This window comes from Pseudonocardia sp. Ae505_Ps2, from assembly GCF_001932425.1.
GTDB lineage: Bacteria > Actinomycetota > Actinomycetes > Mycobacteriales > Pseudonocardiaceae > Pseudonocardia.
The window spans coordinates 3,480,761-3,536,036 of record NZ_MCIP01000001.1; the positions used below are offsets into that span (position 1 = coordinate 3,480,761).

Annotated in this window: 56 protein-coding genes and 1 pseudogene (1 of these 57 only partly in view); 29 read left to right on the plus strand and 28 right to left on the minus strand. The window is 72.5% G+C overall.

Annotated elements, in window-relative coordinates:
- From Ae505Ps2_RS33495 to Ae505Ps2_RS16715, 3 genes and pseudogenes are all read right to left on the minus strand, one after another.
- Positions 1-364: pseudogene (locus Ae505Ps2_RS33495) on the minus strand (IS5/IS1182 family transposase); the annotation flags it as partial.
- Positions 365-1,003: 639 nt separating this feature from the next.
- Positions 1,004-2,467, minus strand: a complete 1,464-nt coding sequence (locus Ae505Ps2_RS16710) for an FAD-dependent monooxygenase (protein WP_075329776.1) — start codon at positions 2,465-2,467, stop codon at positions 1,004-1,006.
- Positions 2,452-2,919: a MarR family transcriptional regulator gene (locus Ae505Ps2_RS16715; protein WP_075306993.1), complete on the minus strand. Its 468-nt coding sequence runs from the start codon at positions 2,917-2,919 to the stop codon at positions 2,452-2,454. Before Ae505Ps2_RS16715 ends, Ae505Ps2_RS16710 begins: the two co-directional genes overlap by 16 nt.
- A 288-nt stretch (positions 2,920-3,207) precedes the next feature.
- Between Ae505Ps2_RS16715 and Ae505Ps2_RS16720 the strand changes: the two genes are divergently transcribed.
- The gene (locus Ae505Ps2_RS16720; RefSeq protein ID WP_349289828.1) at positions 3,208-4,932 is read left to right on the plus strand and encodes an excinuclease ABC subunit UvrA; all 1,725 of its coding nucleotides are present in this window, start codon (positions 3,208-3,210) and stop codon (positions 4,930-4,932) included.
- Complete coding sequence (locus Ae505Ps2_RS34270; protein WP_337819513.1) at positions 4,920-5,468, plus strand: hypothetical protein; 549 nt, start codon at positions 4,920-4,922, stop codon at positions 5,466-5,468. The genes Ae505Ps2_RS16720 and Ae505Ps2_RS34270 overlap by 13 nt, the downstream gene beginning before the upstream one ends.
- Before the next feature lie 230 nt (positions 5,469-5,698).
- On the opposite strand, the gene Ae505Ps2_RS16725 is transcribed toward Ae505Ps2_RS34270, so the two are convergent.
- The 3 genes from Ae505Ps2_RS16725 to Ae505Ps2_RS16740 form a co-directional block, all read right to left on the minus strand.
- Positions 5,699-6,415, minus strand: a complete 717-nt coding sequence (locus Ae505Ps2_RS16725) for a maleylpyruvate isomerase family mycothiol-dependent enzyme (RefSeq protein ID WP_075554253.1) — start codon at positions 6,413-6,415, stop codon at positions 5,699-5,701.
- A gap of 168 nt (positions 6,416-6,583) precedes the next feature.
- Complete coding sequence (locus Ae505Ps2_RS16730) at positions 6,584-7,123, minus strand: pyridoxamine 5'-phosphate oxidase family protein (RefSeq protein ID WP_075306991.1); 540 nt, start codon at positions 7,121-7,123, stop codon at positions 6,584-6,586.
- Between the two features lie 553 nt (positions 7,124-7,676).
- Positions 7,677-8,648, minus strand: a complete 972-nt coding sequence (locus Ae505Ps2_RS16740) for an NADP-dependent oxidoreductase (RefSeq protein ID WP_249265285.1) — start codon at positions 8,646-8,648, stop codon at positions 7,677-7,679.
- A gap of 99 nt (positions 8,649-8,747) precedes the next feature.
- Here Ae505Ps2_RS16740 and Ae505Ps2_RS16745 point away from each other — a divergent pair, with 99 nt between their 5' ends.
- Positions 8,748-9,341 (plus strand): TetR/AcrR family transcriptional regulator, encoded by a 594-nt coding sequence (locus tag Ae505Ps2_RS16745; RefSeq protein WP_075306986.1) that lies wholly within the window; start codon positions 8,748-8,750, stop codon positions 9,339-9,341.
- A gap of 522 nt (positions 9,342-9,863) precedes the next feature.
- Here the strand turns inward: Ae505Ps2_RS16745 and Ae505Ps2_RS16750 are convergent.
- The 3 genes from Ae505Ps2_RS16750 to Ae505Ps2_RS16760 all read right to left on the minus strand — a co-directional run bounded on the left by Ae505Ps2_RS16750 (position 9,864) and on the right by Ae505Ps2_RS16760 (position 12,884).
- Positions 9,864-11,258 (minus strand): FAD-dependent oxidoreductase, encoded by a 1,395-nt coding sequence (locus Ae505Ps2_RS16750; protein ID WP_139318753.1) that lies wholly within the window; start codon positions 11,256-11,258, stop codon positions 9,864-9,866.
- 246 nt (positions 11,259-11,504) lie between these two features.
- Complete coding sequence (locus Ae505Ps2_RS16755; RefSeq protein WP_083695812.1) at positions 11,505-12,197, minus strand: Ltp family lipoprotein; 693 nt, start codon at positions 12,195-12,197, stop codon at positions 11,505-11,507.
- Between the two features lie 105 nt (positions 12,198-12,302).
- A complete protein-coding gene (locus Ae505Ps2_RS16760) occupies positions 12,303-12,884 on the minus strand; it encodes an AAA family ATPase (protein ID WP_233147581.1) in 582 nt (193 codons plus the stop codon).
- A 187-nt stretch (positions 12,885-13,071) separates the two neighbouring features.
- On the opposite strand from Ae505Ps2_RS16760, the gene Ae505Ps2_RS16765 reads away from it, so the two are divergent.
- Positions 13,072-13,821: an alpha/beta hydrolase gene (locus Ae505Ps2_RS16765; protein WP_075553759.1), complete on the plus strand. Its 750-nt coding sequence runs from the start codon at positions 13,072-13,074 to the stop codon at positions 13,819-13,821.
- 39 nt (positions 13,822-13,860) lie between these two features.
- Here the strand turns inward: Ae505Ps2_RS16765 and Ae505Ps2_RS16770 are convergent, their stop codons facing one another.
- On the minus strand, positions 13,861-14,832 hold the full coding sequence (locus Ae505Ps2_RS16770; protein ID WP_075306980.1) for a LysR family transcriptional regulator: 972 nt from the start codon (positions 14,830-14,832) through the stop codon (positions 13,861-13,863).
- 87 nt (positions 14,833-14,919) lie between these two features.
- Between Ae505Ps2_RS16770 and Ae505Ps2_RS16775 the strand changes: the two genes are divergently transcribed.
- From Ae505Ps2_RS16775 to Ae505Ps2_RS16785, 3 genes are read left to right on the plus strand one after another with little or no spacing between them, the layout of a single operon-like run.
- Entirely contained in the window at positions 14,920-15,798 is an 879-nt protein-coding gene (locus Ae505Ps2_RS16775; RefSeq protein ID WP_249265286.1) for an alpha/beta fold hydrolase, read from the plus strand.
- Complete coding sequence (locus Ae505Ps2_RS16780; protein ID WP_075306978.1) at positions 15,795-17,165, plus strand: MFS transporter; 1,371 nt, start codon at positions 15,795-15,797, stop codon at positions 17,163-17,165. The genes Ae505Ps2_RS16775 and Ae505Ps2_RS16780 overlap by 4 nt, the downstream gene beginning before the upstream one ends.
- Positions 17,158-17,841 carry a nitroreductase family protein gene (locus tag Ae505Ps2_RS16785; RefSeq protein ID WP_075306976.1) on the plus strand — a complete coding sequence of 228 codons (684 nt, stop codon included), beginning with the start codon at positions 17,158-17,160 and terminating at the stop codon, positions 17,839-17,841. The genes Ae505Ps2_RS16780 and Ae505Ps2_RS16785 overlap by 8 nt, the downstream gene beginning before the upstream one ends.
- Before the next feature lie 20 nt (positions 17,842-17,861).
- Here Ae505Ps2_RS16785 and Ae505Ps2_RS16790 read toward each other — a convergent pair whose 3' ends face one another.
- Positions 17,862-18,569 carry an AraC family transcriptional regulator gene (locus Ae505Ps2_RS16790; RefSeq protein WP_170917050.1) on the minus strand — a complete coding sequence of 236 codons (708 nt, stop codon included), beginning with the start codon at positions 18,567-18,569 and terminating at the stop codon, positions 17,862-17,864.
- 74 nt (positions 18,570-18,643) lie between these two features.
- Between Ae505Ps2_RS16790 and Ae505Ps2_RS16795 the strand changes: the two genes are divergently transcribed.
- Positions 18,644-19,657, plus strand: coding sequence for a pyridoxamine 5'-phosphate oxidase family protein (locus Ae505Ps2_RS16795; protein WP_075306974.1), 1,014 nt, complete (start codon positions 18,644-18,646; stop codon positions 19,655-19,657).
- A 12-nt stretch (positions 19,658-19,669) separates the two neighbouring features.
- On the opposite strand, the gene Ae505Ps2_RS16800 is transcribed toward Ae505Ps2_RS16795, so the two are convergent.
- From Ae505Ps2_RS16800 to Ae505Ps2_RS33500, 3 genes are read right to left on the minus strand one after another with little or no spacing between them, the layout of a single operon-like run.
- Positions 19,670-20,893, minus strand: coding sequence for an alpha/beta hydrolase (locus Ae505Ps2_RS16800; RefSeq protein ID WP_075333553.1), 1,224 nt, complete (start codon positions 20,891-20,893; stop codon positions 19,670-19,672).
- Positions 20,890-21,690, minus strand: a complete 801-nt coding sequence (locus tag Ae505Ps2_RS16805) for an MBL fold metallo-hydrolase (protein WP_249265288.1) — start codon at positions 21,688-21,690, stop codon at positions 20,890-20,892. Before Ae505Ps2_RS16805 ends, Ae505Ps2_RS16800 begins: the two co-directional genes overlap by 4 nt.
- Positions 21,687-22,082, minus strand: coding sequence for a hypothetical protein (locus Ae505Ps2_RS33500; protein WP_075306970.1), 396 nt, complete (start codon positions 22,080-22,082; stop codon positions 21,687-21,689). Before Ae505Ps2_RS33500 ends, Ae505Ps2_RS16805 begins: the two co-directional genes overlap by 4 nt.
- A gap of 64 nt (positions 22,083-22,146) precedes the next feature.
- Between Ae505Ps2_RS33500 and Ae505Ps2_RS16815 the strand changes: the two genes are divergently transcribed.
- Entirely contained in the window at positions 22,147-22,761 is a 615-nt protein-coding gene (locus tag Ae505Ps2_RS16815) for a TetR/AcrR family transcriptional regulator (RefSeq protein WP_075306968.1), read from the plus strand.
- A gap of 7 nt (positions 22,762-22,768) precedes the next feature.
- Here Ae505Ps2_RS16815 and Ae505Ps2_RS16820 read toward each other — a convergent pair whose 3' ends face one another.
- Complete coding sequence (locus Ae505Ps2_RS16820; RefSeq protein WP_075553760.1) at positions 22,769-23,692, minus strand: alpha/beta fold hydrolase; 924 nt, start codon at positions 23,690-23,692, stop codon at positions 22,769-22,771.
- Between the two features lie 98 nt (positions 23,693-23,790).
- The gene (locus Ae505Ps2_RS16825) at positions 23,791-24,741 is read right to left on the minus strand and encodes an SDR family oxidoreductase (RefSeq protein ID WP_075333552.1); all 951 of its coding nucleotides are present in this window, start codon (positions 24,739-24,741) and stop codon (positions 23,791-23,793) included.
- A 108-nt stretch (positions 24,742-24,849) separates the two neighbouring features.
- Here Ae505Ps2_RS16825 and Ae505Ps2_RS16830 point away from each other — a divergent pair, with 108 nt between their 5' ends.
- The 8 genes from Ae505Ps2_RS16830 (at position 24,850) to Ae505Ps2_RS16860 (ending at position 33,514) form a co-directional block, all read left to right on the plus strand.
- Positions 24,850-25,701, plus strand: a complete 852-nt coding sequence (locus tag Ae505Ps2_RS16830) for a helix-turn-helix transcriptional regulator (RefSeq protein ID WP_075306962.1) — start codon at positions 24,850-24,852, stop codon at positions 25,699-25,701.
- Positions 25,702-25,890: 189 nt separating this feature from the next.
- Entirely contained in the window at positions 25,891-27,201 is a 1,311-nt protein-coding gene (locus tag Ae505Ps2_RS16835; RefSeq protein WP_233147578.1) for an acetylxylan esterase, read from the plus strand.
- A 797-nt stretch (positions 27,202-27,998) separates the two neighbouring features.
- Positions 27,999-29,102 carry an ABC transporter substrate-binding protein gene (locus Ae505Ps2_RS30450; RefSeq protein ID WP_084786308.1) on the plus strand — a complete coding sequence of 368 codons (1,104 nt, stop codon included), beginning with the start codon at positions 27,999-28,001 and terminating at the stop codon, positions 29,100-29,102.
- Positions 29,103-29,147: 45 nt separating this feature from the next.
- Positions 29,148-29,609 (plus strand): hypothetical protein, encoded by a 462-nt coding sequence (locus tag Ae505Ps2_RS30455; RefSeq protein WP_084786310.1) that lies wholly within the window; start codon positions 29,148-29,150, stop codon positions 29,607-29,609.
- A gap of 75 nt (positions 29,610-29,684) precedes the next feature.
- Entirely contained in the window at positions 29,685-30,611 is a 927-nt protein-coding gene (locus tag Ae505Ps2_RS16845) for an ABC transporter permease (RefSeq protein ID WP_075329777.1), read from the plus strand.
- The gene (locus Ae505Ps2_RS16850; RefSeq protein ID WP_084786312.1) at positions 30,604-31,542 is read left to right on the plus strand and encodes an ABC transporter permease; all 939 of its coding nucleotides are present in this window, start codon (positions 30,604-30,606) and stop codon (positions 31,540-31,542) included. The genes Ae505Ps2_RS16845 and Ae505Ps2_RS16850 overlap by 8 nt, the downstream gene beginning before the upstream one ends.
- Positions 31,539-32,513 carry an ABC transporter ATP-binding protein gene (locus Ae505Ps2_RS16855; protein ID WP_075553761.1) on the plus strand — a complete coding sequence of 325 codons (975 nt, stop codon included), beginning with the start codon at positions 31,539-31,541 and terminating at the stop codon, positions 32,511-32,513. The genes Ae505Ps2_RS16850 and Ae505Ps2_RS16855 overlap by 4 nt, the downstream gene beginning before the upstream one ends.
- The gene (locus Ae505Ps2_RS16860; protein ID WP_020626320.1) at positions 32,510-33,514 is read left to right on the plus strand and encodes a dipeptide ABC transporter ATP-binding protein; all 1,005 of its coding nucleotides are present in this window, start codon (positions 32,510-32,512) and stop codon (positions 33,512-33,514) included. Before Ae505Ps2_RS16855 ends, Ae505Ps2_RS16860 begins: the two co-directional genes overlap by 4 nt.
- Before the next feature lie 27 nt (positions 33,515-33,541).
- On the opposite strand, the gene Ae505Ps2_RS16865 is transcribed toward Ae505Ps2_RS16860, so the two are convergent.
- From Ae505Ps2_RS16865 to Ae505Ps2_RS16875, 3 genes are all read right to left on the minus strand, one after another.
- On the minus strand, positions 33,542-34,807 hold the full coding sequence (locus Ae505Ps2_RS16865) for a DUF222 domain-containing protein (protein ID WP_075306958.1): 1,266 nt from the start codon (positions 34,805-34,807) through the stop codon (positions 33,542-33,544).
- A gap of 167 nt (positions 34,808-34,974) precedes the next feature.
- A complete protein-coding gene (locus Ae505Ps2_RS16870; RefSeq protein WP_020626322.1) occupies positions 34,975-35,211 on the minus strand; it encodes a hypothetical protein in 237 nt (78 codons plus the stop codon).
- Positions 35,212-35,220: 9 nt separating this feature from the next.
- The gene (locus Ae505Ps2_RS16875; RefSeq protein ID WP_075553762.1) at positions 35,221-36,165 is read right to left on the minus strand and encodes an NAD(P)/FAD-dependent oxidoreductase; all 945 of its coding nucleotides are present in this window, start codon (positions 36,163-36,165) and stop codon (positions 35,221-35,223) included.
- Between the two features lie 73 nt (positions 36,166-36,238).
- On the opposite strand from Ae505Ps2_RS16875, the gene Ae505Ps2_RS16880 reads away from it, so the two are divergent.
- From Ae505Ps2_RS16880 to Ae505Ps2_RS16895, 4 genes are read left to right on the plus strand one after another with little or no spacing between them, the layout of a single operon-like run.
- Entirely contained in the window at positions 36,239-37,000 is a 762-nt protein-coding gene (locus Ae505Ps2_RS16880; RefSeq protein ID WP_075553763.1) for an alpha/beta fold hydrolase, read from the plus strand.
- A gap of 38 nt (positions 37,001-37,038) precedes the next feature.
- On the plus strand, positions 37,039-37,440 hold the full coding sequence (locus tag Ae505Ps2_RS16885) for a helix-turn-helix transcriptional regulator (RefSeq protein ID WP_139319021.1): 402 nt from the start codon (positions 37,039-37,041) through the stop codon (positions 37,438-37,440).
- Positions 37,441-37,445: 5 nt separating this feature from the next.
- On the plus strand, positions 37,446-37,865 hold the full coding sequence (locus Ae505Ps2_RS16890; RefSeq protein ID WP_043280718.1) for a VOC family protein: 420 nt from the start codon (positions 37,446-37,448) through the stop codon (positions 37,863-37,865).
- Between the two features lie 23 nt (positions 37,866-37,888).
- Entirely contained in the window at positions 37,889-40,240 is a 2,352-nt protein-coding gene (locus Ae505Ps2_RS16895; RefSeq protein WP_075553764.1) for an excinuclease ABC subunit UvrA, read from the plus strand.
- 70 nt (positions 40,241-40,310) lie between these two features.
- On the opposite strand, the gene Ae505Ps2_RS16900 is transcribed toward Ae505Ps2_RS16895, so the two are convergent.
- Positions 40,311-40,580, minus strand: a complete 270-nt coding sequence (locus Ae505Ps2_RS16900; protein WP_075306949.1) for a hypothetical protein — start codon at positions 40,578-40,580, stop codon at positions 40,311-40,313.
- Between the two features lie 232 nt (positions 40,581-40,812).
- Here Ae505Ps2_RS16900 and Ae505Ps2_RS16905 point away from each other — a divergent pair, with 232 nt between their 5' ends.
- From Ae505Ps2_RS16905 to Ae505Ps2_RS16925, 5 genes are all read left to right on the plus strand, one after another.
- Complete coding sequence (locus tag Ae505Ps2_RS16905) at positions 40,813-41,940, plus strand: histidine kinase (protein ID WP_075306947.1); 1,128 nt, start codon at positions 40,813-40,815, stop codon at positions 41,938-41,940.
- Positions 41,937-42,632, plus strand: coding sequence for a response regulator transcription factor (locus tag Ae505Ps2_RS16910; RefSeq protein WP_075333548.1), 696 nt, complete (start codon positions 41,937-41,939; stop codon positions 42,630-42,632). The genes Ae505Ps2_RS16905 and Ae505Ps2_RS16910 overlap by 4 nt, the downstream gene beginning before the upstream one ends.
- A gap of 28 nt (positions 42,633-42,660) precedes the next feature.
- Positions 42,661-43,749 (plus strand): DUF3500 domain-containing protein, encoded by a 1,089-nt coding sequence (locus Ae505Ps2_RS16915; RefSeq protein WP_233147577.1) that lies wholly within the window; start codon positions 42,661-42,663, stop codon positions 43,747-43,749.
- Between the two features lie 52 nt (positions 43,750-43,801).
- Entirely contained in the window at positions 43,802-45,700 is a 1,899-nt protein-coding gene (gene acs / locus Ae505Ps2_RS16920) for an acetate--CoA ligase (protein ID WP_075553765.1), read from the plus strand.
- Between the two features lie 68 nt (positions 45,701-45,768).
- Positions 45,769-46,941 carry a DUF3500 domain-containing protein gene (locus tag Ae505Ps2_RS16925; RefSeq protein ID WP_075306941.1) on the plus strand — a complete coding sequence of 391 codons (1,173 nt, stop codon included), beginning with the start codon at positions 45,769-45,771 and terminating at the stop codon, positions 46,939-46,941.
- On the opposite strand, the gene Ae505Ps2_RS16930 is transcribed toward Ae505Ps2_RS16925, so the two are convergent.
- The 6 genes from Ae505Ps2_RS16930 to Ae505Ps2_RS16950 form a co-directional block, all read right to left on the minus strand.
- Complete coding sequence (locus Ae505Ps2_RS16930) at positions 46,929-47,429, minus strand: Lrp/AsnC family transcriptional regulator (protein WP_020626333.1); 501 nt, start codon at positions 47,427-47,429, stop codon at positions 46,929-46,931. The two genes, Ae505Ps2_RS16925 and Ae505Ps2_RS16930, sit on opposite strands and share 13 nt — an antisense overlap.
- Before the next feature lie 20 nt (positions 47,430-47,449).
- Positions 47,450-48,712, minus strand: a complete 1,263-nt coding sequence (locus Ae505Ps2_RS16935) for an FAD-dependent oxidoreductase (protein ID WP_075306939.1) — start codon at positions 48,710-48,712, stop codon at positions 47,450-47,452.
- Between the two features lie 86 nt (positions 48,713-48,798).
- The gene (locus tag Ae505Ps2_RS16940; RefSeq protein ID WP_337819511.1) at positions 48,799-49,113 is read right to left on the minus strand and encodes a VOC family protein; all 315 of its coding nucleotides are present in this window, start codon (positions 49,111-49,113) and stop codon (positions 48,799-48,801) included.
- Positions 49,095-49,226 carry a hypothetical protein gene (locus tag Ae505Ps2_RS34275; RefSeq protein ID WP_337819510.1) on the minus strand — a complete coding sequence of 44 codons (132 nt, stop codon included), beginning with the start codon at positions 49,224-49,226 and terminating at the stop codon, positions 49,095-49,097. The genes Ae505Ps2_RS16940 and Ae505Ps2_RS34275 overlap by 19 nt, the downstream gene beginning before the upstream one ends.
- 11 nt (positions 49,227-49,237) lie before the next feature.
- The gene (locus tag Ae505Ps2_RS16945) at positions 49,238-50,365 is read right to left on the minus strand and encodes a serine hydrolase domain-containing protein (RefSeq protein WP_212567642.1); all 1,128 of its coding nucleotides are present in this window, start codon (positions 50,363-50,365) and stop codon (positions 49,238-49,240) included.
- A gap of 56 nt (positions 50,366-50,421) precedes the next feature.
- Positions 50,422-51,246 carry an SAM-dependent methyltransferase gene (locus Ae505Ps2_RS16950; protein WP_075306937.1) on the minus strand — a complete coding sequence of 275 codons (825 nt, stop codon included), beginning with the start codon at positions 51,244-51,246 and terminating at the stop codon, positions 50,422-50,424.
- A 237-nt stretch (positions 51,247-51,483) separates the two neighbouring features.
- On the opposite strand from Ae505Ps2_RS16950, the gene Ae505Ps2_RS16955 reads away from it, so the two are divergent.
- The 3 genes from Ae505Ps2_RS16955 (at position 51,484) to Ae505Ps2_RS16965 (ending at position 53,959) form a co-directional block, all read left to right on the plus strand.
- Positions 51,484-52,377: a helix-turn-helix transcriptional regulator gene (locus Ae505Ps2_RS16955; RefSeq protein WP_075306935.1), complete on the plus strand. Its 894-nt coding sequence runs from the start codon at positions 51,484-51,486 to the stop codon at positions 52,375-52,377.
- A 217-nt stretch (positions 52,378-52,594) separates the two neighbouring features.
- The gene (locus Ae505Ps2_RS16960) at positions 52,595-52,825 is read left to right on the plus strand and encodes a DUF397 domain-containing protein (protein WP_075306933.1); all 231 of its coding nucleotides are present in this window, start codon (positions 52,595-52,597) and stop codon (positions 52,823-52,825) included.
- Between the two features lie 87 nt (positions 52,826-52,912).
- Positions 52,913-53,959, plus strand: a complete 1,047-nt coding sequence (locus tag Ae505Ps2_RS16965) for a class I SAM-dependent methyltransferase (protein WP_075306931.1) — start codon at positions 52,913-52,915, stop codon at positions 53,957-53,959.
- A gap of 15 nt (positions 53,960-53,974) precedes the next feature.
- Here the strand turns inward: Ae505Ps2_RS16965 and ppk2 are convergent, their stop codons facing one another.
- Both ppk2 and Ae505Ps2_RS16975 read right to left on the minus strand, forming a co-directional pair.
- Positions 53,975-54,943 (minus strand): polyphosphate kinase 2, encoded by a 969-nt coding sequence (ppk2, locus tag Ae505Ps2_RS16970; RefSeq protein WP_020624198.1) that lies wholly within the window; start codon positions 54,941-54,943, stop codon positions 53,975-53,977.
- Positions 54,944-55,004: 61 nt separating this feature from the next.
- Positions 55,005-55,276, minus strand: the 3' end of a protein-coding gene (locus Ae505Ps2_RS16975; RefSeq protein ID WP_075553766.1) for a siderophore-interacting protein. 562 nt of this gene lie beyond the right edge of the window; the window shows 272 of its 834 coding nt (coding positions 563-834); its start codon lies beyond the right edge, outside the window; the stop codon is at positions 55,005-55,007.

A 55,276-nucleotide genomic window follows, 5' to 3' on the forward strand; every position in this document is an offset into this window, starting at 1 on the left:
GGCCGAGCGCGCGGCACCGGTCGGTGGCGATCAGGGTGCCGTCGAGATTCACGTGGGTGTGCCCGGCTGTGCGGGCGGCGAGCAGGGCTCCGTGCAGGCCGGGTGCGGCCGCGGCGAGGACGTCGATGCCTTCGTGCAGGTAACGGTAGGCCGTTGCAGTGCTGATCGCGTTGTCACCGGCCGAACATCGGACCCGGGTAGCATCACAGAACCAGCGGATCACCAGCACTGCCTGGGCGAACGGGGTCAACGCCCGCCGCCGGGTGCCACGTCGACGGCGTTGAAGGACCAGGAGCCGCGCCAGATAGGCCACGGTGCGCTCCCCGATCGGGAGGACAGCGGTGTAGGTGACAGGATCAGACATGCAGGACCTCGGTGACGGTGTCGATCTGTGCTGGACCGAACCGATCTACCGGGGTCCTGCCCCGTTCCCGCTCATCTCACCACCCTCGGCGTGTCGCCACGACCTGCCACCCCGCTACTGAGAACACCTCAATATCCCTGCAGATGCACTGCTGATGCGCGAACTGACGCAGAAGCGTAATGACGTAGCTCACTGGGATATCGACCCCGTCGATGTCGGGAAGTCGCGTAATATGGCAGATCTAGTCAAGATCACGACCCAGCTTCGATCTCTGCTTGATCACGTGGGGCTGACGGTGTGCGAGTGGCTCGACGGGCTGACCAACTCCCGACCCATCCAAGCGGCGCAGGCCCCTCGTTCGTGAACGGACGACGAGCCCTCGCCGGGCGGCAGATCTCGGGGAGGGGGGTGCGCCATCTATCCGACCTCCCGGAGGACTACCACACGGCACGCCGGGCGCAGGTCTGGCAAGGTCGGCGGTGGCGGGCGAGCAGCTGCGCCCGACGTGCCGCGCGGTCTGGCGTTGCCAGATCGAGGAGATAGCGCTTCGGTCTAGGCGCGTGGAGGCGGAGCATTTCCGGAGCGAGACCGCCGGGCGCATCCGAAACTGGCTGACACGGGCCGTCAGGAAGCGGCAGCTCAGACGACATAAGACGATACGAGGCGACCAGGCATAAGCGACAGCTTCTGCCTTAACGCCGAGGTGCTCGGCGCGGGTGAGGGGTGAGCTGCGAGAACCCCATCCGGTCGGATGGTCACGGCTTGGCGATAGACGCGTTCCCAGCGTGGCAGGTCCTCAGAGGTGACGATGTCGGCGGGCACCTCCAACGTCGTGAACGTGGTGGGGTCGAAGAGGTCGAGGCTGCTGCGGCCGTCGCGGAGCCGGATGTGGGCGGCGCGGGTACCGGGCTCACCGGACGGGCTCGCCGGGTCCTCGACGCCGCCGGTCCCGTAGTGGAACCCGAGCACCAGGGTGGTGGCGTCGATTTGTTCCGGGGGTGGCGGAGCGCCAGGTGTCTTGCGGGAGCGGAGGAGTGCCTGGCTGACTGTTCGTCGTGCGACGGGGAGTCGTTCGGTCTCGTAGGAGGCTAGCCATGTGTCGTCCCCTCGGCAGGCGAAGGCGAGTCGCCATGCGAGCGCGTGCGCGTCCTGGACGCCGGTGTTGCCGCCGAATCCACCGTAGGGCGGCATGACGTGGGCGGCGTCGCCGACGAGGAAAGCGCGACCGGCGCGAAGCTGCGATGCAACGTAAGCGCCGGTCCGCCAGGTGGCGATGTCGTCGATGACCGGTTGCAGGTCAGGAATGCCGCTTGCGGCGCGGATCGTGTCGCGGACGTGCTGGTCGAGGTCGTCCGGGTCGGAGCCGGATACATGGGTGCCGAGTTGCCAGCTCCGGCCAGAGGCGTTGCCGCGGGCGAAGAGAAACGCGCAGGCCGATCGGGCGAACAGGGCCTCTGTGTGTCGGCCTCGGAGGGCTGGTTCGAGGTGTGCGTGAAAGAGTGCGCTCACGGCAGTGCCCGGGAGCGACTCGCCGCTCCAGCCGATGTTCAGGGCGGTCCGGGTCGGGCTGTGTGCACCGTCGGCGGCGATGAGGTAGCGGGCTCGTACGGCGTGGCCCTCGATCACGGCGTTGACGCCGTCGGCGTCCTGGCTCTGGATGTGCGCGGTGTGAGCGAAGCGGACGTCGGCGCCGAGTTCGTGGGCTCGGTCGCGGACGAGAGGTTCGATCCGCTGCTGGTCGCATGACCATGCCGGAGACGGGCTCAGATCGGCGGTGTCGTCCTCAGCCGGTGCGGGGATCCAGGTCTCGTGCTCCGCGGCGAGGGTGTCGGCGACGGTGAAGCCACCATTGGGCTCGCCGGCGGCCAGAACCTGGCCCTCGATACCGAGTGCACGGAAGATCTCCATCGTTCGCGCATTGACCAGCCGCGCCTTCGTGTGACGGGAGGTACCGGGGCGTCGCTCGACGAGGAGCACGTGTAAGCCGTGGAGGCCGAGTAGCGCTGCTGAGGCGAGCCCGGTCAGGCCGCCGCCGACTACCAGTACGTCGGTGGTCGGCGGTAGGGCACGGGGCTGGGGTGCGGATGTCATCGAGTTCGCCATGGGTTGCGCCGTCGTTCCCGTGGCTCTGTCGTCAGATCCTCCGCCATCGAGGTGGTCAGCTCCGCGAGACGGCCAGCGAAGTCGGTGATCTCGTCCTCGGTCCAACCCTGAAGGTGGCGGGCGAAGGCCGATGCAAGCTCGGAGCGGAACCGGTCGACCGTCGACTCGCCCTCCGACGTCAGAGCGATGCGGTACGAGCGGCCGTCCGTCTCGTCGCCGACTCGCTCGATCAGGCCCGCCGTCGCCAGCTCGCTAGCGGCCCGGCTGACCGACTGTGCCGGTACGTCCAACTCCTCAGTGACCTCGGACGGGCGGACTGGTCGTTGCGCGGCCAGGTTGAGCAGCCCCAGGTGGACTGGGCCCCAGGTGGATCGGGCCGCGGCCCTGCGCTGGATCTGTGCGGCGCGATCCAGGGATCGGATGATGCTCCAAATCGATTTACTTACTTCCATGAAGGAACTATACCGTCGAGGTCGTGCGACGAGTCAAGTCGCACGAGGAGCGGGCGGGTCGGCGGTGGCCGTTGCGGTGAAAATCGGGCTATGGCCCGGGGCAGCTCTGTGCTCGCTAGTGGTCATCGTCCAGCGTCGCCGGAGAATTCGATCTTGGGTCTGCGGATTCAGCGGTATCGCTGTTGCCCGCCCGTGCCGGAAACTCCGAGTGCGATTGGCCGACTCTTGATCGGGCTCTGGTCATAATCGCGGACATGAGCTGACCGCTATTCTCACTACGGTGATCCCATGATCGATTCGTACGTCCATGTCGACGGCGCCCGCGAGAACAACCTGAAGAACGTCTCTGTGGACATCCCGAAGCACAAGATCGTCGTGTTCACCGGTGTCTCGGGATCGGGCAAGACGTCGCTTGTGTTCGACACGATCGCTGCGGAATCGCAGCGACAGCTCAACGAGACCTTCACGGCATTTCAGCGCAACCGGCTGCCACGGTACGGCCAGCCGGACATGGACTCCATCGAGAACCTGTCGGTAGCGATCATCGTCGATCAGAAGCGCATCGGCGGGAACTCCCGATCCACGGTCGGCACGATCACCGACCTCTACGCGCTGTTGCGGCTCCTCTTCTCCCGCGTCGGCCGCCCCAACGTCGGGTACTCGAACGCGTTCTCCTTCAACGATCCGCAGGGCATGTGCCCGGACTGCGACGGCCTGGGCCGGCGCAGCGAAGTCGACATCGACAAGCTGATCGACCGCGGGAAGTCGCTCAACGACGGCCCGATCCGCCATCCCGCCTTCAACCCGGGCGGCTGGTTCTGGAAGCTGTACGCGAACTCCGGGCTGTTCGACAACGACAAGAAGCTCTCGGACTACAGCGAACAGGAGTGGATGCAGCTCCTCTACGGCGCCGACGCGTCGATCAAGCTGGGTTGGAAGGGCGGGGAGATCAACTCGAAGTACGAGGGCATCATCCCCAAGATGGAGCGGCTCTACCTGCGCAAAGAGCCGGACGAGATGAGCGCCAAGAACCGCAGGGCGCTCAAGCAAGTCGTGAATGTGACGACCTGCTCCTCCTGCCAAGGGCTGCGACTCAATGCGCAGGCGCTGGCGTGCAAGGTCAACGGGCGCAATATCGCCGAGTACGCGGCGATGGAGATCAACGACCTCGTCGACGAGGTCAAACAGATGGGTGGTGCCACGGCCGCGACCGTCGCGCAGAGCCTCGTGGACGGGCTCGGGCACCTGCAGATGCTCGGGCTCGGCTACTTGAGCCTCAACCGGGAAACCTCGACGTTGTCGGGCGGTGAGTCACAGCGGATCAAGATGGTGCGCCATCTCGGGAGCGCGCTTGTCGAGGTCCTCTACATCTTCGACGAGCCCACGATCGGCCTGCATCCCCACGACGTCGTCCGCCTCACCGACCTGATGCGCCGGCTCCGCGACAAGGGCAGCACCGTGCTGGTCGTCGAGCACGACCGCGATGTCATCGAGATCGCCGACCACGTCGTGGATGTCGGCCCGCGGGCGGGAAAGGCCGGGGGCGAGATCGTCTTCACCGGATCTGTGGAGGAACTCCACGGCGCCGACACCCTCACCGGGCAGTTCCTGCGCCGCCCGATGCCCCTGAAGGTCGAGGTACGCACGCCGACCGGGCAGCTCCGCATCACCGACGCCGCCGTGCACAACCTCGCGAACGTGACCGTCGACGTGCCCGCGGGAGTGCTCACTGTCGTCACCGGAGTGGCGGGTTCCGGTAAGAGCAGCCTCATCCGCAACTGCTTCCGGGCACAGCACCCGTCGACGGTCATGATCGATCAGTCGGCGGTCAGCACCAGTCGTCGCTCCAACCCGGCCACCTACTCGGGCGCCATGGACGAGATCCGTCGTGCGTTCGCTCATGCCAACAGGGGGCGAGCGCGTCGCAGTTCAGCTTCAACTCCGCGGGTGCCTGCCCGGAGTGCCAGGGCCTCGGCGTCATCTACACCGACCTCGCCTTCATGGACGCGATGATCACGACGTGCGAGGTCTGCGCAGGCAGGCGGTTCACCCCGGAGGTGCTGGAGTACACCCTGCGTGGACTGAACATCAGCGAGGTGCTCGACCTCAGCGTCGACGAGGCCATGGAGTTCTTCACCGAGCACGCGATCACCGACACGCTCGCCCCGATGATCGACGTCGGCCTGGGCTACCTGCAGCTCGGGCAGCCGCTCAACACCCTCTCGGGCGGCGAGTGCCAACGCATCAAGCTCGCCACCGAGCTGGGCCGCAAGGGCGGCATCTACGTGATGGACGAGCCAACAACCGGCCTGCACTTGTCCGACATCGACGGTCTACTACGGATCATCGACAGCCTCGTCGACGCCGGCAATTCCGTGATCGTCATCGAGCACAACCTCGATGTGGTCAAGAACGCCGACTGGATCATCGACCTCGGCCCGGGCGGCGGGAGCGCGGGCGGCAGGATCATGTTCGAGGGCAGCCCGCAGAGCATGGTGACCGCGACGGACTCGGTGACCGCGGCATGTCTGCGCGAGTCTCTGCGGTAACCCGCTCGACCCCCGAGACCTCGGTGGGCCAGGCGCTCGGCGTGAGGTTGCCGGCAGACCCTCCGAGGCCGCGCACGCTGGGGTCCGGGGGCGGCACATCCGACCCTGGCAGCACCGGACCGGTGCGGGGTGCGCGTCCGGCCCGCCGGCAGGACGGCGAGCACAGCGACGACGTCTAGACCAGGAGCCCAATCGTGTCGATCCACGTGGCATCCGGGTGCGGCCGGTGCTCAGCCTCCATCTGGGCGCCGGCCGGACGTGATCGTGCCCAGTGTCCGAGACTCCAGTACATCTGCCCCGGGACCGTCGAGACGCTCGAGTAGCGCGGCGCGGCCACAGAGAACGGCGAGCAGGTCGATCCCGGACCCGTTCACTGTTGCGCCTTGTCCCCAGGTGAAGCCGAGATCAGAAGCGTGAAGACGTAGGCCGCTCAGCCGACCACGGGGAACGAAAGCTCTGGCTCGGCTGCTCGTTGCGAACTCCAGGCTGGCCCGGACCGCGTCGGGCGGGGCGCTCCAGGAGAGCCTCAGGGGGACCGCGATGTCGACGGTGTGCACCAGCACGTCGGTCAACGGACCGCGCGGCCCGACTCCGGCGACGGCGAAACGGCTGTCCGCGTTCGCCCGCAGGTTCGCGACCAGATCCGGGAACGGCCGGGTGGCCTCGGCTCGCGAGAGCCTGTCCATGGCCCGGTCGTAGCTGCCCCTCGCACGAACGACTGCGGCGAACAGCCGCGCCTTCGGGGGATCCGACGCCAGCACGAGATGTCCGACGACGTCGCGCACCGACCAGCCGGCACACAAGCTGGGGGTGGCGAGCTGGTCGGAGTCCAGGCCTGCGACCAGGTCGGCGAGACCCAGCCGAGCTCGGCGGATCGCGGCGAACACCTCGTCGTCTGCAGCGTTGGGCTTGCCGTCGGGCTGCTCGCTCGACGTCGACTCGGGCATGGGTTCAGTCCTTCTGTGGCGTTGGTGGCGCAGTATGTGATGAGTCGTGGCACACCGACAGTGGGGGAGCGGGATGAGGTCGGCCTGGTAGTAGCCGAGTTGCTCGGCCACCCGCTTCACCACGCCGTGATCGTGGCCGAGCTCGGCGCGCAGGCCCGCGAACTCGCATCAGATCGGCGGATCTCGATCGAGCAAGCCGACAGGATCGCCGCTGTAGGCGACCATCCAGTGCGGATCGATGCGGAACCACACGTTCTCGTCCCAGAACGGTTTGGCGGGGTCGTCGTCGTAGTGGTCGACGAGGTAGTCGCGGACGGTGGGCCAGGTCGGGTCGCTGCTCGTTCCTTCGGGGTTCAGCGGCACAGCGTTTCCGTGGGTGAAGATGCCGACCTGCTCGCCGCGCATGAAGGTCGCGCTGATGGCGGGCCGCGCCGCGAGGTGACGGGCTTTGGCGGCTCGGCGGTGGGTGCCGATGATCCAGCGGCCGTGCAGGAGGTGTCCGTCGGCGCCGCTGATGCGTGGCTCGCCGCGCTGGGTGACCGTGGCGATGGCCAGTGTGCACATGCCTCGGCAGATCTGGACGACCTGCTCGGCGTCCAAGGTGCTCTCGCCTGGCCGCACGATCGACTTCAGATGGTCGCTGGAGGCGGCCCACGACGTGTCGAGCAGGGTCTGGAGGTCGCGGAGCTCGTTCCGGGTTTCGAACACCCGGCTAGCTCATCAGCTCCCACCGACATCGTCGGCTCAGCGCGGAGTCGGGCTCGGTCGTCGCGATGGGTCCGGTCCGATGCCTACCGTCGCAGAGCGCCGCATACCCGGGCGGACCATGTCGGGTGGACGGGCAGGCCTGCGCCGGCCTGACGGCCGACGTCGCGAACCTCTCGATCGCCGGCCGCACCAGGGCGACCTCCTTCGGCTGCGCGAGGTCGTCCTGGTCACCCCGGAGACGTCGGTGATGGACGACCAGGTCGCCGTGATGCCGGAGATCCCGGGCCACGGCGCGAACGCTTCTCCCGCTACCTCAAACTGGCTGAACGACACCGCGGCATCCTGAACGGGCGCTGCCCGGAGGATGCTTCGGCGGTCACACAGTCGCGCGGGTGAGGTCCGCCCGCACCGTACTGCTGCGGTGTCGTCGCCCGTGACGACCTCACCTCGCTCACGGTCCGCGCAGGCCCTGCCCGGGCCGGAGACGGCGTTGCTGACCTCCGCCTGGGACCGGGGCGTCCCGCAGCTCCGTCCCATGGCCTGCCACACGCCGTCAGGCAGATGGCCGAGGGTGTCCAGGCTCGAGTACGACCTTGCCGTGCGGGTTGCCCAGCAGGCTCAGCGCCACGGCGTCGCGCCATTCGGCGAGCGGGTAGGACCGGGCGATGGGGAGGTGGAACTCGCCTCGCGCGGCGAGCGCCGCGTACGTCGGGAGCAGTTCTGCGAGAGGGGTCAGACCCGGTCGGAACTCGTCGATGTTGACCCGCGCTCCGAGCTCTCGTGCCTCGTCGTGATTGCTGATCGTCATCACGCGGCGCGGATCGTTCCCGGCCAGTTCGATGAGGTCGCGCAGCGTTCCGGGGGCGGGGCGAGCGGTGTCGATCACCACGTCGACGTCGGCTCCGTCGGTGAGCGCGCGCACGCGCTCAGGCATCCCGTCCCCGTAGGAGGTGACGCGCGCACCGAAGCCTTCCAGGTCCGCGGTGAAGGTGGGGCCGGCTGTCGCGATCACGCGTGCGCCGCGGCGCAGCGCGATCTGCACGGCGGCGTACCCGACCATGCCGCCGGCACCGTGGACGAGCAGCGTCGCACCGGGCTGGACGTCGGTGAGCTCGAGCGTCCAGGCCGCTGTCTGCACGGCCATCGGCAGGACTGCCGCCTGCAGCGGATCGAGCCCTTCCGGCACCGGGGACCAGCTGTTGATGATGCTGTACTCAGCCGCGCCGGCGCTGGGCTGCGCCGTGAAGTCGGCCGTGCCGAACACGACATCACCGGGGCGGACCAGCGCAGACTCGTGGTCGACGATGTCGGGGCCGACCGCGTCGACGACACCGGCGACGTCGAACCCGATGCCGCGCGGCAGCCGGCCGGGCATGAACCCGCGGCAGAGTTCCCAGTCCGCGGGGTTGAGCCCCGCGGCGAGGACGCGCACCCGCACCCTGCCGCTCGGCGGGTCAGCGACCTCGACGCGCTCCTCTCGCAGCACGTCGAAGGGCTCCCCGGTCTTGTGGAAACGGATGGCCAAGGCTGAGACAGGGGACATGGCCCGATCCTCTCGTCGGTTTGTGTCAGTCACTGACGCTACCACGAAGTGTCAGTGACTGACATTCGCTAGCATGGTGCGATGCCGAGGAGCGGCGCTCAAGCGCGGGCGAGGTTGCAGGAGGCAGCCCTTGATCTCTACGCGGAGAGGGGATACGAAGCCACGACGACCGCGGAGATCGCTGCGCGCGCGGGAGTGACCGAGCGGACCTACTTCCGCCACTTCGCGGACAAGCGCGAGGTGCTGTTCGACGGCGAGACGGAGCTGCGCGACATCATGGCCGGCGCCATCAGGTCGGCCCCGGGCACGCCGTCACCACTGGATCTGGTTCTGGAGGCGTACCGCGCAGCGATCCCCCTGTTCGTCACGGGTCGCCCGGTTGCCGAGCGGAGGGCGCGCGTCATCGCGACGTCGGCGGCGCTGCAGGAACGAGCGCACGCCAAGTCCGCAGCGCTCACGTCAGCCGTGTGCGTCGCCCTGACGGACCGTCAGATCCCCGAAGCGACAGCGCTCCTGGCGTCACGAGTGGGCGCCGCGGTCTTCGGGTACGCCGCACTCGCCTGGGAAGGCGCCCCAGAGCTCGATCTCTCGGCGCTTCTCGAGCATGCCGCGGAGGAACTGTCGTGCCTCGTCGGCGCACTCAAGCCGGCATCCGCCCCACCTGCTCCGCCGTGACTCCCTCCGCGTCGCCGGGAACCACGAGAGGTGGCCCTGCGCGCCGGAGTGAGCCGGCGGTGATCAACGAACGGCCCCCGGACATCCCGCCCGATGAAGGTCCGGGGGATCCTGATCGGCGTTCCGGGTGGGCATCAGATGGGCGAATCCCACCGCGTTGGTGCTCATCCGAAGCGCGTCGTCCCATCGATGGACGCGCTGTTTCGGGTCGAGGGAGGCGCAGAGTCGGATGCGGAGCCAGTGTCCGGTGAGGCGTCGGAGTGGTCAGTCTCATTGGGACGGGGACGTGCCGAGGACGGGTGTCGTCTGGGCGAAAGCGATCCGCCACCCGTCGCCATGCTTGACCATCAGGTACGTCAGTGCGCCCGAACTCGCTGGCGCCGAGCATCAGAACGTCGGGGTCTTCTATCGGGTTCGTGTGGTCGGTGGTGAAAGGCGGCCCGAGTTGAACGGCGCCACTACCGAGCAGCGCTGACACATGCTACGAGGCGGCCCGTGGCGGCGGCCCCGGTGCAGGGGGGCTCAGCCGACCGGCCTCCCGCGCCCGCCCCGCAGCACCCGAGCCACCGTGCCGGGGCGGGCGAGCACGCTGGGGTGCTCGTGCATCATCGTGACCGCGGACAGGCGCCGGTTCAGCTCAGGATCGGTGAACGACGCGGCCTGCAGTCGTCGTCCGAACCAGGACGCGACCGGGTACCCGCGCGGGTAGGGACCGTCGACGTGCGGCAGCCGCAGGTCGGCCAGGGTCGAGATGCTCCAGGCGGCGTCGACGACGACCTGCACGTCGTCGAGGTAGCCACGGGCGGGCTCCGCCAATGACGGAGCGGAGCGGAGATAGGCCGACAGGCAGGAGGCGTGCAGCGCGGCGGAGGTCATGCCCTGCCCGTAGACGGGGTTGAACGAGGCGATCGCGTCACCGATGGGGATGATGCCGGCGGGCAGCTGTCGAAGAGATGCGGTGTCGCGGCGACGACTGTCGGCCTGGTGGTAGGTGACGACGTCGCCGATCATCCGGGCGCCGGTGGCGATGTCGCCGAAGGCCGCCGGGAAATCCCGGCTGCAGCGCTCGCGGAAGTCTGCGGGGTCGCGAGTGGGCCGGTCGTCGCCGTAGCCGGCGACCAGGACGATCCACCGGTCGTTCTCGACCGCCTGGATCCCGGCCTGACGGGCGACCCGGCCGTCGTCGGCGTCGGAGGTCGCGATCACGACGCCGGCATCGCTGATCGCAGGGTCACGCTCGAACAGGGCGCTGGCGTAGTTCAGCCTGATCGGCATCCGCTGCCAGGTCGGACGCGGATGACCACCCTGGCCCAGCCACTCGGCGAGCCTGCTCGACCGGCCGGTGGCGTCGACGACCAGATCCGCGGGCTCGGTCACGACCTCGTCCCCGACCCGCACCCGGGCCCCGGACACCCGCGCGCCGTCGAACACCAGCCCCTCGGCACGACCTGCGACCACACGGATCCCGGGGACGGCGGTGGTGGCCCGCCGGACCAGGTTCTCGAGGAAGGGGCGGGTCGTCACCAGGGTCGGCTCGTCCTGCGGCGTGGCGGGGAGCGGGCGGAGGCGGCCGTTGACCCAGAGCTCCACCGTGGCGGGGTCGGGCGGCACTGCGCCCTCGCGGATCGCGGTCGCGGTGATGCCGGGGAACCAGCGTTCGAGCTGGACCTGCCCGGCGGGCAGCAGCGCGTGCACCTGCCCGCCCTGCGGGACGCCGGGCCGGGGCTCCGGGCCGGTCGGGTCACCGTCGGGGTCGACGAGCAGGACCTCCTCGGCGTGGTCGGCGAGCACGCGCGCAGCGAGCATCCCGGCGATGCTCGCCCCGAGCACCACGGCGCGGCCCATGACGGTCCGTGGTCCCCGTGGTGGGTCTGCGGTGGCGATCTCGGCGAACACGCGGGCCGGGGGGCGGGGCACGGACGGCCTCCAGGGGATCGGTGGGTCCGGTCTGAGGACCGAGCCTACGTCGCCCCGTCCGTTCCCCGGTGTGACGACGGGGCGGGGTCGGTTCCCCCGGTGTCACAGATCGATGTGCAGGAGCGGGCAGCCCGAACGGCACGGACGGGAACGACACCGGAGAGGGTGTTCGAGAAGGTCCATCGTGGATGTCGTCCATCGCCCGTCCCCGTGCGTCCGAGGACGAGGACTGCTCGACGTCGAAGGTCAGAGCCCGACCGCGTCCGCGCCGTGCTTGGCCTGCGCAGCGGTGAAGCCCTCGAACTTCAGCTGGTCGATCAGACCCTGCCGGGAGAACGAGCTGAACTCCATGTAGCTCTTCGCGGACCGTGCCGCCTGCTCGTCCCAGTCGACGGTCACGTGGTCGACGGCATACGTCGCGTCGGCGCTGGAGAAGTGCTCGAACTCGAGCTGCTTGATGAGACCCGTCCGCGAGAACGAGCTGAAGTCGAGGTAGCCCTCGGCCGACTCGACGGCGTTCTGTCGGCTCACCGACAGCGCGGGCACGGCCGGGGCGGCGTAGGTCTCGGGAGCGGACGCCGCGCTGCTCGGTGCCGGGGCGATCACCGCCGGCGGCGCGGCGGCCACGGTGGACGGCACGACGACGGGTGCGGTGGACGGGGCCGCAGCGATGGGGGACGCCGCGTCTCCGTCGCCCGAGCCTACGGCAGCTGCGGCGGCGACGATCACCACGGCGAGCCCGCCGACGACGAACGGCCACTTCCGTCGTCGAGCCGGAGCCGGAGCCGGGTGAAGGGGCGGTTGCTGCGCCCAGGGTGCGGTCGGGAGGTTCCGCTGCTGCGGGATCCGGCCCGGCGGCGGGTACTGGCCGGGCGGCACGCCGTGGCCGGCCGGGGTGGTGCTCCAGGAGGGGCCCTGTGGGGTCTGCGGGGTCGTCATGGCCCCTATGTCGCGCGAGACGACCGAGTGTTGCCGGGTGCGGCGGCGGATCCCCAGAATTGGGGAAGGGGTGTCGTGAAGCCGGTGGCTTCCCTGGTGCCCCTGTCAGGAGAGCCCGGTCCCGCGCAGTGAGTGCTGGAGCGGCCCGGCGACCCAGTCGTCGACCTCGCGCGGTGACCGCAGCCGTACCACCGTCAGCGCCGGGTGCTCCCGGGCGACCGCGGGTACCAGCTCCCGGTACTTGTGCCGGGTCGCGACGGCCCAGCGCACGATGTTCTCCCGGTCGACGAGCAGCCGGCGCAGCGGAGGCTCGACGTTGCCGTTCCACAGCACCTCACGGCGGCGGCTGCGCCGCCACGTCCGCCGCAGCACACGGGGGAACGTGACGGTCCAGAACGGCAGGTCGAGCCAGACGAGCAGGTCCGCGCGGGCCGCCAGGCGCGGGCGCGCCGTGCCGTACTGCCACTCGGTGACCCACGTGTCGGCGGCGGTGAACCGGTCGACGTCGTCGAGGAAGGACGGGCGCGGCGTCCAGCCGGGGCCGTGGAACAGCGCGTCGATGTCGGTGTGCGGACCGCCCGTCACCGTGGCGAGGCGGGCGGCGAGCGTCGTCTTCCCGGATCCGGAGACCCCTGCGACGAGGATGCGGCGCGGCCGGGTGGGCAACGGGTCGTCCCAGCGCAGCACCCCTACACCGTACGGCCGGAATGCGACGGGAAATCCGTGCGACGAGGGCGCGGATCGCGGCTAGCGTGCGACCGACCGTGCACCGACCCGAGGAGGTGAGTCCCGTGACCGCGGTACCGACACGGGCGCTCCCACCCGGACGGCAGGCCGTCCCGGAGCGCCGCGAGCACTCCCGGAAGGCACGACCATGCATGTCATCAGCACCGAGCACCTCGACGACCACCTGACCGAACACCGGTTCACCCTCGACGGTGTCCCCGGCGTTCTCTGGTCACCCCGCACGACCGGCGGCCCGACCCCGCTGGTCCTGCTGGGCCACCCCGGCGACCTGGCACGCATGCACCCGAGGCTGCTCGGGCGGGCCCGCTCCTGCGTCGCCGACGGGTACACCGCCGCGACCCTGGAGCTGCCCGGTGCCGGCGGACGACCCCGCCTGCCCGCCGTCGACGCCGCCCGCGCCGAGCTGCGCCGGGCGGTCCGGGCGGGCGAACCCGTTCCCGACGCCGTCGTCGAACGGCTGGTCACACCGCTGGTCGAGGCGTCGGTCCCGGAGTGGCGGACGCTGCTCGACGCGCTGCCCGGGCACGACCCGGTCGCCTGGTCGGGCGGGATCACCGCGATCGGTGTCCGGATGGCGCTGGAGCCGCGGATCGCGGCGGCGCTGCTGTTCGCCGGTAGCCGGCTGCCGCGCGCGACCCTGGACGAGGCCCGGCGGGTCACCGTCCCGCTGCTGATGCTGCTGCAGTGGGACGACGAGGGCAACGACCGCCGGCAGGCTCTCGACCTGTTCGACGCGCTCGGCAGTGACGCGCTCGGCAGGACTGAGAAGACGTTGCACGCCAACACCGGCGGGCACACCGGCGTTCCCGCGTTCGAGGGTGGCGCCGCGGCCCGGTTCCTCGCCCGGCACCTGCGGTGCCGGGGCCGGTCCGGATGACCCGGTGCCCGTGGCCGGCCGAATCGGACGAGGCCGTCGTCAGAGGGCCCCGACGCCGGGGTGGTGGGAGAGGATCCGGTCCAGCCGCGACCCGACCTCGTCGCAGTTGAGCCGCACGACGTCCAGGAAGGCCGCGAGGACGGGCGAGTCGTCCGACGCCCGGAACGACAGCTGCAGGTCGGGAAGGCGGACGGCCGGTGTGACGTCGCAGAACCGGACGTCGTCGCGGGCCAGCAGCCGCATCCGCGACGGCCCCAGCCCCACACCGACGCCGCACGCGGCGAGGCCGACGATCGTGTGGATGTCACGGGCGGTCGCGGCGCCGTCCAGTGCCGTCGGTGCGTCCGCGAAGACGGTCTTCGGTGCGTCCGCGAAGACGGTCTGCAGCCAGGCCCCGACCCCCGGCTCGTCGGCTCTGCCGGACACGACGAGCCGCTCGCCGGCGAGCTGTTCGATGGTGACCGACCTCGTCCCCGCGAAGGGGTGCGTCACGGCGACGGCGGCGACGAGGTCGTCGGTGCCGATGGGCACCGTGACGAGCTCCTCGGCCCCCGGGCCCCGGGGTGCCCCGCGGCCGACGGCGACGTCGAGCTCGCCCGCGAGCAGACCCGCGACGCCCGCCGGGGTTCCCGTCTCGAGTGCCTCGAGCCGGAAGTCCGGCCGGGCGCGCTGGAACCTGCCGAGCACCCCGGGCAGCGGTGCGAGCAGCGCCGAGCCGATGAAACCCAGCCGGAGCCGCCCGGTCTCCCCGCGTGCGGCTCGTCCGGCGTCCACGACGGCTCCGCCCATCTCGTCGAGCGCGCTCCGGGCGCGCGCGAGGAACGCCGTGCCGGCCGCGGTCGGGAACACCCCCTTCGGCGTGCGGTCGAACAGCCGCTCGCCGACCTCGCGTTCGAGGGCGGCGATCTGGGAGGACAGCGGCGGCTGTGCGATCCCCAGCGACGCGGCCGCCCGGCCGAAGTGCCGGTGCTCGGCGAGCGCCTGCGCGTACCGCAGATGACGTGCTTCCACCCGCGCCACGATAGCTCGGAGGTATCGTGCTGCCGTACGTGAGATATGAAGGTGGATGACACCGGCCGGTGCCGGTGTGGTGGGGGCGTGTCCGCAGAACCGAAGACCTCCCTGAACCATCCCGCCACCGGCACCTCCGTCGTGCTCCTGCACGGTGCCTGGCACTCCTCGCTGCACTGGGGCCCGGTGCGGACGGTGCTGGCCCGGCACGGGCTGACGAGCCACGCCCTCGAGATGCCGGGGCACGGCCTCGACGCCCCGTACCCGTCGGGCTACCTCCTCCCGGGGCAGCCGGGGCTCACGACGGAGCGTTCCGGGCTGGCCGACCTCACCCCCGACGTCGTCGTGAAGGACCTGCTGGGGCAGCTCGCGGACATCCGGCGGCGCACCGCCCGGCTGGTGCTGGTCGCCCACAGTGCCGGTGGCGGGCCCGCGTCCGCCGTCCTCGAACAGGAGCCGGGCCTCGTCGACCACGTCGTGTACCTGTCGGCGTTCGTCCCCGCGGGCCGTCCCCGGTTCACCGACTACATCGGCGCGCCGGAGAACGCCCACGCCACGCACGCACCCCGGATCGGTGACCCGGACCGGATCGGCGCGATGCGGATCAATCCCCTGTCCCACGACCCCGCCGAGGTCGAGGCGATCCGCACCTCGTTCCTGCACGACTGGCCGGCCGGGCGGCCCGCCTGGCGGTCGCTGCTGCAGCCCGACGAGACGACGGCGATCCTCTCCGACCCGTTCGCCGTCACCGCCGGCCGGTGGGGCACCGTGCCCCGCAGCTACGTCCGGCTCACCGACGACCGCGCCCTCCCCGTGGCGGCCCAGGACCTGATGATCGCCGAGGCCGACCGGGCCGCTCCCGGCCGCGGGTTCGAGGTGCACTCGTTGCCCGGCGGCCACTCGCCCTTCCTGACCCGTCCCGACGAGCTCGGCGGGCTGCTCGCCGACCTCGCCACCCGGCGATGAGGCGCCTCGCGCTGCCCGTCCTGCTCTCGGGCACGTTCGTGCAGCTCATGAGCGTCACGGTGATGCAGATCGTCGTGCCCGACGTCCGCGCTGACCTGGCTGCGGGCGCGGGCGCCGGTCAGCTGGTCGTCGCCGGCTACACCCTGACCTTCGCCTGCACCCTGATCACCGCCGCGCGCCTGGGCGACCGCTGGGGGCACCGTCGCCTGTTCGTCGTCGGGACCGCGATCTTCACCGCGGCCGCCGCCACCGGCGCGCTCGCCCCCGACGCCGACGTCCTCGTCGTCGCACGGCTGGTGCAGGGCATCGGCAGCGGGTTGGTCGCGCCGCAGGTCCTGTCGATCATCCAGCGGTCGGTGGACCCCGGGCGGCGGGCCCGGGCGCTGTCCTGGTTCGGCGCGACGATGGCCGTCGCCTCGTTGGCCGGCCCGGTGCTCGGTGGGGTGCTGCTCGAGCTCGACCCGCTCGGCGCCGGATGGCGTGCGGCCCTGGCCGTGACCGTCCCGGTGGGGGTGGCCGCGCTGGTCCTGTGGCCCGTGCTCCCGCGGACCGGGGGAGGGGTCGCCGACCGGGTCCCGCTCGACGTCGCCGGGGCCCTGCTCAGCGTGACGGGTCTGTCCGCCGTCGTGCTCCCCCTGGCGCTCGGCGGGGAACAGGGGTGGCCGATGTGGACCCGGGTGTCGTTCGCGGCGGCGGTGGTCCTGCTGTCGGCCCTGGTCGTCCAGCAGCGTCGCGCCGCGTATCCGCTGGTCCAGCCGGCAGCGCTGGGCACCGCCACCGCCCGCCTCGGCATCGGGGTCGTGCTGGTGTTCAACGCGGGGGTGCCGTCCTTCGTCCTGCTGCTGTCGCTGCACCTGCAGGGGCCCGTCGGGTTCGGTCCGCTGCGCACGGCCGGGACGATCGCGACCTACGCCGTCGGGGCGCTCGCCGGGAGCGCGCTCGCCGAGCCGCTCGCGCGGCGGCGGGACGTGTCGATGCTCGCCGGCGCATCGCTCGTGCTCGCCGCGGTGTGCGGTGCGACCGTCGTCGTGGTCGACCACCCCGGCCCCGCGCTCTGGACCGTGCTGGCCCTGGGCGGGATCGCGTTCGGCGCGTTCACCGCCTCGGCCTTCACCCTCGTCCTGGCCGAGGTGCCGGCCGGAGCGGTGGGCACGGTGTCCGGGCTGCTGCCCACGGCGCAGCAGCTGGGCGGGACGATCGGGGTGGCGCTCTGCGGCGCTGCCTACACCGCCGGTGCCGTGCCGTCGTTCGGGCGTGCCGGCGCCTACCAGGTCACGGTGTTCCTGCTCGCCGCGGCCGTCGCCGTGGCCCTCACCCGCGCGACCCGTTCGCGCACCGCCCCCGAGTTGGAGGCCCGTCATGGATGAGGACACGGCCGGTACGACGGCGGCCGACCACCAGGTCCTGGACCTGTCGGCCGAGGAGCTGCTCACCACGACGCGGTCGGTGCGGCGGCGGCTGGATCTGGACAGGCCGGTCGATCCCGCCCTGCTGCGGCGCTGCATCGAGATCGCCACCCAGGCGCCCACCGGTCGGCACGAGCAGGGCTGGCACTTCGTGGTCGTCACCGACCCGTCGGTGCGCACCCGGCTCGCCGACCTCTGGCGTGCGGGCATCGGCCGCGGTGACAGCCCGATGTCGACCGAGGAGCTGCGCCGCGCCCACGTCCGCCCGGGTGCGATGGAGAAGGTGTGGGACGGGCTCGGCCACCTGTCCCAGAACCTGGACCGGGTCCCGGCACTGGTGATCCCCTGCATCGAAGGCCGTACCGACGGCCTCGGGGCGGACCGGCAGGCATCCCGGTGGGGGTCGCTGTTCCCCGCGGTGTGGAGCTTCATGCTGGCCGCACGTCTGCACGGGCTCGGCACCGTCCTGACCACCGGCACCATGGCCGTCGAGCGCGACGCGGCCGCCCTGCTCGGCATCCCCTACGAGTCGGTGATGCAGGCGGCGTTGATCCCGGTCGCGTACACCGTCGGCACGGAGTTCCGCCCGGCGACGCGCATCCCGGTGGACGAGGTCGTGCACTGGGACCGGTGGTAGAGCGGGTCCCGCGCTGCGTGTCAACCGAGGTCGCTCGGGGCCCGGCCGGTCACTCGTCGGAACGCCTCGGCGAACGCACCGGGCTTGCGGTAGCCGACCGCCCGGGCCGTCGCCCCGACCGACGTGCCGCGTGCGAGCAGGACCAGCGCCGCACGGACGCGGGCGTGGGTGCGCCACTGGGCGAAGGTCATGCCCGTCTCGGCTCGGAACAGCCGGGTCGGCGTGCGGACGCCGGCGGCGACGTGGTCGGCCCAGGCAGCTAGATCACGGTCGTCCGCGGGGTCGGCGACCAGGGCGTCGGTGATGGTCCGCAGCCGTGGGTCGTCGGGGACCGGCAGGGTGAAGGTGGTGCTCGGGACGGGTTCGAGCAACGTGACGAGCAGCTGCTCGGCCCGGTCCCGCGCGGCGGTGCCGGGGGTGCCCAGGTGCACGATGAGCTCCCGGATCAAGGGGGTGACCAGCACTCCGGTCGGTTCGGTCCACGGTGTGGTCCCGGTGAGGATCACGCCGTAGCCGAGTCCGCCGCTGACCACCTCGATCGCGTGCGGCACCCCGGCGGGCATCCACAACGCATGCGTGGGGGGCACGAGCCAGTCGCGTTCGGACGTGTGGTGGGTGACCGTCGCGGACGCCGACCAGCTGAGCAGATGGAAGTCGTGCGTGTGCAGGTCGAAGGAGAACCCGTCGTCGAACCGAGTCCGCGCGGTCGCGAGCACGGTCCCGGACACGCGCACCTCCGGTTGGCCGTCTCACGGCCATGATCGGCCACCTACCGCACGAGCGCCATCCTAGCGTCGACGACATGCAGACGCTCAGGACGACCGACGAGGTCGACGCCCTCATCGGCACCCCGCCGAGACCGGTGGTGCTCAAGTCGACAGCGGTGCTCGACGACGGCTGCCGCGAGATCTTCGCCGCCGCCCCGGTCGTCGCCGTCGGCACCCGGGCCGGCACCGTGCTCGCCGGCGGGTGGCCCGGTGTCGTCCGCGCCGAGTCCGCCACGCTGCTGTCGGTGCCGCTGGACGACGTGCCCGCGCCCGGGACGGGGGTGTCGATGCTGTTCCTGATCCCCGGCCTCGGCGAGACCTTCCGGTGCAACGGCGTCGCGGAGGGGACCCGCGACGGCCGGGTCGAGGTCCGGCTGGAGGAGGGCTACGTGCACTGCGCGCGCTGCGTGCTGCGGTCCGAGCTGTGGACGGCGGTGCCGGACCCGGTTCGCGTGACCCCGCCCGCGAGCGGCCCGCTCGCCGAGCCGGGGGTCGCGGAGTTCCTCGCGATGACCCCGTTCCTGGTCATCACCTCACACGACAGCGACGGCCGTCACGACACCAGCCCGCGGGGGGACCGGCCGACCCTGCTGCGGCTGCTCGACGGGCACACGGTCGCGTTCCCCGAGCGCCGCGGCAACCGGCGGGCCGACACCCTGCACAACCTCATGAGCTGCCCCGAGGTCTCGCTGCTCGCCGTCGTACCCGGTCGCGGCGACGTCGTCCGGCTCACCGGTACGGCGCGGGTGAGCGTGGAGCCGGCGCTGCTCGCGACGATGGCGCTGCGGGACAGGGCGCCCGACGCCGCCGTCGTGGTGGAGGTCGCGACCGCCGATCTCGTGCGCAGTCCTGCCGTCGACGCCCTCTGGGCCGGGCCGGCGGTGAACGGCCCGGACCTCACCGCGATCGGCGCCGCGCACCTGGCCGCCCGGGGTGGACGCGCCGCACGAGTGGTCGCCCGCGGGCTGGCCACCGCCACGAGCGGGCTCACCCGACGCGCGCTGGATGCGAGCTACCGCTCCGCACTGCGCGACGAGGGCTACGAGTAGGGACCCCCGTTCTCACCCGGCGAGGGTGACCTCCCCCGAGGGCAGGACGAGCAGGTTCTCCGTCGTCGGGGTACGGCCGCGGAGGCGGTCGTGCAGCCATTCGACCTGCAGGGTCCGCCAGCCGGGCCCGAACGCGACCGACGAGGCCTCGGTCATCGAGTGCCGGGCGCCCGCGTAGAGGGTGACCGAGGTCGGGGAGGTGCAGCGTCGCGTCATCTCGTGGACCCACGAGGAGGGGGACAGGTCGTCCGCCGCGCCGCCGACGATCTGCCACGGCACCGGCATCGTCTCGGCGTGGGGTCGCAGGTCGTACCGGGCGGCCATCGCGTCGAAGGCGTCCTCGTCGTCGTAGAGCCCGGCCATCCACATGTGGCGCGCCTTGAACGTCGGCGGGGCCTCCTCGAAGATCGTGTGGGCGCCCGGTTCGAAGCAGGGCAGCGCCACCGAGCAGCCGAGCAGATCGGGTTGCCCGGACGCGAGCTGGGACATCCAGAACGACCCGAAGCTGGTGCCCGACGCCACGACGCGGGTGGCGTCGAGGTCGTGACGGCCGCGGATCCAGCCCATCACGGCGTCGCCGGCCTCGGCCCAGGCGGTGGGGGTGACGTGGACACCACGGATCGCCGCCTCGCCCTGGCCGGGGCCGTCCAGAGCGAGCACGGCGACGCCGCGGGCGAGCCACGGGCTGCCGGTGCGGGCGACCAGCATCTCGCGGGGTGCGTCCATGCCCCCGATGGCCAGCACCGTGGGCAGCGGACCCTCGGCGCCGCGGGGGAGATGGAGCCATCCGGGCAGTGCGGCGTCACCGAACGGGACGTCGACCCGTTCGACACGGTGTGCGGCGCGGCGGGCCCACGCCAGGTAGGCGGCGTTCTTGCGCTCATCGAGCTCACGGGCCAGCCCGTCGTCCTCCCAGACCGGCCAGCAGGCGAGCGACCACATCTGGGCCGCGGCGAAGTGGTGCACCGCGGCGCTGTCCGGGTGGCCGCGCCGCTCGGCGTCCTCGGCCCGGCGCGCGCGTCGCTCGGCGAACGACCGCACCACCGGGACGAAGTCCGCGAGCTTGTTGATCCCCGCCCGGAGCGCGGCCGTCTCGGCCGGCGCGAGCTCGTCGCCGACGGCACCCAGGTGGTAGCCCAGCCGGGGCTGGTCGAACTCGACGTCGCGGACCCGCAGGGCCTCGTCGACCAGCCACCGCTGTTCCCGGAACCGCCGTGGTCCCCGTCCTCGGGTCATCGTCGTCCTCTCGTCGTGCGCGGGCCGCCACCCGGCGGGGCACCGGCCGCCCGGTCCACGGCGGCGCGCAGCGGTCCGCGGTGTGCCGGGCCGTGCCCGGGCAGCAGCAGGTCGGCGTCCACGCCGGCCAGAGCGCTCAGCGCCGCCCGCATCTCCTCGTCGGTCCCGTGGTTGAACCACGCCGGGAGCAGCTGTGGCCCGGTCGCCGGGGAGAGTGCGTGCCCGGTGACGAGGCTGTCGCCGGTGATCACGGCACCCGAGGCCGGGAGGTGGAAGGCGGTGTGGCCGGACGTGTGACCTCCGGTCGGCACCGGTACGGGAGACCCGGGGAGGTCGAGGGCGCCGCTGGTCGGGAACGGCTGCGCATGAGCGGCGGCGACGTCCCGGCCCGCCCCGGCCCGGGCGACGCGCACCGCCCACGGCAGGACGGCCGGCCGCCAGAGCCCGGCGACCACCCGCGCGGGAGTCAGCTGTTCCCGGCGCTCGCGACGGGCGTGCGCCACCTCGACCGGGTGCAGGAGGACCGGGGTGCCGTACCGGGCGTGGAAGGGGTTGACCGCGCCGAGGTGGTCGACGTGGGCGTGGGTCACCAGGATGGCGACCACGTCCTGCGGACGGAGGCCGAGGGTCGCGATGGAGAACTCGACGGCCGCCACGTCCCCGGGGTAGCCGCCGTCGACCAGGGTGAGGGCGTCGCCCTCGCGGAGCAGGACCCAGTTGACGTCGGTCCCCGTCACGAGGACGGTGCCCCGGTCCACCTGCTCCACCAGCGGCGGCCCGGCCGGTCGCGGTCTCACCGCTCGTCGGGGCCGCGAGGGGCGGGCCGCGGTGCGGCCAGGGCCGCGACGCCGGCGGTGATCCCGACCGCGTTCAGCCCCGCCCCGAACCAGTTGCTCCCACTGCGCGGTGACCGCAGGGCGGCGGCGAGGTGGTTGAGCCCGAACAGGGTCGACAGCACCGCGAAGCCGCGGACCTGCGCGCGGTCGGCCTCGGGTCCCAGCCCGGCCAGCCCGGCCGCGGTCACGAGGGTCCCGACGTTCCAGACGGCGATCTCGCGCTGCCATCCGGCGTTGCGGCCCCACGCGGCGCCCCGGGCGAACCGGCGGCCGAAGACCCCCTGCAGGACCGCGGCGAGTGAGAAGCCCGCGATCCACACGTTCCGCGCGGTGCGGACCGACGGCCTGCGCATCGTCGTACCCCCGCTTGTTGAACCCACGTACAACAAGGGCCGACGCTAGTAAGCTGCCACTCCCATGTCAAACAGCCCGTCCGGGCCGGCGTTCCGGCGGCTGGACACCGAGACCCGTCGCCGGCAGCTGCTCGCGGCCGGGGCGTCGCTGTTCGCGACGCAGCCCTACGACGAGGTCTGGGTCGACGACGTCGCCCGGGCGGCGGGGATCAGCCGCGGGCTGCTCTACCACTACTTCGGGAGCAAGCGCGGTTTCCTGTCCGCCGTCGTCGAGCAGGAGGCCGCGACGCTCCTCGCCGTCACCGAACCCGACGACCGCCTGCCACCGGCGGAGCGGCTGCGGGCCGTGCTCGACGCCTACCTGGACTACGTCGAGGCCCACCCGCACGGCTACCGCGCCCTGTTCCGGGGCGCGCTCGGAGCCGACACGGCCATCCGGTCCATCGTGGACGGGAACCTGGCCCGCCAGCAGGAGCGGGTGCTGCGGGCCGTGGTCGGCTCCGGCCCCACGCCGGAACCGGTGCGGCTGGCCGTGCGCGGCTGGCTGTCGTTCCTCGTCGCCGTCTGTCTCGACTGGCTGGAGAACCCGGTCCTCGACCGGGCCGCGGTGCGTGAGCTCTGCGCGGACACGCTGACCGGGGCGCTCCGCGCGAGCGGCCACGGGACGCCGACCGGCTGACGACGGGTCAGCCGACCCGGGGGAGTCCCAGGATCCGGCGGCGCAGTGCGTCCCGGTCGCCCTCGGCCGGTGCCGTCCCGTCGACGAAGTCCTGCAGCAGCGCCACGAACCGGGCCGGCTGTTCGGCGTGCGGGAAGTGCCCCGCGCCGTCGAACACCTCCAGGCGGCTGTCGGGCAGCCGGTCGTGCGCGGCGAGGGTGTGGGCCGGCGGGATGACCCGGTCGCGGTTCCCGCCGACGAGCAGCACGGGCACCTCCTCGAGCAGGTGCAGGCGCTGCGCCCCGTCGAGCCGCTGGCCGGACGGCTCCAGCGCGCCCCGCGCGGTCTGGACGAACGCGCCGCGGGTGCCGCGGTCGGCGAAGGTCTCCAGCGCGGTGTGCACACCGTCGATGTCCGAGCGCGGCACCCGGCCGCCGCGGTGGGCGAGCCGGTGGGCGGCGCGACGCATCCACGGCGCGGTCAGCGACGCCGCCGACCGCAGCACCAGCTCGGTGCCCGGCAGGCTCGCCGCCCGCAGCGCGAGGGTCAGGTCGTGGCCGAGACCACCGGAGGACACGAGCACGACCCGCTCGGTGAACTCGGGGAACTGGTGCGCGAACTGCATCGCGACGCCGCCGCCGAACGAGTGCCCGACGATCGTCGCCCGCTCGACGTCGAGTGCGGCCAGCAGGTCCCGCAGCCCGGTCGCGTAGCCGCCGAGGGAGTAGTCACCGCTGCGCGGTGCCTCGCTGGCGCCGTGCCCGAGCAGATCCGGCGCGATCACGTGCAGGCCGCCGCCCAGGGCGTCGAACACCGGGGCCCAGGTCCGCGAGCTGGCGGCGAGACCGTGCACGAGCAGGACCGTCGGGCCCTCTCCGCGACCGGTCTCGCGGTAGCTCACGCGCTGTCCGTGCAGCAGGATCTCGCGCTCCTGAGGGGACTGGTCGTCCACTGGGCACCTCCGTACGTCGACGACTCCATGATCCTCTCCGGGCGGGTCCGCGGCGGTGGGGCCCGCCGGTGTTCCGGAGGCGTCGGCGAGGGGGGCTGTCAGGGGGTGGCGGCGCCGTCGAGGGTGACACCGGCCCGTTCCTGCGACAGGTCCCACATCCGGCGGGCGGCGTCGGCGTCGCGCAGCGGCCGGTACAGCTCCTGCTCGGCGGGCGGCCCACCCACCCGCCCCGGCCCCTTCGGCCCGTACAGCACGGCGTGCCCGGCGTCCGGTGCGGTCGCGGCGAGCAGCGCGGGCAGCCCGGCCGAGTCGGCGGTCCCGATCAGCAGGCCGGCCCGGGACATCGCGCCGAGCACCCGTCGTCCGAAGGTCTGTCGCTCCCGGCCCAGGTCGGGGCGGGCGGCCAGCAGGTTGGTCGGCGCGACGCCCGGGTGGGACAGGTTCGCGGTGATGCCCCAGCCCGCCGCGCGGCTGCGCCGGTCCAGCTCCAGGCCGAACAATCCGAACGCGATCTTCGAGTGCCGGTAGGCGGCCATGCCGTCGTAGGAGCGCTCGGAGTCCGGGTCGTCCCACAGGACCGGGCCGCGGGCCGCAGCGACGCTGATCTGGCAGACCACCCGGGCCCGGCCCTCGCGCAGCAGCGGCAGCAGGTGCGCGACGAGCGCGACGTGGCCCAGATGGTTGGTGCCGAACTGCAGCTCGAACCCGTCGGCGGTGGTGCGGCGCTCCGGCGGGGTCATGACGCCGGCGTTGTTGATCAGCAGATGGACGGGCCGTCCCTCCGCCCGCAGGGTCTCCCCGAGCGCGGCGACCGATGCCAGCGAGGACAGGTCGAGCTCGCGGAGCGAGACGGTCGCGCCGGGGTGCCGGTCCCGGATGCGGTCGGCGGCGGCGGCGCCCTTGGCCGCGTTGCGGACGGGGAGCACGACCTCGGCACCGGCGGCGGCGAGCCGGTCGGCGATGCCGATGCCGACACCGTCGCTGCCGCCGGTGACGACGGCGCGGCGCCCGGTCAGGTCGGGAAGGGTCAGGTCTGGGGTGCGTGTCATGGGATCAGCCTGTCCGGGGCGCGGCCCGGTAGCCACTGATCGTCGATCCGTGGCTGCGGTGGCGGCCCGCGCGGTAGGAATGGCTGCAGGACACGAGGAGGGGTGTGCATGGTCGACCGGGCCGGACTGGCGGAGTTCCTGCGGCACCGCCGCTCCGCGCTGCAGCCGGAGGACGTCGGGCTGCCGCGCGGGCGCCGTCGTCGGACCGGAGGGCTGCGCCGGGAGGAGGTCGCGGCGCTGTGCCACATGTCGGCCGACTACGTCGCCCGTCTGGAGCAGGAACGCGGGCCGCACCCGTCGGAGCAGATGCTGGTGGCGATCGCGCAGGGCCTGCACCTGTCCCTCGACGAGCGCGACCACCTCTTCCGGCTCGCCGGGCGGCGCCCGCCCGCACGGGGCGCCGACAGCGCACACGTCGCCCCGGGTCTGCTGCGGATCCTCGACCGGCTCGCCGACACCCCCGCCGAGATCGTCACCGAGCTGGGCGAGACCCTGCGGCAGACGCCGACGGGCGTCGCGTTGACCGGCGACTCGACCGTCCACACCGGAGCGGCCCGCAGCCTCGGCTACCGATGGTTCACCGACCCCGCCGCCCGGGGGCTGTACGTCGCCGAGGACCACGGGCTCCTGTCGCGCCTGTACGCGTCGGGGCTGCGCGGGCTCGTCGGGCTGCGCGGGCCGGGGTCGCGGGCCGCCGCGCTGGCCGAGGACCTGCTGGGGCGCAGCGCCGAGTTCCGCGCGCTGTGGGACCGCCACGAGGTGGGTCTGCGACCGCCGGACCCGAAACGGCTCGTCCATCCCGAGCTCGGGGTGCTGGAGCTGAACTGCCAGACCCTGGTCGACCCCGACCAGGCGCACCTGCTGTTCGTCTACACCGCCGTCCCCGGCAGCGAGAGCTACGAGAAGCTGCGGCTGCTGTCGGTCGTCGGCGATCCCCAGGACGCCGCGCCGCGGCCCTGACGGTTCGCACCCGCGAACGCCGGCGGGCTTCCTCCGGGTGCCCGGGCGGTTCCGCCGTACCCGTTCGTCACCTGCGGCGACACCCGTGGCGACAGGAGTCACACGGTAGGGGTGTGATCACATCCCCCGAACGACGTGATACCGGCAACGGCGGTTGCAGAGGGTTCCCATCTCGGTAGCGTGCGGTCCGTGTCCACTCCGATCAGTCCGCGCAGCCGTCGTCGCGTCCTGCACACCGTCGCGAGGACGGCGACGTCGCTGTTCGTCGTCGGTGCGGTCGCCGCGGCCGGGTGCGTGGGCGTGGCGGGCGGCACGTCCGCGGCGGTCACCCCCGCCGCCTACGCCTCGATCCCCACGGCGGGTCTGTCCGTCGCGGCGACGGTGACGATCGACGGCACGCCGTATCCGAACCCGCTGCGCATGGTCGACGGGACCGGCGTCACCGACGTCGCCCAGTGGGAGGGCACCCGCCGCGCGGAGCTGCTGGCGGCGTTCCGCGAGAACGTCTACGGCCAGCCGCTGCCCAAGCCGACCAAGCAGACCTTCGACGTCCGGACCAGCGACGACGGCGACGTCGTCCTCAAGAAGGTCACGATCGGCATCACCGGCCCGGAGGGCACCGGGTCCTTCACGCTGCGGCTGTTCGTGCCGAAGGGGCAGACCCCGCGCGGCACCTTCCTGATGATCGACCACCGGGGCTCGGTCTCCGACGACCCGGGTCAGTCCTCGGACTACGCACCGGTCTCGACGATCACGAAGGCGGGGTACGCCTTCGCCCAGATCGACGCCGACCAGATCGCGCCGGACGACAGCGGCAGCTACCGCAGCAAGATGATCAACCTGTTCTACCCGTCCGGGAGCGACCTGCCCGACGACGCCGGGCGGGCCATCGCCGCCTGGGCCTGGGGTGCGAGCCGGGCGATGGACTACCTGCAGACCGACAAGGACATCGATCCGTCGAAGATCGCGGTCATCGGGCACTCCCGCTCCGGCAAGGCCGCGCTCTGGGCCGGTGCCCAGGACCCGCGCTTCGCCGCGGTCATCTCCAACAACTCCGGCTCGACGGGTGCGAAGCTCGCCCGGCGCGGCGACGGGGGAGTGGGCGCCGAGACGGTGTCACGGGTCAACAGCTCCTTCCCGCACTGGTTCCCGCAGACCTACAAGAACTACGGCGACAAGGTCGACGAGCTGCCCGTCGACCAGCACGAGCTGATGGGGCTGGTCGCACCGCGCAAGCTGGTGATCGCCAGCGCCAGCGACGACTCCAACGCCGACCCGGAGGGCGAGTTCCTCGCCTACAAGGCGGCGACCGAGATCTACGCCCTGTACGGCCTCGGCGACAACGGCCTGGGCACGACGGGCTGGGAGCCCGCCACCGACAAGGCCTTCTCCGGCCCGGCGATGAGCTACCACCTGCGCTCCGGCGGGCACGGGCTCAAGGCGGCCGATTGGAACATCTACCTGAAGGGCGATCTGTTCACGCAGGCGTCGCCGCGCTGACCGCGCACGATTGGTACGACCGTACTCGAATGACCGTTTCGGGTGATCTTTCCTGAAACGTATACGTCGAGCGTTTGACGTCCAGCGGAAGGGCGTCGTCGTCCGCGGAGCCGGGGTCGGGCCGGCTCCGATCCCGCGGTCCTGCAGGTGGAGCACGCGCCGGCGATGTCCGCGGTCGGTTCCGTGAGTGATCGCGTGGGTGATTCCGTGGGTGGTTCCGGCAATTCCCGTCGGCCGTCGTACACGCGCCGCCGCGGTGTCGGCGGGAAGCGGTGCAGGCATCGGAGAATCGCCGCCACGGCAATGTCGATAATCGTTCGACGGTCACCGGAGAACGTTTCGGTGAATGCGCTGGGAAGGCGAGATGGGGCAGTGCGGCTGGTCCCGCGTCGCGACGGGTGGATTCCATGTGATGGGACAGCGGTCGCCCTCGGGCTGTCGGTCTTACCTGCCCTCGCTGCTCACAGGCTCGAGCTCTGTCGATATCTGTGGCACTGGTCACATGAAGCGCAGAGACATTGCGATGCGCAATGCAATGTTGCGCGACGGAAGAATGTAGGGAATGCGTCCGACCTGCGCCGATGCCTTTTCGAGACTGACCGCTCCGGGCGTGCTGTCGCGATCCGGTCACCGACCGTCGTGCGCAATTCCGTGTTGCTCGGTGCAATGACGGCGGACGCAATAGATTCGTAACCAGAGAACCGGGATGCTGTGGTTACCGTGCGACCCACCACCGAACCGCACCGGCCGCCTGCGCACCACGCAGGGCGCGGCCGTCCCGGACAGACAGGACTCTGATGCGATCACCTCGAGTCGCGGCGCTGCTCGCGCTCTCCCTGACCTCCGCGCTGGTGCTCAGCGCCTGTGGCGGCGGGGGAGGCGGCACCACGGGCGACGCCCAGGGCGCCCCCACGATCTCGGTCTTCGGCACCGAGCCGGAGAACGCGCTGCTGCCGGGCAACACCCGCGAGACCGGCGGTAGCAAGATCCTGGACGCCCTGTGGTCCGGGCTGGTCGACTACAACCAGCAGGGCGAGCCGGAGAACAAGGTCGCCGAGTCGATCGAGTCGACCGACTCGCGGAACTGGACCATCCGGATCAAGGACGGTTGGACCTTCCACGACGGCACGCCCGTCACCGCGAAGAGCTTCGTCGACGCGTGGAACTACGTGGCGCTGAAGACCAACGCCCAGTCCAGCGCGGAGTTCTTCTCCAACATCGCCGGGTTCGACCAGGTCAACCCGGACGAGGGCGAACCCACCGCACAGACGATGTCGGGGCTGCGCGTCGTCGACGAGCGAACCTTCACCGTGGCGCTGTCCGCGCCGTCGCCGATCTTCGTCAACACCCTCGGCGACGTGGCGTTCTACCCGATGCCGGAGTCCTTCTTCGCCGACCCGGCCGCGTTCGAGGCCAACCCGGTCGGCAACGGCCCGTTCCGCTTCGAGTCCCGGGTGCCGGACCAGAACGTGACCGTGACCCGCTACGACGAGTGGGGCGGCGAGCAGCCGGTCGCCGTCGGTGGCGTCGAGTTCCGCTTCTACGCCGACAGCGAGGCCGCCTACCAGGACGTCGTCAGCGGGAACCTGGACTTCCTCGAGACCATCCCCGGCTCGTTCCTGATCGACAACCTGTACCAGCAGGATCTGGCCGACCGGAACGGCAACCAGCCCTACGCCGGCATCAACACGATGACCTTCCCGATCTACGACCAGCGCTACGCGAACCCGCAGCTGCGGCAGGCGATCTCGATGGCAGTCGACCGCGAGGCGATCATCGCCAACGTCTACAACGGACTCGTGAAGCCGGCCACCGGTTTCATCCCCGAGGGTGTGCCCGGCAAGGTCGACGACCAGTGCGGCGAGCTGTGCACCTTCTCCCCGCAGCGGGCCAAGCAGTAGTTCGACGCGTCCGGCTTCACCGGCCCGATCGAGCTGATCTCCAACGTGGACTCCGCGATCAACCGCGAGTGGATGCAGGCCGCCTGCGTCAGCATCAGCAACACCCTGGGCGTGCCCTGCAACTTCGTCCCGGTCCCGACCTTCTCGGAGTTCCTGGAGCAGCGCCGGGCGGAGAACCTGACCGGCATCTTCCGCTCCGGCTGGGTCGCCTCGACCCCGACCATGGAGTACGTGCTGCGGCCGCAGTACACGACGGGTGCGGCGAACAACAACAGCGGCTACACCAACCCGCGCTTCGACGCGCTGGTCCAGCAGGGCTCGACCGCGGCCACCGCCGAGGAGGCCTACGCGCTGTGGGCCGAGGCCGAGCGGATCCTGATCCAGGACATGCCGGCCGTCGCGATCAACGACCAGTCCGCGCAGTTCGGCTGGTCCCCACGGCTGCAGAACGTCGAGATGACCTACGGCCGTGAGCTCGACCTGGAGACCGTGACCGTCCAGGGCTGATCCCGCCCCACCCCACCACACGCACCGGCGGCCGGGCGATCCCCGGCCGCCGGCGCACGTACCCGGAGGTGACCCGTGGGGCGCTATGTCCTGCGACGACTCCTGCAACTGGTGCCGGTGTTCCTCGGCACCACGTTCCTCATCTACTTCATGGTCTGGGCGCTGCCCGGCGACCCGCTCGCCGGCAAGTGCGGCGACCAGGCCTGCCCGCCCGCGTTCATCGAGCGCATGCGGGAGGAGTACGGGCTCGACCGCTCGATCGTCGTCCAGTACTTCACCTATCTCGGCAACCTGCTGCGGGGCGACTTCGGCGAGAACTTCCGTGGCCAGGAGGTCGCGACGCTGATCGCGAACGCCTACCCGGTCACGATCAAGCTCGCGATCGTCGCGCTGGTCATCCAGGCGGTCATCGGCCTGACCGCGGGCGTGCTCACCGGGCTGCGGCCCGGCGGTTTCCTCGACAACGTCGTGCTCACCGCGACGCTGTTCCTGGTCGCGGTGTCGGTGTTCGTGACCGGCTACGTGCTGCAGTCCGTCCTCGGGCTGCGGCTGGGCCTGGTCCCGCCGACCGTCCCGGCCGACCCGGGGTTCCTGGACCTGGTCGTGCCCGGCTACGTGCTCGGCAGCCTGTCGCTGGCCTACGTCGCGCGGCTGACCCGGACGTCGATCGCGGAGAACCTGCGCGCCGACTATGTCCGCACCGCGACCGCGAAGGGCCTGACCCGGCGCCGTGTCGTCGGCGTCCACCTGACCCGCAACTCGGCGATCCCGGTGATCACCTTCCTCGGCGCCGACTTCGGCACGCTCATGGGCGGGGCGATCGTCACCGAGGGCATCTTCAACATCCGCGGCATCGGTGGGCTGATCTTCGGCTCCATCCAGCGGCTCGACGGGGTGGTCGTGACCGGCGTCGTCGTCCTGCTGGTGATCGTCTACCTGCTCGCGAACCTCGTCGTGGACGTCACCTACGCGCTGCTCGACCCGAGGATCCGCCTTGACTGACCCCACCACCGCCACCGCCGACAAGCCCGTCGCCACCGACGGCCGCGCCGAGGTGTCGGCCCGCACCCGCAGCCTCAGCGGCGACGCCTGGCACGACCTGCGCCGACGGCCGCTGTTCCTCGTCGCGGCGGGCCTCATCGCGTTCCTGCTGGTCATGGCCGCGTTCCCGCAGCTGTTCACCTCGGTCGACCCGACCGCGGGCGACCTGTCCCGGGCCCGGCAGGACCCGTCGGCCCAGGCCTGGTTCGGCTACGACCACCTCGGCCGCGACGTCTACGCACGCACCGTCCACGGCACCCGCGTCTCGATCGTCGTCGGGGTGCTGGCGACGACGGCGGTCGTGCTGGTCGGCTCCGTCATGGGCCTGATCGCCGGGTTCGCCGGCGGCTGGGTCGACTCGCTGCTCGCCCGCGTCGCCGACGTCTTCTTCGGGGTGCCGTTCGTCCTCGGCGCGATCGTCGTGCTCTCCACCTTCCGCGCGTCGGTCGGACAGAGCGTGATCGGCATCAGCGGCCTGGTGATCGGCACGATCGGGCTGCTGTCCTGGCCGATCGTCATGCGGATCATGCGGTCCGCCGCGATCGCCGCCCGGAGCCAGGACTACGTCAAGGCCGCCCGCGCGCTCGGCGCGAGCCCGTGGCGGATCATCTGGCGGCACATGCTGCCCAACACCATCGCCCCGGTGATGGTGTACGCGACGATCGCGCTCGGCGCGTTCATCGGGGCGGAGGCCCCGCTGTCGTTCCTCGGTGTCGGTCTGCGCGACCCCGTCGTCTCCTGGGGCGTGATGATCAGCGAGGCGCAGAGCTACCTGCGGACCTCGCCGCACCTGCTCCTGTTCCCCGGCGCGTTCCTCGTCGTCACCGTGCTGGCCTTCGTGCTGCTCGGCGACGCCGTGCGCGACGCGTTCGACCCGAAGGGCCGGTCATGACCCCGCTGCTCGAGGTGGAGGGCCTGCACGTCGAGTTCAGTACCCGCGACGGCGTCGCCCGGGTGCTGAACGGCGTCGGCTACCAGGTGCGGGCGGGGGAGACCCTCGCCGTCCTGGGGGAGTCCGGCTCCGGCAAGTCGGTCACCGCGAACACGGTGATGGGGATCCTGCCGACCCCGCCCGCGACCGTCACCGCGGGCTCGGTGCGCTACCGCGGCGAGGAGCTGCTCACCGCAACCGAGGAGCGGCGCCGGGAGCTGCGTGGCGAGAACATCGCGATGATCTTCCAGGACGCGCTGTCCGCGCTGAACCCGGTGTTCACCGTCGGGTTCCAGATCGGCGAGCAGCTGCGGACGCGGCGCGGGATGAGCAGGCGCGACGCCCGCACCCGCGCCGTCGAGCTGCTCGACCTGGTCGGCATCCCGGGGGCCAAGCAGCGGGTCACGAACTTCCCGCACGAGTTCTCCGGGGGGATGCGCCAGCGCGTCATGATCGCCATGTCGCTGGCGCTCGACCCCGACGTGCTCATCGCCGACGAGCCGCCGACCGCGCTCGACGTCACCGTGCAGGCCCAGATCATGGACCTGCTCGCCGAGATCCAGCGCGAACGGGAGATGGCGCTGGTCCTCATCACCCACGACCTGGGTGTCGTCGCGGAGGTCGCCGACCGGATCGCGGTGATGTACGCGGGCCGGATCGTCGAACAGGGCGACGTGCACCAGCTCTTCGCGAACCCGGCCCACCCGTACACCGAGGCGCTGCTCGCGTCGATCCCGCGGCTGGACAGCAAGGGCACCGAGCTGCGGGCGATCACCGGGCTCCCGCCGACGCTCACCGCCATCCCCGACGGCTGCCCGTTCCACCCGCGCTGCCCGCGTGCGGTGGAGAGCTGCCTCGGTACCGATCCGCCGCTGATCCCCCTGCCCGGAGCGCGGGCGTCGGCGTGCCTGTTCGCGGAGGACCTCGTATGAGCGAGCCCGTTCTGGAGGTCACCGACCTCGTCAAGCACTTCCCGGTGAAGGTCGGTGCGGTCGTCAAACGCACCGTCGGCCACGTGCGTGCCGTCGACGGCGTCTCGTTCTCGCTGAACAAGGGCGAGACGCTGGGCATCGTCGGCGAGTCCGGCTGCGGGAAGTCGACCCTGGCCCAGGTGCTGATGCGGCTGGAGCCGCCGACGTCGGGCTCGGTGCGCTTCCACGGCGAGGACATCTTCGCCCGCCGCGGGGCGGAGCTGCGCGCGCTGCGCCGGCAGATGCAGATCGTGCTGCAGGACCCGTACACGTCGCTGAACCCGAGGATGACGGTCGCCGACATCGTCGGGGAGCCGTTCGAGATCCACCCGGAGGTCGCGCCGAAGGGGGAGCGACGGGCGAAGGTGCAGGAGCTGCTCGACGTCGTCGGGCTCAACCCGGACTTCGTCAACCGCTACCCGCACCAGTTCTCCGGCGGGCAGCGTCAGCGCATCGGGATCGCCCGTGCGCTCGCGCTGCGCCCGGAGATCATCGTGTGCGACGAGCCGGTCTCCGCGCTCGACGTGTCCATCCAGGCGCAGGTGATGAACCTGCTCGGGAGCCTGCAGCGCGAGTTCGGGCTGTCCTACATCTTCATCGCCCACGACCTGTCCGTCGTGCGGCACCTGTCCGACCGGGTCGGCGTGATGTACCTGGGCAAGATGGTGGAGCTCGGGACCGAGGACGAGATCTACACCCGGGCGTCGCACCCGTACACCCAGGCGCTGCTCTCGGCGGTGCCGGTGCCGGACCCGTCGGTGCGCGCGGGGCGGACGCGGATCCGGTTGACCGGTGACGTCCCGAGCCCGGTGGACCCGCCGAGCGGCTGCCGGTTCCGGACGCGCTGCTGGAAGGCCACCGACATCTGCGCCACCGAGGAGCCGCCGCTGGTGACGCGGCCAGGTGGACACCACCCGAGCGCCTGCCACCACGCCAGTGAGGAGTACCTGCTGCCGACCTGAGGGTGCCCGTGCCCGGGCCCACCGCGGTCAGTCCGGTCCGCGGTAGGTGTGTCCGGTGGGTGTGGTCGTGAGGACGGTCCCGTCGGGTGTTCGGGCGGTGTGCCATCCGGGTTGTTCGCGGATGTGGTTGTGGAACTCGCACAGTCCGCGTCCGTTGTCGAGTTCGGTGTGTCCGCCGTCGGTGGCGCGGTGGATGTGGTCGATGTGGCGGAGGGGTGCGTCGCAGTAGGGCTCGGTGCACCGGTTCCCCGCGCGGGCCTTGACGAGGGTGGAGAGGAGTCCGGTGAAGGTGCGTTGGCGTGAGTCGCCGCCGATGACCAGGCCCTGGTCGGTGAGCAGCCGCCGCAGTGACGCGGTGCCGTCGCTGGTCGCGAGCAGCTCGACCGGGACGGGTCCGAGTCCGGGGATCTCCGCGGGGAGCGGGGAGGTGGGGTCGAGCAGGGCCTGGACGGGGACGGTGACCTGGACCTCCAGGTTGACCGCGGTCGCGGTGGCTTGTCCGGTGAGGCGTTCGACCAATGTGTCGGCCAGTACCTGTCCGCGGCTGCGGGTCAACGGTGCCGGGTCGACCTGGGCCTGCACGAAGGCCTTCTGCAGTGCGGCGAGGCAGGCGGCGCCCTGTGCGACCGGGACGTAGGCGGTGAGGTAGCTCATCGCGTCCGGTGCCGGGCGCAGGGTGACTCGGCGTTCGGCTGTGGCGGTGTGGACGCGGGCTCGGAAGCGTTCGGGCGCGATTTCGGCGACGAGTCGGCGGGTGAGGGCGCGGAGGCGGCCGATGCCGTAGCGGGTGAGGTCGTGTGCGGCGAGGCGGGTGTCGACCTGCCTGCGCTGGCGTGGGTCGAGGTCGCGGCACTCGACGGCGATCGCGGTGACTTTGGCGGCGCTGAGTTGTCCGTCGTTGTGCAGGCCGCGGACGTGGTCGAGTCCGGTGTGCAGGTCGCGGGCGTTGGCCACGCGGGTGCGGGCCTCGGCGGTGGAGACCCGGCAGGCGAGCTGGACCTGAGCTACGACACTGCGGTGGAGCCGCTCGGGGTCGGTCCGATCGTCGGTGAGGCGGTTCTCGACGTGTGTCTGAGCGAACGCCCGGATGCGGGTGGACTGGAGCGCGGCGAGGGAGGCCTGGACGGACTCGATCTGCTGGATCTGGTCGATCAGGTCGGCCTCGGCGAGCAGTGTGGTGTCGTCGCCGATCGTCTGGTCGATCAGGAGCTGGATCAGGGCGAGGTCGCCGGAGCGGAACCTGCCGGAGCCCACGCCGGTGGCGTGGGCGGGTGGCTCCTGGGGCGCGGTCACACCGCCGATGCTAGTCGAACATGTGTTCGATCGCTAGTTTCCGTTCGCGATCGCGAACTCCCTACCTGCGGGAGTGGTACCGCAGCGAGCTGTAGCCTCGGTGGCGCCCGGCCGATCCGTCAGGTGGCAGGAGCTGGGGAGCCCCCCGTGCTGGACGAGCGCGTTGCTCAGACCCGTGCGCCGTACCGGCGGGCATCGTCGCGGGAGAGCGTCCGCCCCGCCCCGCACACGGGGCAGCGCATCTCGTAGCGGCTGCGCAGCGGCAGGACCGGGACGAAGAACAGCGTGAACCGGGTCCGCCGGTGCACCGCGGGCTGCGGCCCCGGGTGACCGCAGGTGCCGCAGCCCAGCGCGACCAGGCCCAGTGGGCGCTCCTTGCCCGACAGCCCGAAGATGACCAGCACGTCCCCAGGCTAGGGGCGTGCGAGCTCCCGCAGTGCGGCGAGCGCCCCGGCCTCGACGAGGTCGGCGTTGATCGCGGCGCCCGCGAACGCTCCCGCGGCCCCCGCGGCCCCCACTTGCGCGCTCAGATCGGTGACGTTGCCCGCGAGCCACACGCCCTCGACCGTGCTGCGGCCCGTCGGGTCGGCGACGAGGTGCTGCCCCGCCCCGCTCGGGTGCTCGACCGGGACCAGGCCCAGCTCGGCGAGGAATCCGGCGCGGGCCTCCATCCGGGTCGCCACGGCGACGACCTCGCGCGCCAGCACGCCGGACGGCGTGACCAGCCCGGTGATCGCGCCGTCCTCTCGCACCACCTCGCTCACCGGCCCGTCGACGACGACGATGCCGAGCGCGGCGAAGCGTTCCGACTGTTCCGCGGTCGGCTCCACCGTGTGCGACACGTAGACCACGTCCGCGCTGAGCTGTCGGAACAGCAGTGCGTGGTGTGCGGAGCCGGGGGCGGTCCCGAGGACGGCGATCGGGCGGTCGCGCACCTCGTAGCCGTGGCAGTACGGGCAGTGGACGACATCGGCGCCCCACCCCTGCGCGAGTCCCGGAATCTCCGGCAGCACGTCGACCAGTCCGGTGGTGACGAGCAGTCGCCGGGCGTCGAGGGTGGTGTCGTCGGCGAGGGTCACCGTGAAACCGTCGTCGGTGCGCCGGGCGCCGACGACCTCGCCGTCGACGACCGTCCCGCCGTAGCGGCGGACCTCCTCCCGGCCGGTCGCGAGCAGCTCGGCCGGGGCGACGCCGTCGCGGGCGAACAGGCCGTGCGCGGCGGTGGCCGGTGCGTTGCGGGGCAGGCCGGAGTCGACGACGACCACCGACCGCAGGGAGCGGGCGAGCATCATGGCCCCGTTGAGTCCGGCCGGGCCGCCGCCGATCACGACGACGTCGTGGCGCTGTGCTGTGTCCATGTGCCCAGCCTGACGAAGGGCCGGACAGGACGGCAAACATCGTTGCCGAAATAGCAAAGTGCAGAATGGATGCATGCCCCTGCACGTCCACCACGCCGGTGACCCGGCAGGCAAGCCGGTGCTCGCGGTGCACGGTGTCACCGGCCACGGCCTGCGTTTCGCGCCGCTGTTCGCCGCGCTGCCCACCCTGCGCTGGATCTCCGTCGACCTGCGCGGGCACGGTCGTTCGCCGTGGGTCCCGCCGTGGAACCTCGAGCAGCACGTCGAGGACGTCCTCGAGGTCCTCGACGCCGAGCACGTCGAGCGGGTCGCCGTGGTCGGGCACTCCTTCGGCGGAGCGGTCGCGGCCCGGCTGGCGCGGACCGCACCCGAGCGCGTCACCCGCCTCGCGCTGCTCGACCCGGCGCACGGGCTGGACCCGCAGGACATGCTGGCCTCCGCCGAGGCCGGCCGTGCCGACGAGGGGTTCGCGACCCGTGACGACGCCCGCGCCGCCAAGGCCGCGTCCTGGACCGGTGTGCCCGCACCGCTGGTCGACGCCGAGGTCGCCGAGCACCTGGAACAGCGCGACGGCGCCTGGCGCTGGCGCTACAGCCGGGCGGCCGTCGTCGCCGCCTGGTCGGAGATGGCCCGCCCCGCCGCCGTCCCACGGGCCGGCCTCCCGACACTGGTCGTGCCCGCCCTGCGGGCCGACTTCGTCACCGACGACTGGCTGGCCGCCTGCCGCAGCGCGCTCGGCGACGACCTCACCGTCGCCCCCGTCGACACCGGACACATGGTCTACCTCGAACGCCCCGACGAGGTCGCGGCGCTGCTGGCGGAGCACCTGCGGTGAGCGACCGCGAGGACGGGCGCCTGCGCGAGCTCGTCCGGATGCGCCGGGTGCGCGACCGCATCGACCGGGAGTACGCCCGCCCGCTGGACGTCACCGAGCTCGCCCGCGCCGAGCACGTCTCGGCGGGGCACCTGTCGCGGGCGTTCCGGGCGGCCTACGGCGAGTCGCCCTACAGCTACCTGATGACCCGGCGCATCGAGCGCGCCATGGCCCTGCTGCGCCGCGGCGACCTCACCGTCACCGAGGTGTGCTTCGCGGTCGGCGGCTCCTCCCTCGGCACGTTCAGCACCCGGTTCACCGAGCTCGTCGGAATGCCGCCGAGCGCGTACCGCGACGCCGTGCGCGACGGGACCGCGGGGCTCCCGGCCTGCGTGGCGAAGCAGGTCACCCGACCGGTCAGGAATCGAGAAGCCACGGTGGCGCCGACCTCCCTAGCGTGAACGCCATGACCGCACCCGCCATCACGATCCACGCCGGCTTCCTCCCGCACACCGACCCGGAGGCGTCGCTGGCCTTCTACCGCGACGCGCTCGGCTTCGAGGTCCGCCTCGACGTCGGCCAGGGCACGATGCGCTGGCTCACCGTCGGCCCGCCCGGGCAGCCCGACGTCTCGCTCGTCCTCGCCCCGCCCGCCGCCGACCCCGGCATCACCGACGAGGAACGCCGCACCGTCACCGAGATGATGGCCAAGGGCACCTACACCGCCGTGCTGCTCGCCAGTAACGACCTGGACGCGGCGTTCGACAGGCTCCAGGCGAGCGGGGCCGAGGTCGTCCAGGAGCCGGTCGACCAGCCGTACGGGGTGCGCGACTGTGCCTTCCGCGACCCCGCGGGCACGATGGTCCGCATCCAGCAGCGGCCCTGAACGGGCCGGACGGGGGATCCACCATGCACGCAGCCGACAGTCACGACCTCATCCGCGTGCACGGTGCGCGCGAGAACAACCTCCGCGACATCTCCGTCGAGCTGCCCAAGCGCCGGCTCACGGTGTTCACCGGGGTGTCCGGCTCGGGCAAGAGCTCCCTGGTGTTCTCGACCATCGCCGCCGAGTCGCAGCGGATGATCAACGAGACCTACAGCGCGTTCGTCCAGGGCTTCATGCCGAACCTGGGCCGCCCCGACGTCGACGTCCTCGACGGCCTCACCACAGCGATCATCGTCGACCAGGAGCGGATGGGCGGCGACGTGCGCTCCACCGTCGGCACTGCCACCGACGTCGGGGCGCTGCTGCGGATCCTGTTCAGCCGCCTCGGCAAGCCCTACGCCGGCCCGGCCAAGGCGTTCTCCTTCAACGTCGCGACGATCAGCGGCTCGGGTGCGGTGACCGTCCGGAAGAACGGCCAGCAGGTCAAACAGCGCCGCGAGTTCGAGATCGTCGGCGGCGCCTGCCCGCGCTGCGAGGGCCGCGGCTCGGTGTCCGACTTCGACCTCACCGCCCTGTTCGACGAGTCGAAGTCGATCGTCGAGGGCGCCCTGACGATCCCGAACTACTCCGTCGACGGCTGGTACGGCCGGATCTTCGCCAACTCCGGCTTCTTCCCCGGCGACAAGCCGATCAGCAGCTTCACCAAGCCCCAGCGCGACGCCCTGCTCTACAAGGAGGCCACCCGGATCAAGGTCGACGGCGTCAACGTCACCTTCGAGGGCCTGATCCCGCGGATCCAGAAGTCGTTCCTGGCCAAGGAACGCGAGGCGATGCAGCCGCACATCAGGGCGTTCGTCGACCGGGCCATCGTGTTCCGCACCTGCCCGGACTGCGACGGCACCCGGCTCTCCGAGCTCGCCCGGTCGTCGAAGATCCGGGGGATCTCCACCGCGGATGCCTGCGCCATGCAGATCTCCGACCTCGCCGACTGGGTCGGCGGCCTCGACGAGCCCCCCCTGGCCCCGCTGCTGTCCTCGCTGCGCGCGACCCTGGACTCGTTCGTCGAGATCGGGCTCGGCTACCTGTCGCTGGACCGGCCGTCCGGGTCGCTGTCCGGCGGCGAGGCCCAGCGCACCAAGATGATCAAGCATCTCGGGTCGTCGCTGACCGACGTCACCTACGTCTTCGACGAGCCCACCATCGGGCTGCACCCGCACGACATCGCCCGGATGAACGACCTGCTGCTGCGGCTGCGCGACAAGGGCAACACCGTGCTCGTCGTCGAGCACAAGCCAGAGACGATCGCGATCGCCGACCACGTCGTCGATCTCGGGCCGCGGGCCGGCTCCGACGGCGGCCACGTCGTCTACACCGGCGACCTCGACGGGCTCCGCCGCTCCAGCACGCTCACCGGGCGACACCTGGAGTACCGGGCGACGCTCAAGCCGACCGTCCGGACCCCGTCGGGGTATCTGGAGATCCGCCGGGCGAACCGGCACAACCTGCGGGACGTCGACGTCGACGTGCCGCTGGGCGTGCTCACCGTCGTCACCGGGGTGGCCGGGTCGGGCAAGAGCTCGCTGATCCACGGGTCGGTCGCCGGGCGCGACGGGGTGGTCGTCGTCGACCAGGGCGCGATCAAGGGGTCGCGGCGCAGCAACCCGGCCACCTACACCGGGCTGCTGGAGCCGATCCGCAAGGCGTTCGCGAAGGCCAACGGCGTCAAGCCCGCGCTGTTCAGCGCCAACTCCGAGGGCGCCTGCCCGAACTGCAACGGCGCCGGCGTCGTCTACACCGACCTCGCGATGATGGCCGGGGTCGCCACCACCTGCGACGTCTGCGACGGCCGCCGCTTCGACGCCTCGGTGCTCGGCTACACCTTCGGTGGGCGCGACATCAGCGAGGTCCTCGCCATGCCGGTCGCCGAGGCGGAGAAGTTCTTCGGGGCCGGCGAGGCCCGCACGCCGGCCGCGCACAGGATCCTGGAGCGCCTCGCCGACGTCGGGCTCGGCTACCTCACCCTGGGCCAGCCGCTGACGACGCTGTCCGGCGGGGAGCGCCAGCGACTCAAGCTGGCGGTGCACCTGGGGGAGTCCGGGGGGACCTTCGTGCTCGACGAGCCGACGACCGGGCTGCACCTGGCCGACGTCGAGCAGCTGCTCGCGCTGCTCGACCGGATCGTCGACGGCGGCCGCTCGGTGATCGTCATCGAGCACCACCAGGCCGTGATGGCACACGCCGACCGGATCATCGACCTGGGCCCCGGCGCCGGGCACGACGGCGGCACCGTGGTGTTCGAGGGGAGCCCGGCCGAGCTGGTCGCGGACCGGTCCACGTTGACCGGGGAGCACCTGGCGGCCTACGTCGGCGCCTGAGGACGGCCCCCGGCACGAGGTCCGCGGCGCCCGGCCGGACCGGATCGCGGGCGGGGCCGTCGCTCTCCGGTCACTCTCCGGTGCGGCTCCCGTCCCGCAACGAGTCCGGGATCTCGCGCAGCACCGCGGTCTGCTCCTGCACCGCGGAGATGAGCACCGCGAGCTGGTCGTCGCCGTGGCGCATCTCCTGATAGAGCGCGCTCACCGCGTAGGCGGTGGCGGCGGTGTGGCCGTCGGTCGCCTGGGGGTAGTCCTGCGCCTTGTCGGCCGCCTCGAGGAGGTCGAGCGCGTGCTCGATGACGTGCTGCCCGCTCTCGCGGTGGCTGTGCGGTTCCGGCATGTCCGAATCGTACTCATTCCGGGTGACCCGTTCCGGGCGACGTGACTCCGGGTGACGCGGCCCGGCGACTTCGGTCGCGGTGGGCGCGACCTTCGGCGGGTGCGCCGCCGGCGCGCAGCTCGGCACGCTGACCGTCGATCCCGGGGGGTCGGGAGACAGGAGTGGACCGGTGGCCGTCCCGTTCGAGCGGAAACCTGCTGGACGGCGCCGGTCCGCCCCCTATGGTCGTCGTGTGCCGGTCCGCCCCGCCGTGATCTCCGCCGTGCTGATGGTCGCGGTGCTCGCCGGGGGTCTCACCGTCGTCGGGACGTACGCCATCGCCGGGGCCCTGCAGTGGTCGCTGCTCGTCGTCGGCCTGCTGATGATCGGCTCGATCGCGGTGCGCTACCGCCTGCCGCGGGTGTTCGCGGTGGTGGCCGTGCTCGGGCCGCTGGTGTCGCCGGTCGCCACCTACCTGCCGCTGGTCGGGGTCTTCGTGATCGCGACCCGACGCCGTGCGGTGGAGACACTGCTGGTGCTGGCCCTGGCGGTCGGGACGGCCGCGATCACGCTGTACCGCGACGCTCCCGACGGTGCCACGGCGCTCGTGCTGCTCGGCGGGGCCGTCGCGTTCCAGGGCATCTCGGCGACCGCGGGCCTGCTGACCGGGATCCGCCGCGCGATGGTCGACGACCTGCGCGAGCGGCTCGCCCGCGCCGAGGCCGATCGGGCGGTGCGCGAGGAGCAGGCCCGCGCCGACGAGCGTCGCCGGATCGCCGGGGAGATGCACGACCGGCTGGGGCACCGGCTGTCGCTGCTGTCGGTGCACGCCGGGGCACTGGCACTGCGCGGGGACCTGCCCGCCAGCACCGTGCGCGAGACCGCGAGGGTGCTGCGCGACACCACGCACCGCGCGATGGAGGACCTCCGCACGATCGTGCAGGTGCTGCACGAGCCCACCGGCGACGTACCCGACGAGATCGAGGACCTCGGTGCGGTCGAGGAGCTCGTCGCCGAGGCCCGCGCGGTCGGTGCGGACGTCCGTCTCCGGTCGACGGCGCTGCTGACGGTGTGCCCGCCAGGGCGCCCGCTGGCCGGGGTCGTGCACCGGGTGGTCCGCGAGGGCCTGACCAACGCGGCCCGGCACGCGCCCGGGACCCGGGTCGAGGTCGCCCTCGACGGGCGGCCCGGCCGGGACCTCACCGTCACCGTCACCTCCGGGGAGTCCGCCGCGGGGACGACACCCGAGGGCGCCGGGACCGGCCTGGTCGGGCTGCGCGAGCGGGTCGAGACCCTCGCCGGCGGGACGCTGACCCACGGCCCGACGCCGTCGGGCCACCAGCTGCGCGCGGTGCTGCCGTGGCGGGAGGAGACACGATGACCGCGACCGCGATCCGGGTGCTGCTCGTCGACGACGACCCGCTCGTCCGCTCCGGCCTGCGGGTGATGCTCGACGGGCACGCACTGCCCGGCGACGGCACCGGACCGGTGCGGCGCATCCAGGTGGTCGGCGACGCCGGCGACGGCGACGAGGTGCCCGCCGCCGTCGCCGCGGGGCGGCCGCACGTGGTGCTGATGGACCTGCGGATGCGCCGCGTCGACGGCGTCGCTGCGACCCGGGAGGTGACGTCGCGGCCCGACGCCCCGACCGTCGTCGTGCTGACCACGTTCGACGCCGACGAGCACGTCGTACGGGCGTTGCGCGCCGGGGCGAGCGGTTTCCTGCTCAAGGACGCCGCGCCCGAGGGGATCGTCGACGCCGTCCGCGCCGCCGCCGACGGCGACGCCGTGCTGTCCCCGGCGATCATCCGGCGGCTGATCGGCATCGTCCGCGGCGGCGGCGCCGGGTCGGTCGACCGCCGGCGCGCCGCCAGGGCCCGGCTCGACCGGCTCGCCGACCGGGAGCGCGACGTCGCCGAGGCCGTCGCCCGGGGTGGCTCCAACGCCGACATCGCCGCCGAGCTGCACATGTCGGTGGCGACGGTGAAGTCCTACGTCTCCCGGTTGCTGCGCGAGCTGGGCCTGGACAACCGGGTGCAGATCGCGCTGCTCGTCCGCGACGCGACGGACTGACCCCGCCCGGCCCACTAGCGTGGCCGGGGTGACGACGAGCGAGACGGTCGCCGGGGCGATGGCGGACGCGGCCGCGGCCTGGCTGGACACCCTGGACGACGACCGGCTCGGCCCCGCCCGGGGCGCCGGCCCGACCGGTGACGCGGGGGCCGACGTCGAGCGCCGTCGCTGGTTCTACACCCCCACCGACCACGGCGGACTGCCTCTCGCGGCCCAGACCGCAGTCCAGCAGCAGCGCGCGATGCGGCTGGTCGCGTCGGGACTGTCCGAGGCCGGCTACGCCACCGTGGCGACGGTCATGGGGCTGGAGAACGTCCTGGACCGGGCGCAGGACTGGCCGACCCGCCCGTACCGGGAGCGGTTCCGGGACCCGGCGCTCTACTACCTGCGGGTGTTCGGCGACCCGGGCGGACGCACCTGGGGCTGGCGCTTCGGCGGCCACCACGTGTCGGTGAACGCACTCGTCGTGGACGGGCGGGTGGCCGCGGCCACGCCGTGCTTCCTCGGCGCGAACCCGGCGACGACGCCGCTGCTCGGCGGAGGGGTGGCGCGCCCGCTCGGACCGACCGAGGACCTGGCGCGGGAGATCGTCCGCGGCCTGCCACCCGAGCTCCTGGAGACCGTCGTCCTGCCCGGCGGGGCCCCACCGGACCTGGTGACGGCGAACCGGCCGCTGGTCGCGCCGGGCGACCGGCCGCTGCCGACCTCGGCGATCCGACGGGAGAGCCCGCCCGGCCCGGTGGACCCGGTCGAGGGGACCGAGGCCGTCGCGCTGACCGGTGTGCCGCGCGGGCTCCCGGCGAACGCGCTCGACGACCGTGGCCGTGCCCTGCTGCGCCGACTGCTCTCGGCCTACCTCGACCGGGCGCCGGCCGGGGTCTCACCCGCCGGCCGCTACGACGACGACGCCGCCCTCGACGAGGTGCACCTGGCCTGGGCGGGGTCGCTGGAGGCGGGGGAGCCGCACTACCACCGGCTGCAGGGTCCGCGGCTGCTGCTGGAGTGGGACAACACCCAGGGCGGCGCGGACCACGCCCACTCGGTGTGGCGCGACCCGGAGAACGACTTCGGCGTGGACCTGCTCGACGACCACCACCGGGCGTTCGCCCACCGGTGAGTCCCCTCACGACGGCCTGCGCCGCGGGGGGCCCGGCGGTGAGGATCGGGGCATGTACCCGCCCCCGCCCGAGCTCGCCGCGCACGCCAACGTCACCGCCGCCGCCTACGACCAGGCGGCCGCCGACCCCGAGGCGTTCTGGTGTGCGCAGGCCCGCCGGCTGGAGTGGGACCGCGTGCCCGAGCAGGGCTACGACGGCAGCAGGTGGCCCGAGGTCACCTGGTTCGCCGACGGCACCTTGAACGTCGCGCGCAACTGCGTCGACCGGCACGTCGAGGCCGGTGCGGGGGACAAGGTCGCGCTGTACTGGGAGGGCGAGCCGGGGGACCGGCGCACCGTCACCTACGCCGACCTGCAGCGCGAGGTCGCCCGCTGTGCGCACGCGCTCACCGCGCTCGGGGTCGGGCGCGGGGACGTGGTCGTCGTCTACCTGCCGGTGCTGGTCGAGACCGTCGTCGTGATGCTGGCCTGCGCCCGGATCGGGGCGGTCCACTCGTTGGTCTTCGGCGGGTTCTCCCCGTCCGCGCTGCGGTTCCGGATCACCGACGGCGCCGCGAAGCTGCTCGTCACCACCGACGGCCAGTACCGCCGCGGGAAGGCCGTCCCGGTCAAGGCCAACGCCGACGAGGCCGCGTCCGGGGTGGACTCGCTGGAGCATGTGCTGGTCATCCGGCGGACCGGCTCGGAGGTCGACTGGACCCCCGGCCGCGACGTGTGGTGGCACGACGTCGTCGACACCGCACCCGAGGTCCACGAGGCGCAGGCGCACCCGGCCGAGAGCCCGCTGATGCTCGTCTACACCTCGGGCACCACCGGCACCCCCAAGGGCCTGCTGCACACCATGGGTGGCTACCTCACCCAGGCGTCCTGGACGGCGTGGGCCTGCTTCGACCACAAGCCCGACGACGTCTACTGGTGCACCGCCGACCTCGCCTGGGTCACCGCGCACACTTACGAGGTCTACGGACCGCTGTCCAACGGTGTCACGCAGGTGATCTACGAGGGCACCCCGGACACCCCCGAGCCGGGCCGGCACTTCGAGATCATCGCCCGGTACGGCGTCACCGTGTACTACACCGCGCCGACCCTGGTCCGGACGTACATGAAGTGGGGTCCGGAGGTGCCCGCGCGCCACGACCTGTCCTCGCTACGCCTGCTCGGCAGCGTCGGCGAGGCGATCAACCCCGAGGCCTGGCGGTGGTTCCACGAGGTGATCGGCGGCGGCCGCTGCCCGATCGTCGACACCTGGTGGCAGTCCGAGACCGGCGCGGCGATCTGCGCGCCGCTGCCCGGCGTGACACCGCTGGTGCCGGGCTCGGCGACCCGGCCGCTGCCGGGCCTGTCGGTGCGGGTGGTCGACCGTGACGGGCGCACCTGCGCCCCGGGCGAGGGCGGCATCCTGGTGATCGACCGGCCGTGGCCGTCGATAGCGCGCACGGTCTGGGGCGACCCCGAGCGGTTCCGCGCGTCCTACTTCGCCGACTACGCCGAGCAGGGCTGGTACAAGGCGGGCGACGGCGCGGTGATCGACGAGCAAGGCTACGTGACGCTGCAGGGCCGCATCGACGACGTCATGAACGTCTCGGGTCACCGGCTCGGCTCGATCGAGCTGGAGTCCGCGCTGGTGAGCCACCCACGGGTCGCCGAGGCGGGCGTGGTCGGGGCGCCGGACCCGACGACCGGGCAGGCCGTGGTCGCGTTCGTGACCGTCACCGACGGCCCGACCGACGGGCTGACCGAACAGCTGCGGGCGCACGTGGCCCGGGAGCTGGGGCCGGTCGCCCGGCCCCGCGAGGTCGTCCTCGTCGCTGAGCTGCCGAAGACCCGGTCGGGCAAGATCATGCGGCGGCTGCTGCTCGACGTGACCGCCGGGCGCGAGCCCGGCGACACGACGTCGCTGGTGGACCCGGCCGCCTTCGTGGAGCTGGCGGCCGGGTACCGCCGGACCTGAGTCAGGCCGTGGTCGACGTAGCCGTCCTCCCCGGTGGAGTCTGCCCGGAGTCGCTAGCGTCTCGCGGCATGATCGGTGCTGCGGACACCCGCGAGACGGCGACCGCGATGGCCGAGGCCGCGCGTGCCTGGCTCGACACCCTCGACCCGGGCCGGCGGGAGACGGCCGTCGGGCACGCCCCGACCGGTGACGACGACGCCGACGCCGAGCGCCGCCGCTGGTTCTACACCCCCACCGACCACGGTGGACTGACCTTCCACGACCAGCTCCCGCCGCAGCAGCGGGCCGCGATGAAGCTCGTCGGCACGGGGCTGTCGCGGGCGGCGTACGTGACCGTCTCGACGGTGATGGGGCTGGAGAACGTCCTCGACCACACCGAGGGCTTCGTGACGCTGTTCGACCGCACCCGCGGCCGCGACCCGCAGATGTACTACCTGCGGGTGTTCGGCGAGCCGGGGGACACCGGGACCTGGGGCTGGCGTTTCGGCGGGCACCACGTGTCGATCAACATGCTGGTCGTCGACGGGGTGGTGGTCGCCTCCACCCCGTGCTTCCTGGGTGCCGACCCGGCGACCTCCGAGCTCCTCGGCGACGCCGTGCTCCGCCCGCTGGGCCGGGTCGAGGACCTCGCCCGCGACCTGGTCCGCGCGCTGCCGACCGAACTGCGCGAGCGGGCGGTGCTGCTCGACAAGGCACCGCCCGACCTCGTCGCGGCCAACCGCACCGACCCGCAGGAGGGCGACAACTGGATCCCGCTGGCCGGGATCTGGCGCACCCGGTCGTTCGCCGACCCCGAGCAGCAGCGCACGCTCGACGACATGAGCGAGGCCATCGAAGAGCGCGCCGCGTTCACCGACGCGCAGAAGGAGGCCGTCGCGCTGTCGCGAACCCCGGCCGGCGTGCCGGCGTCCGACCTGGACGCCGAGGGCCGTGAGATGCTGCGCGCGTTGCTGGGCACCTACCTGGAGCGGGTCGCCGAGCCGCTGCAGCCGATCTCCCGCTACGACGACGACGCCGCGCTCGACGCCGTGCACCTCGCCTGGGCGGGACCGCTGGAGGACGGCGCCCCGAACTACTACCGCGTCCAGGGCCCACGGCTGCTCATCGAGTGGGACAACACCCAGCGCGACGCCAACCACGCCCATTCCGTGTGGCGCGACCCGTCGGCGGATTTCGGGCTCGACGTGCTCGGCGCGCACCGGACGGCGCACCACCTCGGCCGAGGCGGTCAGTCCCGGTAGGCGGGTGCCCGGCTCGGGCCCTCCCGGTGGTCACGCTCCAGCAGCGGCCGCCAGCGCGGCGCGACCAGGGTGGACAGCACCACCACGCTGGTGGAGCGGGCCACCAGGGGGGATCGGCCGAGCGCGAGCAGGGTGTCCTGCAGGTCCTCGTGCGACGACGCCGCGAGCCGGCACATCACGTCCGACGAGCCGGTCGTCGCGTACGCCTCGGTGACCGCGGGCAGCGCGGCGAGCTCGGCGGCGACGTCGCCCAGCTCGCCCTGCGCGATCTCCAGGGTCACGAACGCCTGCACGCCGTACCCGGCGGCCGGGAGGTCGACGTCCGGGCCGTACCCGGTGACGACCCCGGCACGTTCCAGCCGGTCCAGCCGTGCCTGCACCGTCCCGCGGGCGACCCGCAGCGTGCGCGAGAGCTCCAGCACCCCGGCCCGCGGCCGGTCGCGCAGCGCGGTGAGCAGGTCGACGTCGAGGGCGTCCAGGGACAGCACCCGACGAGCCTAGCCGCGGCTCAGGCGGCCGGGACGGGCTCGCGGCGGGCGAAGTCCGGGGCCCGCTCCGGACGGAACCCCACACCGACGAGGTAGGCGGGCAGGATCTGCAGCGCCGGGACGCGATGCATCAGCCGCAGCAGCGGAACCGGGGGACCGTCGCGCCGCCCCGTCAGCGCCGGGCCGGCCATGGTGCGGTGCATGATCCGCTGGAGGCCCTGGACCAGCACCGTCGGGAGCAGTCTGCGGTTGCGGACCCGGCCGAGGTCCCGCTGGGTGGGGGCGCCCCGTTGCAGCGGCGCGGCCAGCAGGGTGGCGGCGGCCACTGCGTCCTGGATCGCGAGGTTGATCCCGACGCCGCCGATCGGGGACATCGCGTGCGCGGCGTCGCCGATGCAGAGCAGCCCGTCGACGTGCCAGCGGCGCAGCCGGTTGAGCTTCACGTCGAGGTGCTTCACCTCGTCCATCGAGGCGATGTCGCCGACCCGGTCGGCGTACTCCGGCATCAGCTCGGCGAGGTCGGCCCGGAACGCCTCGATCCCCGCGGCGCGCAGCCGCGCGTCGGCGCCCTTGGGCGCCATGTAACCGATCTGGTAGTAGCCCTCGCGCGGGATGACGACCGCGAAGCGCCCGTTCCCGATCCGCGGGCGGAGGGTGGCGTGCAGCTCCTCGGGGCGGCGCGGCAGCCGGAACCACCAGGTGTCGAACGGGACGTCGAACTCCGTGACGGGCAGGCCGGAACCGTCCCGCAGGACCGAGTGCCTGCCGTCGCAGGCGACCGTGAGGTCGGCCCGGATCTCGCCGGTGGTCTCCTCGCCGGGCGCGGTCGTCGTCACGTACCGGACGCCGACGACCCGCCCGTTCTCCCGGACCGGCGAGGTGGCGCGGGTGTCGAGCCGGAGATCGAAGGCGGGTTCGTCGGCGGCGACGTCGGCGAGCAGGTTCAGCAGGTCCCACTGCGGGACGAGCGCGATGTAGGGGTGGCGGACCCCGATCCGGCGCAGCAGCGACAGGTTCCCGATCCGCTGCGCGCCGCCCCGCCCCTCGGGGATCACGACCTCCTCGACCCGGCTCTGCGGCAGCGCGGCGAACCGCTCGCCCAGCCCCAGGTCGTCGAGCAGGTCCAGGGTGGTGGGGTGCACGGTGTCCCCGCGGAAGTCCCGCAGGAAGTCGCCGTGCTTCTCCAGCACGGTCACCTCGACCCCGGCCCGGGCCAGCAGCAGGCCCAGCATCATCCCGGCCGGGCCGCCCCCGACCACACAGCACGTCGTCCGCTCCGACATCACGCCCACCTCATTTCAACCAGCGTTGAATTAAGGCGAGTATGCGCCTACGGGGACCGTCGCGCAATCGGTGTGACCGGCGGTGCTCAGCCGCCGAAGCGGCCCCGGGCCGACTCCGGGATCAGCGGCCGCTCACCCCGGACCCGCAGCTTCTGCACCGCCCAGGTGTTGCCGTCGGGGTCCGCGAAGCCGAAGAAGGTGCCGCCGTCGCGCTCGTCGAGCACCGTCACCTCGCTGCACTCCACCCCGCGTCCGACGAGCTCGTCGCGCGCGGCCCGGGCGTCGGCGACGCAGAGCTGCAGCCCGCGCATCGAGCCGGGCGCCATCTCGTTCTGTGCCGGCAGCGAGCCGACGACGATCGAGCAACCCGAGCCCCGCGGCGTCAGCTGGGCGATGTGCATGTGCTCGGTGCGGGTGTCGTGGTCCAGGTCGAAGCCGACCCGGTCGCGTAGAAGGTGACCGCGGCGTCGAGGTCCGACACCGGCAGGACGACGACCTCGAGTGTCCAGTCCATGGTGGGGCCTCTCAGGAGTGCGCCGCGGCGCGGAAGGAGTGCAGGAGCGCGGGGCCCTCGGGACCGTCCCACACCACCTGGGTCAGTAGCAGGGAGATCACACCGCTCGACGGGTCGGAGCGCCAGCCCGTGCCCAGGCCGCCGTCCCAGCCGTAGCGTCCGCCGTCCTCGACGGCCAGGCCCAGGCCCCAGCCGCAGCCGTCGTCGAGGAACGGGGCGGCACCGGCCCGCTGCGCGGTGCTCAGCCGGTCGGAGGTCAGCTCGGCCACCGCGCCGGGGGACAGGACCGGGCTGCCGCCCGCGCGCAGGGCCCGGGTGAACGCGAGCAGGTCGTCCAGGGTGGAGACCAGGCCACCGCCTCCGGAGGGGAACACCGGCGGGGCCGACCACGCGCCGTCGACCGGGTCGGTCACGGTGAAGCCGCCGCCGGGTGCGGCGGCCAGCAGCGGGACGAACCGGTCCCGGTCGGCGGCGGGCACCGAGAAGCCGGTGTCGCGCATGCCGAGCGGGGCGAACACCCGCTCGGCGAGCACCGTCGCGAGGTCGGTGCCGCAGCGGCGGGCCAGCAGGACACCGAGTAGGTCACCGGAGGTGTGGTACAGCCAGCGCGACCCGGGCTGTGCGACGAGCGGCACCGCGGCGAGCCGCGCGGTCCAGGTGTCGGGGTCGGGGAGCGGGTAGGACCCGGGTGGTCCGTCGCTGCCGAGCCCTGCGGTCGCGCGCTGCACCGGCAGCTCGGCCGGGGGCCGGGGGAGCATCCCGATCCCGCAGCGGTAGGTCAGCAGGTCGTACAGGGTGATCGGCCGGCGCGCGGGGGCGGTGTCGTCGAGCCCGGCGGCCTCGTGACGCAGCACCCGCGGCGCGGCGAACTCGGGCAGCCACGCCGCGACCGGCTCGTCGAGGTCGAGCATCCCGTCCTCGACGAGTGCGAGCGCGGCGACCGCGACGACCGGCTTGGTGACCGAGGCGATCCGCACGATCGTGTCGCGGGGCAGCGGGTGTCCGGCGCCGTCGTCGCCGAGGACGTGCACCCCGGTGCCGTGCCGGGGATGGTCGACGGCCGCGACGAGTCCGGGGACGCACCCGGTGGCGACGGCGTCGCGCAGGATCTGGGCGGTGGGGTCCAGGGTGACGGGCACGGGGCCTCCCGGGGTCGGCGGGTCTCACCCCTCTCGACCGTGGTGGCCCCGCGAACTCATCGCTTGATGCCGACCCCGCCCACGATGCACCGCTGCACCGGGTCCTCGCCGCGCAGCTGTGGTCCGTCGGGCCACCACCGGTAGCAGGGGACGATGCCCGGGTCGACCAGCTCGAGGCCGGGGAACAGTCCGGTGATCTCGGCGAGGGTGCGGAACCGGCCGCTGCCCATCGGGCTGTGCACGAAGACCTGCTCCATCCGCCGGGCCAGCTCGCTGTCGGCGTTCTCCGGGTCGAAGAAGTGCGCGATCGCGACGACGCTGCCCGGAGCGAGCCGCTCGACGTAGCGGGCCATGATCGCCTGCGGGTCCACGGCGTCGTCGAAGTGGTGGATGGTGCCGATCTGGAACAGCGCGACCGGCTGGTCGAGGTCCAGGAAGCCCTGCACCGACGGGTCGGCCAGCACCGACTCCGGCTCGCGGATGTCGGCGGCGGAGAAGCGGGTGAACTCGTTGTCCTCCAGCAGCGCCCGGCCGTGCGCGATGACGGTCGGGTCGTTGTCGACGTAGGCGACCCGGGCCTCGGGCTGGAGCCGCTGGACCACCTGGTGGGTGTTCTCCGCGGTCGGCAGGCCGGAGCCGCAGTCCAGGTACTGGGTGATCGAGGTCTGGGTGGCTACGAAGCGCGCCGCCCGGATCAGGAACGCCCGGTTGTCGACGGCGAGCAGGTTGACCTCGGGGGCGATCTTGCGAACCCGCTCGATGGTCTCCCGGTCGACCTCGTAGTTGTCCTTGCCGCCGAGGGCGTAGTCGTAGACCCGGGCGATGCTGGCCTTGGTCGTGTCGATGTACGCGGGAGCGCGACCCTCGGTCGGCTGGGCCATCGGCGGAGTCCTCACTGCGTCGTCGGCGGCGTCGCGCCGGTGCGTCGGTCGGTGCCCGGACGACGCCCGTCGTGGCGCCGATCACCGGTGCGGTCACCGTAGCGGACCGACCCGATTGGGCACGCACCGTCACCGTCCGGACGTGTCCCGTGATCGAGACCGCTGACGACCTGCGGAACCGTTGTGTAGGCTCGGTCACCCGATCGGCAGTCCCCGCAACCGCAGGAGCCCGTCCCGGTGGTCCCCAGCCCGAACAGCCCCACCCCGCCCGGTGCCGACCGCGGCCCGACCGCGCGGCGCATCGTGCTCGGATCCCACCTGCGCCGGCTGCGGGAGCGCGCGGGCATCTCCCGGACCGACGCGGCGTACGCGATCCGCGGCTCGGACTCGAAGATGAGCAGGCTGAAGTCGGGCAAGGTCGGGTTCAAGCAGCGCGACGTCGCCGACCTGCTGACGATGTACGGCGTCGCCGAGGGCCCCGAGCGCGACCAGGTCCTGTCGATGGCCGAGGAGAGCAACTCCAGCGGCTGGTGGGCCCGCTACAACGACGTCGTCCCCGGCTGGTTCGAGGACTTCGTGGGTCTGGAGGCCTCGGCATCGCGCATCTCGTCCTACGAGCTGCTGTTCGTCCCGGGGCTGCTGCAGACCGAGGAGTACGCCCGCGCGGTCGTCAGCGGCGGACACACCGACCTGCCGCCCGTCGAGCGGGCCGACGTCGAGAAGCGCCTGGAGGTGCGGCTGCGACGCCAGCGCGTGCTGCACCGCAAGGACGCACCGACCTTCTGGACCGTGCTCGACGAGGCCGTGCTGCACCGACCGGTCGGCGGGGAGGGAGTCTTCCGTGCCCAGCTCGACCACCTCATCGAGCTGTCGTCGCTGCCGAACGTCGTCGTCCAGCTGCTGCCCTGGGATCTGTCCGGCTACGGCGCCGAGCACGCCTTCACCATGCTGCGCTTCGCCGAGCCCGAGCTGCCCGACCTGGTCTACCTCGAGGAGATGACCGGGGCCTCCTACCTGGACAAGCGGGCCGACGTCGAGCGCTACGGCCGTTCGATGGACCGGCTCACCATCGACGCGCTCAGCCCGGCCGAGACCAAGCAGGCACTGAGCAAGCTGCGCGCCGAGCTCTGACCTGCGCCGACGTCGCTCGCGGGCGACGAGCGGCGCCCGTCTTCGGGCCCCGGGTACCACGCTCCGACGTCGACCGCCCACGGCCCGTGCACCGCAGTCGGGCGCGGACGGGCGACCGCCGGGCGCGTTCCGTCCTGTTTTGCACGACCGGACCGCTTGTCCACTGCTAGCGTTTGACGCAACGGAGAATGCATATGCAGATGAGGTGAGCATTCGCATGGACCAGATGCACCTGAGCGGCCCCGCGGCGATCGATTCGCTGACGTGGCGCAAGAGCGTGCGCAGCGGCTACCAGGGCAACTGCGTCGAGCTCGCCGTCGTGACCGGGGGGACCGTGGCCGTCCGCAACTCGCGGGACCCGCACGGCACCGTGCTCGCCTTCCCGGCCACCGAGATGGCCGCCTTCCTGACCTCGATCAGGAACGGCGAGCTGGACGACCTCGCCTGAGCGTCCGCCGACCTCCCGCGGGCGGCCGGCCCGACCCCGGCCGCCCGCGGTGAGCCGAGAATGATCTTCTCGGTGTAGGAAGGAACGGTGAGCCGTTCCGATCAGGCCCCGTCCTACCGCGGGGCCAGCGCCCACTACCTGTCCCCGGCGCGACGGGACCCGGTCAAGGTCGGTTCCGAGGAGCCGGTCACCCGGCGGGTCATCGCGAACGCGCTGGCCGCGTTGCACCTGCGGCCCGGCGCCCCCGTCGCCGTGCTCGACGTCGGGTCCGGCACCGCCGACGGGTTCGCCCTCCTCACCCGCCCGGAACCGGGCGCCGCGCCGATCGTCGCGGAGGACCGGCTGCGCTACGTCGGCCTCGACGTCGACCCGGAGATGGTCGCCACCGCACGGGACACCGTCGGTTCGCCGTCGGCGTCGTTCGTGCTCGGCGACGTGCGCGACGCGCTGCCCGACGGCGCGTTCGACCTCTACCTGTCCTGCGGCGTCCCCTACTCCCACCTCACCCGCGACGAGCTCGTCGCCGCGCTGGGGTCGGTGCTCACCGCCGTGGCGGCCCGGGGCCGACGGGCGGCGGTCGTCGTCGACGTCCTCGGCCGGTACTCGGTGGAGTGGCAGCCCCGCTGGGACACCGAGCGCTGGGACTACGCGATGAGCTTCTTCGCCGGCGGCGGCGAGGCGATCTCCGAGCCGATGACGTTCTACGGCCGTGCCGAGCTGGACGCCACCGTCGACGCCGCGCTGGCCGGCAGCGGCGCGCGGCTGGTGTCGCGCACCGCCGTCGACCGGTCGGTCCTGGTCGGGCGGCACACCGCCACCGGCACCTTCCACCCGTCGGTGCCGCGGTTCCGGGCCCTGGTGAACGACCTGGTCCGCGACCCGTCCCGGGTCGACCCCGACGACCTCCGGTTCACCCCGGCGACCGGGGGAGCACCGGAGGAGGCGCTGGCCTGGCTGCGCGGGTTCGCCGACCGGTGGAACGGCGCCCTGGAGCCGTACCGGGGGGCCGGGCCCCTCGCCGGGGCCGAGGCCGCCCGGCTCGCCGGGACCCTGCTCGGACTCGAACGGGCCGCGGGCCCCGGCCTGGCCGTGGGTCACTCGCTGACCATGACGCTGGTGGCCGAGCCCGCCTGAGCAAAGCCCCGCCGCTCAGTGGTGCCGGTCGGTCAGGGGCGGGAAGCGGTTCGGGCCCTCGTCCTGCTCGAACATCTCCGCGGCGGGCCCGACGATCAGCCGGTCCGGCGGGGAGGCCACCCCGGTGTCCTTGCCGGGGTAGTCGAACAGGCCCAGGACGTGGCGCATCGCCTCGAGCCGCGCGCGCTTCTTGTCGTTGCTCTTGATCACCGTCCACGGGGCGTCCTTGGTGTCGGTGTAGAAGAACATCGCCTCCTTCGCCTCGGTGTAGGCCTCCCACTTGTCCAGCGAGGCCAGGTCCATCGGGGACAGCTTCCACTGGCGCACCGGGTCGACCTGGCGGATGAGGAAGCGGGTGCGCTGCTCGTCGCGCGAGACCGAGAACCACAGCTTCACCAGGTGGATCCCGGACCGGACGAGCATCCGCTCCAGCTCCGGGGTAGCCCGCAGGAACTCCATGTAGGAGCGGGGGTCGGTGAAGCCCATGACCCGCTCGACGCCGGCCCGGTTGTACCAGGACCGGTCGAACAGCACGATCTCCCCGGCCGAGGGCAGGTGTGCCACGTAGCGCTGGAAGTACCACTGGCCGGCCTCGCGCTCGGTCGGCTTCTCCAGCGCCACCACCCGGCAGCCGCGGGGGTTGAGGTGCTCGGTGAACCGCTTGATCGTGCCACCCTTGCCGGCGGCGTCGCGCCCCTCGAACAGGACGACGATCCGGTTGCCGGTGTCCTTGACCCAGTTCTGCAGCTTCAGCAGCTCGATCTGCAGCAGCCGCTTCTGGTGCTCGTACTCCTGGCGTGACAGGCGGTCGTCGTAGGGGTAGCCCTGGCGCCAGGTGTCGACCGGGCTGCCCTCGGGGTCGACGAGGGTCGGGTCGTCGTCGTCGGAGTCGTCGACCCGGAAGTGCCCGGGGTCGACCGCACCGGGGTGCGGGATGAGGGGAGCGGGGGCGTCGGCCTGAGGCTCGACCGGGGTCTCGTCCACGTCCGGCAACGCTGCGCGCCGGGCATGGCCACCCGGCCACACCCGGATGACCTCCGGGTGATCAGCGGGCAGCGGGACGGGGCCGGTCGTGCCAGTAGCCCTGCGCGTGGACCCGGTCCGGGGCGACGCCCGCCTCGTGCAGCAGGCCGCGCACCTGCGCCACCCGGGTGCTCTCGGTGGCGTTCCAGGCGTAGAAGCGGTCGCCCAGGCGGGCGGCTGCGGCACCGTGGGGCCCGACCCAGTCGGCGACGGCGTCGAGCAGCGATCGCCCCGGCCGCCGGCAGACCTCCACGGTCACGCCGGGATGGACGCCGGCGAGCCCGACGGCGTCGG

Bases quoted from the DNA above. Each gene is read 5' to 3' on its own strand.
- Ae505Ps2_RS16710 (WP_075329776.1), bottom strand. From the start codon at position 2,467: ATGGCGAACTCGATGACATCCGCACCCCAGCCCCGTGCCCTACCGCCG.
- Ae505Ps2_RS16715 (WP_075306993.1), bottom strand. From the start codon at position 2,919: ATGGAAGTAAGTAAATCGATTTGGAGCATCATCCGATCCCTGGATCGC.
- Ae505Ps2_RS16720 (WP_349289828.1), top strand. From the start codon at position 3,208: ATGATCGATTCGTACGTCCATGTCGACGGCGCCCGCGAGAACAACCTG.
- Ae505Ps2_RS34270 (WP_337819513.1), top strand. From the start codon at position 4,920: ATGGACGCGATGATCACGACGTGCGAGGTCTGCGCAGGCAGGCGGTTC.
- Ae505Ps2_RS16725 (WP_075554253.1), bottom strand. From the start codon at position 6,415: ATGCCCGAGTCGACGTCGAGCGAGCAGCCCGACGGCAAGCCCAACGCT.
- Ae505Ps2_RS16745 (WP_075306986.1), top strand. From the start codon at position 8,748: ATGCCGAGGAGCGGCGCTCAAGCGCGGGCGAGGTTGCAGGAGGCAGCC.
- Ae505Ps2_RS16755 (WP_083695812.1), bottom strand. From the start codon at position 12,197: ATGACGACCCCGCAGACCCCACAGGGCCCCTCCTGGAGCACCACCCCG.
- Ae505Ps2_RS16765 (WP_075553759.1), top strand. From the start codon at position 13,072: ATGCATGTCATCAGCACCGAGCACCTCGACGACCACCTGACCGAACAC.
- Ae505Ps2_RS16780 (WP_075306978.1), top strand. From the start codon at position 15,795: ATGAGGCGCCTCGCGCTGCCCGTCCTGCTCTCGGGCACGTTCGTGCAG.
- Ae505Ps2_RS16785 (WP_075306976.1), top strand. From the start codon at position 17,158: ATGGATGAGGACACGGCCGGTACGACGGCGGCCGACCACCAGGTCCTG.
- Ae505Ps2_RS16795 (WP_075306974.1), top strand. From the start codon at position 18,644: ATGCAGACGCTCAGGACGACCGACGAGGTCGACGCCCTCATCGGCACC.
- Ae505Ps2_RS16800 (WP_075333553.1), bottom strand. From the start codon at position 20,893: ATGACCCGAGGACGGGGACCACGGCGGTTCCGGGAACAGCGGTGGCTG.
- Ae505Ps2_RS33500 (WP_075306970.1), bottom strand. From the start codon at position 22,082: ATGCGCAGGCCGTCGGTCCGCACCGCGCGGAACGTGTGGATCGCGGGC.
- Ae505Ps2_RS16815 (WP_075306968.1), top strand. From the start codon at position 22,147: ATGTCAAACAGCCCGTCCGGGCCGGCGTTCCGGCGGCTGGACACCGAG.
- Ae505Ps2_RS16825 (WP_075333552.1), bottom strand. From the start codon at position 24,741: ATGACACGCACCCCAGACCTGACCCTTCCCGACCTGACCGGGCGCCGC.
- Ae505Ps2_RS16830 (WP_075306962.1), top strand. From the start codon at position 24,850: ATGGTCGACCGGGCCGGACTGGCGGAGTTCCTGCGGCACCGCCGCTCC.
- Ae505Ps2_RS30450 (WP_084786308.1), top strand. From the start codon at position 27,999: ATGCGATCACCTCGAGTCGCGGCGCTGCTCGCGCTCTCCCTGACCTCC.
- Ae505Ps2_RS16855 (WP_075553761.1), top strand. From the start codon at position 31,539: ATGACCCCGCTGCTCGAGGTGGAGGGCCTGCACGTCGAGTTCAGTACC.
- Ae505Ps2_RS16860 (WP_020626320.1), top strand. From the start codon at position 32,510: ATGAGCGAGCCCGTTCTGGAGGTCACCGACCTCGTCAAGCACTTCCCG.
- Ae505Ps2_RS16875 (WP_075553762.1), bottom strand. From the start codon at position 36,165: ATGGACACAGCACAGCGCCACGACGTCGTCGTGATCGGCGGCGGCCCG.
- Ae505Ps2_RS16880 (WP_075553763.1), top strand. From the start codon at position 36,239: ATGCCCCTGCACGTCCACCACGCCGGTGACCCGGCAGGCAAGCCGGTG.
- Ae505Ps2_RS16885 (WP_139319021.1), top strand. From the start codon at position 37,039: ATGCGCCGGGTGCGCGACCGCATCGACCGGGAGTACGCCCGCCCGCTG.
- Ae505Ps2_RS16890 (WP_043280718.1), top strand. From the start codon at position 37,446: ATGACCGCACCCGCCATCACGATCCACGCCGGCTTCCTCCCGCACACC.
- Ae505Ps2_RS16895 (WP_075553764.1), top strand. From the start codon at position 37,889: ATGCACGCAGCCGACAGTCACGACCTCATCCGCGTGCACGGTGCGCGC.
- Ae505Ps2_RS16900 (WP_075306949.1), bottom strand. From the start codon at position 40,580: ATGCCGGAACCGCACAGCCACCGCGAGAGCGGGCAGCACGTCATCGAG.
- Ae505Ps2_RS16910 (WP_075333548.1), top strand. From the start codon at position 41,937: ATGACCGCGACCGCGATCCGGGTGCTGCTCGTCGACGACGACCCGCTC.
- acs (WP_075553765.1), top strand. From the start codon at position 43,802: ATGTACCCGCCCCCGCCCGAGCTCGCCGCGCACGCCAACGTCACCGCC.
- Ae505Ps2_RS16925 (WP_075306941.1), top strand. From the start codon at position 45,769: ATGATCGGTGCTGCGGACACCCGCGAGACGGCGACCGCGATGGCCGAG.
- Ae505Ps2_RS16935 (WP_075306939.1), bottom strand. From the start codon at position 48,712: ATGTCGGAGCGGACGACGTGCTGTGTGGTCGGGGGCGGCCCGGCCGGG.
- Ae505Ps2_RS16940 (WP_337819511.1), bottom strand. From the start codon at position 49,113: ATGCACATCGCCCAGCTGACGCCGCGGGGCTCGGGTTGCTCGATCGTC.
- Ae505Ps2_RS34275 (WP_337819510.1), bottom strand. From the start codon at position 49,226: ATGGACTGGACACTCGAGGTCGTCGTCCTGCCGGTGTCGGACCTCGAC.
- Ae505Ps2_RS16950 (WP_075306937.1), bottom strand. From the start codon at position 51,246: ATGGCCCAGCCGACCGAGGGTCGCGCTCCCGCGTACATCGACACGACC.
- Ae505Ps2_RS16960 (WP_075306933.1), top strand. From the start codon at position 52,595: ATGGACCAGATGCACCTGAGCGGCCCCGCGGCGATCGATTCGCTGACG.